Genomic DNA, 55,606 nt, shown 5'->3' with positions numbered 1-55,606 from the left:
CTGCTGCGCAAGCGCACGCGCCTGCTGTTGTGGGTGGCGGCCGTGCTGGCCGTGGGCCTGGTGGTGCTGTTCGTGCGCTGACCGCTCAGTCGCTGCGCTCGGCCTGCAGCGAGGCATCGCAGCCCACGCCGGCCGCGATCCAGCGCCGCGCCAGCCGCTGAAACACCGGTGCCGCCCAGCGCCAGCGCGGGCCGAGCACGCCGCGCGCATCGGTGAGCGCGCCGCAGCGGTAGAGCGACAACGCAGCATCCCAGCGCAGCGCGTCGCACGCGCCGAAGCGCTTGCGCGAGATCACCCGCCCCAGCGGGCAGGGCTCGGCCAGGCAACACACACCGCAGCCGTTGCAGGGAGCGCCGAGCACCGGCTTGGCAGGCGCATCGGCGTGGATGTGGATGACCTGGCCTGCGTCCATCAGGTCCGCGCCAGCACCGGCCCCAGCACCTTGCCGGTGTGCGTGCCCAGCCGCACGACCTCGTCGGGCGGGGCGGCGGCCACGATGCGGCCACCGCCGTTGCCGCCCTCGGGCCCCAGGTCGATGATCCAGTCGGCCTCGGCCATCACGTCCAGGTCGTGCTCGATCACCACCACGCTGTGGCCGCCGTCCACCAGGCGGTGCAGCACGCGGATGAGCTTTTCCACGTCGGCCATGTGCAGGCCCACCGTGGGCTCGTCGAGCACGTAGAGCGTGTGCGGCGCCTTCTGGCCCCGGCGCGTCACGTCGTCGCGCACCTTGCTGAGTTCGGTCACCAGCTTGATGCGCTGCGCCTCGCCGCCGCTGAGGGTGGGGCTGGGCTGGCCCAGCGTGAGATAGCCCAGGCCCACGTCCTTGAGCAGTTGCAGCGGGTGGCTGATGTTGGGCATGCTGGCGAAGAAGTCCACCGCCTCGTCCACCTCCATCTGCAGCACGTCGCCGATGCTCTTGCCCTTCCAGGTCACGGCCAGGGTCTCGGGGTTGAAGCGCGCGCCGTGGCAGACCTCGCAGGGCACCTTCACGTCGGGCAGGAAGCTCATCTCGATGGTGCGCATGCCCTGGCCTTCGCAGGCCGGGCAGCGGCCTTCGCCGGTGTTGAAGCTGAAGCGGCCCGGGCCGTAGCCGCGCGCCTTGGCTTCCAGCGTGTCGGCGAACAGCTTGCGCACCGTGTCCCAGAAACCGATGTAGGTGGCCGGGCAGCTGCGCGGGGTCTTGCCGATCGGGGTCTGGTCGACTTCGAGCACGCGGTCCACGGTCTCGAAGCCGCTCACGCCGGCGCAGCCGCTCCACGCGGGGAATTTGCCCTTGTCCATGGCATCGCGCCCGGCCTTGGTGCTGCGCTGGCTGACGGCGGCGGCCACGTTGGTCAGCAGCACGTCGCGCGCGAGCGTGGACTTGCCCGAGCCCGACACGCCGGTGATGACGACCAGGCGCTGAAGTGGCACGGCAGCGTCGAGGTCGCTGAGGTTGTGCAGGTTGGCACCGCGCACGCGCAGCCAGGGCGCGCCCTCGTCGAGCGCCGGCAGCACGCCGCGGCGCGCTTGCAGCGGGTGCTTCATGGCGTGCAGCAGGTAGCGCCCGGTCACCGAGTCGGCGTTGGCCGACAGATCGTCCACCGAGCCCTGGGCCACCACGCGCCCGCCGCGCTTGCCCGCGCTGGGACCGATGTCGATGATGTGGTCGGCACGGCGGATGGTGTCCTCGTCGTGCTCCACCACCACCAGGGTGTTGCCCTGGTCGCCCAGCTTGTGCAGGGCGTTGAGCAGGATGGCGTTGTCGCGCGCGTGCAGGCCGATGGTGGGCTCGTCGAGCACATAGCACACGCCCTGCAGGTTGCTGCCCAGCTGGGCCGCCAGGCGGATGCGCTGCGCCTCGCCGCCGCTGAGCGTGGGCGCACCCCGGTCCAGCGTGAGGTAGTTCAGGCCCACCTCTTCCAGGAAGGCCAGCCGGCTTTCGATTTCAGGCAACAGGTCGCGCGCGATGTCAGCCTCTCGCGCGCTGAGCGCCAGGTCTTTCATCAGCCCTTGCACCCAAGTCCTGACCTCGCGCACTGAGAGGCAGGCCACATCGGTGATGCCCACGCCAGCGAAGCGCACCGCGCGCGCCTGCGGGTTCAGGCGCGTGCCGGCGCAGGCCGGGCAGGCCTCGTCCACCAGGTCCTCCACCTCGGGTTCGGCAAAGCTCTGCTCACGGCCCTTTTCCTTGTCGTCCCGCACCGAATCGTCCAGCGCCTTGCGCTGGTCTTTCGACAGCTTCACGCCGGTGCCCACGCAGTCGGGGCACCAGCCGTGCTTGCTGTTGTAGGAGAAGAGGCGCGGATCGAGCTCGGGGTAGCTGGTGGCGCAGACCGGGCAGGCGCGCGTGGTGGAGAACACCTCCAGCGTGCCCAGCTCGCGCGTGGACGCGCCCTCGGCCAGGGCCTGGGCCAGGCCGTCGAGCGGGGTGAGCACATGCACCACGCCCTTGCCGATCTCCAGCGCCTTGTTCAGCTCGCGGCGCAGCGCGGCTTCGTCGTCGGCGCTGACGACGAAGTCGGCCACCGGCAATTCGATGGTGTGTTCCTTGAAACGGTCGATGCGCGGGAACCCGGTGGTGGGCAGGAACTCGCCGTCCACCCGCAGGTGGGTGTGGCCGCGTGGGCGCGCCCAGTCGGCCAGCTCGGTGTACACCCCCTTGCGGTTGACCACCAGCGGCGCGAGCAGGCCGATGTGCTGGCCCTTGTAGCGCGCGAGGATGGCCGCGGCGATGCTGTCGGTGCTCTGCGGCATCACGGCGGCGCCGTCGTGCACGCAGTGCTGCGTGCCCAGCTTCACGTACAGCAGGCGCAGGAAGTGCCACACCTCGGTGGTGGTGCCCACGGTGGACTTGCGGCCGCCGCGCGAGAGGCGCTGCTCGATCGCCACGGTGGGCGGGATGCCGTAGACCGCATCCACCTCGGGCCGGCCTGCAGGCTGGACGATGCTGCGCGCATAGGCGTTGAGGCTTTCAAGGTAGCGCCGCTGGCCTTCGTTGAACAGGATGTCGAAGGCCAGCGTGGATTTGCCCGAGCCGCTCACGCCGGAGATGACGTTGAACTTGCCGCGCGGGATGTCCACGCTGAGGTTCTTGAGGTTGTGCTCCTTGGCGTTGACGATGCGGATGGCGTGGGCGTGCGGCCCCTCGTTGCGCGCGCGCGCCGGCTGCAGGCCCTTGGACCGGCCTTCGCGCACCTCGTGCACCTCGCCCATGGCCAGCGCGTACTCGCGAAGGGCCTTCGCCGTGTGGCTGCTGGCGTGCTCGCGCACGGACTCGGGCGGGCCCTCGGCCACGATCAGGCCACCGGCCTCACCCCCCTCGGGGCCGAGGTCGATCAGCCAGTCGGCCGATCGGATCACGTCCAGGTTGTGTTCGATCACCACCAGCGAATGGCCGGCGTCGAGCAGCTTGCGCAAGCTGCGCATGAGCTTGGCGATGTCGTCGAAGTGCAGGCCGGTGGTGGGCTCGTCGAACAGGAAGAGCGTGCCCTTGCGCGCCACCGCCTGGCGGCTGGCGCTGCCGTTCTTCGAGGCCTCGGCCAGGAAGCCCGCCAGCTTGAGGCGCTGCGCCTCGCCACCGGAGAGCGTGGGCACGGGCTGGCCGAGCTTGACGTACTCCAGGCCCACGTCCACGATGGGCTGTAGCACGCGGATCACCTCGCGATCCCCCGCGAAGAGCGCGGCGGCCTCGCTCACGGTGAGGTCCAGCACCTCGGCCACGTTGAGCGAGCGGCCCCCGCGCTGGATCCTGACCTCCAGGATCTCGGGCCGGTAGCGCTTGCCGTCGCAGTCCGGGCAACGCAGGTACACGTCGCTCAGGAACTGCATCTCCACGTGCTCGAAGCCCGAACCGCCGCAGGTGGGGCAGCGCCCGTCGCCGCTGTTGAAGCTGAACTTGGCCGGCGTGTAGCTGCGCTGGCGCGACAGCGGCGCCTCGGCGAACAGCGCACGGATCGCGTCCCACGCGCCCACGTAGCTCACCGGGTTGGAGCGCGCCGTCTTGCCAATGGGCGACTGGTCGACGAACACCACCTCGGAGAGCAAGTCGGCCCCGAGCAGGCGGTCGTGCGCGCCCGGGCTCTCGGTGGATTTGCCGAAATGGCGCAGCAGCGCGGGTGCCAGCACGTCCTGGATCAGGCTGGACTTGCCCGAACCCGACACGCCGGTGACCACCACCAGGCGCTGCAGCGGGAACTCGACCGACACGTCCTTGAGGTTGTGTTCGCGCGCCCCTTCGAGGATGAGGCGCGGCGTGCTGTCGGTGACCATGCGCTTGAAGCCCATGCCGATGGTTTTGCGCGAGCCCAGGTAGGCGCCTGTGAGCGTGTCGGCCGAGCGGATCGCCTCGGGCGTGCCGTCGAACACGATCTGCCCGCCCCGCTCACCCGGGCCGGGCCCCATGTCGATCAGGCGGTCGGCCGCGAGCATCACGGCCGGATCGTGCTCCACCACCACCAGTGTGTTGCCCGCATCGCGCAGGCGCAGCATGGCGTCGTTGATGCGCGCCATGTCGCGCGGGTGCAGGCCGATGCTGGGCTCGTCAAGCACGAACAGCGTGTTCACCAGCGAGGTACCCAGGGCGGTGGTGAGGTTGATGCGCTGCACCTCGCCACCGCTGAGCGTGCGGCTCTGGCGGTCCAGCGTGAGGTAGCCGATGCCGACCTCGCACAGGTAGCGGATGCGGGTGTTGATCTCCTCGAACAGCAGGCGCAGCGCCTGCGCCTGGCCGGCGCCGGCCGCCTCGCTGCCGGGCGGGACCAGCGTGGCGTTGAGCGAGGCGAAGAAGCCGCGCAGCTTGTCCAGCGGCATCAGCATCAAATCGTGCAGGCACAGGCCGGGCAGTGCCTCGAGCTGCGCGCGGCTCCACTTCACGCCCTGCGGCAGGTAGCGCTTGTGCGGAGGGAGCACGGCATCGGCCTGGGCCTTGCTGCCGATGCGCCAGAGCAGGCTGTCGGTCTTGAGGCGCGCGCCATGGCAGCTCGGGCACTCGGTGTAGCTGCGGTACTTGGACAGCAGCACACGGATGTGCATCTTGTAGGCCTTGCTCTCCAGGTATTCGAAGAAGCGGTCCACGCCGTACCACTGCTGGTTCCACTTGCCGTTCCACGAGGGCGAACCCGCCTTCACCCAATGCTGCTGCTCGGGCGTGAGCTTGGCCCAGGGCGTGTCGCGCGGGATGCCGGCGGCCTCGGCGTGCCGCATCATGTCGTCCTGGCACTCCTTCCACGCGGGCGTCTGGAACACCTTGACCGCGCCGGCACGCAGCGTGAGCTTGTCGTTGGGGATGACCAGGCCGTAGTCCACCCCGATCACGCGCCCGAAGCCCCGGCAGGCATCGCAGGCGCCCACGGCCGAGTTGAACGAGAACATGGAGGGCGTGGGTTCGTTGTAGCGGATGTCGCTTTCGGGGCAATGCAAGCCGGTGCTGAAGCGCCAGATCTCGGGCTCGCCCTCGTCGGCCAGCACATAGACCATGAGCTTGCCGCCACCGCGCTTGAGGCCGGCTTCGATGGCCTCCATCGCGCGCGCGGGCTCGACCGTGCCGATGCGGAAGCGATCGGCCACCACGTCGAGCACCTTCACCGACTCGATGGCCGGCTGCGCCTTCTTGCCGGTTTTCGCTGGCGCAACCGCCTCTTTGGCGGCCCGCTGAACCACCCGCTCGGCCTGCACGCGGGTGTAGCCACTGGCCGAGAGCCATTGCTCGACTTCCTCGGGCGTGGTGCTGGCCGGCAATTCGACCGGAAAAGTCAGGACCAGGCGCGGATCATTGGCCGGGGCCCCCTGGCTCCCGGGGGAGGCCGCGCGGGCCTTGAGTTCGGCATAGATCGACTCGGGCGAGTCGTGCCGCACCGGCAGCGCGGTGTCGCGGTCAAACAGGTCGGCACCCCGGGCGAACAGCAGCTTGAGGTGGTCGTTGAGCTCCGTCATGGTGCCCACGGTGGAGCGCGAGGAGCGCACCGGGTTGGTCTGGTCGATCGCGATCGCCGGGGGAACCCCTTCGACCCGGTCGACGGCGGGCTTGTCCATGCGGTCCAGAAACTGGCGCGCGTAGGCGCTGAAGGTCTCGACGTAGCGGCGCTGGCCCTCGGCAAACAGGGTGTCGAACACCAGGCTGGACTTGCCCGAGCCACTGGGCCCGGTGACCACCGTGAGTTCACCCGTGCGGATGTCGAGGTCGAGGTTCTTGAGGTTGTGCTGGCGAGCGCCCCGGATGCGGATCAGCCCGGAGCCGCCTTCTGTCGGGTGGTCGCGCCCTTGCGCCTCGGACACGGTTGAAATCGCGCCCACGGATGGATCGGCGGGCAGAAAGGCATCGGACATGCATGGGCTCCAGAGGGGGACGCGAAGATTCTACGGAGGGGTGTGACAAAGCATCTGTGCGGTAGGTCATATCCACAATTTCCTGCGCCCGCCGGGTGCATAGACTCGGCTCACCCAAGGAGACGCCTATATGAAACGAATCCGCTTGTTTTCAAGCCAGGTCTGCACGGCCTGGGCGCTGACCGGTCTGCTGGCTTTTTCGGTCCCCGCATGGGCCCAGCTGCGCGTGGGCATGCCTTCGGGCTTCACCGGCTCGGTGGCGGCCGGGGTGAAGGAGAACCATGAGGGTGCCCAGCTGTATTTCGACACGATCAACGCGCGCGGCGGCGTCAATGGCCAGAAGATCGAGCTGATCACGGTGGACGACCAGTTCGACCCCAAGGTCACGGTGGACGTGGCGCGCGAACTGATCACGAAGCAACGCGTGCTGGCCCTGTTCCTGAACCGGGGCACGCCGCACTCGCAGGCCCTGCTGCCCATGCTGGCCGAGCTCAAGGTGCCGCTGGTCGGCCCCAGCACCGGTGCCATGGTGCTGCACCAGCCGGTCAACCCCTGGGTGTTCAACGTGCGCGCCACCTACCAGCGCGAGGCCGCCAAGGCCATCGAGCACCTGGCAAGCATCGGCATCACGCGCATCGCGGTGCTGGAGACCGACGACTCCTTCGGCGCCGACTCGGCCGCCGGTGCGCTCAAGGGTTTCGAGAAGGCCCAGCTCAAGCCGGTCCTGCATGAAAAGTTCCCGCGCGACAAGCCCGACTTCACCGACCTGTCCAAGCGGGTCAACGAAAGCAACGCGCAGGCGGTGATGGTGATCGGCTCGGCGGGCAACACGGCCAATGCGGTCAAGGCGGTGCGGGCCGCCGGCTCGCGCGCGCAGGTGGTCACGCTCTCCAACAACGCGTCGGACGGCTTCATCAAGCTGCTGGGCGAACACGCGCGCGGCGTGATCGTGACCCAGGTGTTTCCCAACGAGCGCTCGGTGGCCTACGGCCTGATCAAGGAAGCGCAGGAGTTCGCCAAGGCCAAGGGCCTGCCGGGCGTCTCGCCCGCGATGATGGAGGGCTACGCGGCCGCCAAGGTCCTGACCGAGGGCCTGCGCCGCGCCGGCCCCAACCCCACGCCGGTGGCCCTGCGCGACGCGCTGGAGAGCCTCAAGAGCTACGACCTGGGTGGCCTGACCGTGCACTACAGCCCGACCAACCACACCGGGCTGGATTTCGCCGATCTCTCGATCGTCGACGCGAGCGGCAAGTTCAGGAGATAACACCGCTCCGCGAGAAGCGGCCCATCCAGAGACACCGAGGAACCGGCTTCGCCGGGCCTCAGGTGTCGCCCCCCTGGCGGGGGGAGGCGCCGCAGGCGACGCAGGGGTGCTTACGACTTGACGATCAGGACGGGGACTTTCGCGTGCGTCAGCACCTTCTGGGCCACGCTGCCCAGAATGAGGGCTTTGACGCCCTGGCGCCCGTGGGAGCCCATCACGATCAGGTCGCAGCCCTCGGCCTCGGCGGTCTCGATGATGCCTTCGTAGACCACGTTGCGCTCGATGGTGTCACCCGCCGCGAACACCACGCCCTGGGCCTCGCAGGCCTGACGCACCGCATTGAGCGCCTGGCCTGCCGCGCTCTTGGCTTCGGTCAGGTAGGCCTGCAGGCCCACGGCCGAGGCGTCGCCGACGCCGATGTAAGGGAACGGATCGATCACGTTGACGCCGATGATCTGCGCGTTGAGGCTCTTGGCCAGCCCCAGCGCCACTGTGGTGGCCTGCGCGGCCAGCGTGGAACCGTCGGTGGGCACGAGGATTTTCTTGAACATGGTGGCTCTCCTTGAAAGAGATGTGAACCACCCGCCCCGGGGGGCGGGTGGTTCATCGTAGGAGTCCCGTCGGCCTGCCCAGTGAAGGCAGGTCAATGCCGGGCCGGATCACGCGCCGCCACGAAGGGCCGCACGTCCACCGCACAGTACTTCAATTCCGCGATCTTGCCCACCGGGTCCAGGGCGGGGTTGGTGAGCAGGTTGGCCGCGGCCTCCGCGTAGGCGAACGGAATGAACGCGGTCTCGCGCGGCATGCCGTCGTCCAGCCGCACGGGCAGGGCCACATCGCCGCGGCGCGAGCGCACCTGGGCACTCGCGCCCGCCGCCAGGCCCAGGCGCGCCGCGGTCTCGGGGTGCAGACTCACCACCGGACCGGGCTCGAGCGCATCGAGCACGCCGCTGCGCCGCGTCATGCTGCCGGTGTGCCAGTGTTCGAGCTGGCGCCCGGTGATCAGCACCAGGGGGAACTCGGCGTCGGGCTGCTCGGCCGGTGGCGTGAGCACCGCGCCCACCAGCAGGGCGCGGCCCGTGGGCGTGGGGAATCGGTCGGTGAACACCACCGGCTGGCCGGGATCGGCCTCGTCCGAGACCGGGTAGGTGACCGCGCCCTCGCGGCGCAAGCGCGACCACGACAGGCCGGCAATGCTGGGCATGAGCGCGCGCATCTCTTCGAACACCGCGCCGATGCCCTGCTGCGCATCGTCGCTCGCGCTGCCATCGGCCGCGACGCCATAGGTCCAGCCCAGGCCCAGGCGGCAGGCGAGCTGTTCGGTGATCCACGCATCGGCGCGGGCCTCGCCCGGCGCGGGCACGGCCTTGCGGCCGAGCTGCACGCAGCGGTCGGTGTTGGTCACGCTGCCGGTTTTCTCGGGCCAGGCGGTGGCCGGCAACACCACGTCGGCCAGGCTGGCGGTTTCGGTCAGGAAGATGTCCTGCACCACCAGGTGGTCCAGCCCGGCGAGCGCTTCGCGCGCATGGGCCGCGTCGGGATCGCTCATGGCCGGGTTCTCGCCCTGGATCAGCATGGCGCGGATCTCCTTGCGGTAAGCCGCATCGATGATCTCCACCACGGTCAGGCCGGCCTCGCTTCGCAGCGTACCCGGCGCCAGCTTCCACAGGCGCTCGGCCTTCTCGCGCGCCGGGCCGTCGGCCACGCGCTGGTAGTCGGGCAGCACCATGGGAATGAGTCCGGCGTCGCTCGCCCCCTGCACGTTGTTCTGGCCGCGCAGCGGGTGCAGGCCGGTGCCGGGCCGGCCGATCTGGCCGGTGACCAGCGCGAGCGCGATCAGACAGCGCGCGTTGTCGGTGCCGTGCGTGTGCTGGCTGATGCCCATGCCCCAGAGAATCATGGCGTTCTTCGCGCTGGCGTAGGCGCGCGCGACCTCGCGCAGCGTGGCCGCGTCGATGCCGCAGACCGGCGCCATGGCCTCGGGCGAGAAGTCCACCAGGTGCGCCTTGAGCTGCGCGAAGTCCAGCGTGTGGGCCTCGATGTAGGCCGGGTCGGTGAGACCCTCGAACACGATGGTGTGCAGCAGCGCGTTGAGCAAGGCCACGTCGGTGCCCGACTTGAAGCCCAGGTGCTTCCAGCTGTGTCGCGCGAGCTCGGTGCGCCGCGGATCGGCCAGCACCAGCTTCAGGCCGTTCTTCTTCACGGCGTTCTTGATCCAGGTCGCGCCCACCGGATGGTTCTGCGCCGGGTTGGCGCCGATCAGCAGCACGAAATCGGCGAACTGCACGTCGCGCAGCGGGTTGGTGACCACCGCCGAGCCCAGGCCTTCCATCAGCGCCGCCACGCTGGAGGCATGGCACAGGCGGGTGCAGTGGTCCACGTTGTGCGTGTCGAACGCGGTGCGGATCAGCTTCTGGAACAGGTAGGCCTCTTCGTTGGTGCCCTTGGCCGAGCCGAAACCGGCCACCGGCCCCTGGCGCCCGCGCGCCGGGGTGGCGGCCAGGGCCTTCCGGAAGCCCTCGGCGGCGGCGTCCAGCGCCTCGTCCCAGCTGGCTTCCCGGAAGCGCTCGCGCACCTGTTCGGGCGTGAGGCGGCGCAGCTCGCCGCTTGGGTCCTTGGGCACGCCAGCGCGGCGGATCAGCGGGCGCGTGAGGCGCTCGGGGCTGTGCGCGTAGTCGAAACCGAATCGGCCCTTGACGCACAGGCGGCCTTCGTTGGCCGGCCCTGCCATGCCCTCGACGTGTTCGATCTTGTCGTCGTTGACGTGGTACGTGAGCTGGCAGCCCACGCCGCAGAAGGGGCAGACCGAATCCACCTGCCTTTGTGAAGGTCTGGCATAGGCGCCGTTGGCCGGTGCGATGGCGCCCGTGGGGCAGGCCTGCACGCATTCGCCGCAGGCCACGCAGGTGCTCGCGCCCATGGGATCGTTCTGGTCGAACACGATCTGCGCGTGGCCGCCACGGAAGGCCAGGCCCAGCACGTCGTTGCCCTGGGTCTCGCGGCAGGCGCGGATGCAGCGCGTGCACTGGATGCAGGCATCCAGGTTCACCGCCATCGCGGGGTGGCTGAGGTCTTGCACGGTGGCGCGGCGGGCGGGGAAGCGCCCGGGCAAGGCACCGGCCACCTCGGCCCAGTGCGCGAGTTCGCTGTCGAACTTGAGCGCCGTGGTGTCGGGCGCATCGGACAGCAGCAGTTCCAGCACGGTCTTCTGCGCGGCGCTGGCGCGCGCGTTGTCGCTGTGCACCACCATGCCGGCGCTGGGTGCGCGGCAGCACGACGGCGCAAGCACGCGCTCGCCCTCGATGTCGACCACACAGGCGCGGCAGTTGCCCGGGCTGCGCAGGCCGTCCTTGTGGCACAGGTGCGGTATCTCGACGCCCGCGCGCTGCGCGGCTTTCAGGATGGTTTCACCGGGCGCGGCTTCGAGCGCTCGGCCGTTGAGGGTGAAGGCGATCGGCGTCGCGTCCAGGGGCAGGTCGTCGGTCTTCATGCCGCACCTCCGGCGTTCACTTCATGGGGGAAGAAGCGCAGCACGCTGTCCACCGGATTGGGCGCGGCCTGGCCCAGGCCGCAGATGCTGGCGTCGCGCATCACCTGCGACAGCTCGCCCAGCAGCGGCGCATCCCACACCGGTGCCTGCATGAGCTGCACCGCTTTCGTGGTGCCGGCGCGGCAGGGCGTGCACTGGCCGCAGGATTCGTGTTCGAAGAACTGCATGAGGTTGAGCGCGGCGCCGCGCGCCGTGTCGTGCTGGCTCATCACCACCACGGCCATGGAGCCGATGAAGCTGCCGTGGTCGACCAGGGTGTCGAAGTCCAGCGGCACGTCCGCCAGCGAGGCCGGCAGGATGCCGCCCGAGGCGCCACCGGGCAGGTAGGCATACAGCGTGTGGCCCTCGGCCATGCCGCCCGCGTGTTCGTTGACCAGTTCGCGCAGCGTGATGCCGGCGGGCGCCAGGTGGACGCCAGGCTTGTTGACCCGGCCCGAGACCGAGAACCGCCGCAGGCCGGTGCGCCCGCGCAGCCCCTCGCCCGCCAGCCAGGCCCCACCCTTCTCCAGGATCAGGGGAAGCCACCACAAGGTTTCGGGGTTGTGCGCCAGCGTGGGCCGGCCGAACACGCCGTGCACGGCGACGATGGGCGGCTTGAGGCGGGGCAGGCCGCGCTTGCCCTCCACCGATTCGATCAGCGCCGATTCCTCGCCGCAGATGTAGGCACCCGCACCGCGCCGCAACTCGATGCGCGCAGGGGTGTAACCAGGGTACTGGGCGGCCAGCGCCTGCAGGGTGGCGTCCAGCCGCGCGAGCTCGCGCGTGAACAGTTCGCGCACGTCGTGGTACTCGTCGCGCAGGTAGATCCAGGCGTGCGAAACGCCCACCACCTCGGCGGCGATCAGCAGGCCTTCGAGCATCTGCGGTGCGCCCGCCTCGGCGCTGCTCAGCACCTGCCAGTCCTTGAAGGTGCCGACCTCGCCCTCGTCGATGTTGACCACCATGTGGCGCGGGCCGGGCTGGGCGCGCACCGTCTCCCACTTGCGCCAGGAAGGAAAGCCCGCACCGCCCAGACCGCGCAGGTTGGAGGCCTTGAGCTCGGCCAGCACCTGTTCGGCGCTCAGCCCGCCCGAGAGCAGGCGCCGCAGCTGCTGGAATTCCGAAGGCGCGGGCGCGGGCAGTTGGCGCGGACCGGTGTCCCGGCGCGCCAGCAAGGCCTGCACATCGGCCACGCTCGCATGCGGCAGCTGTCGCTGGCCCACGCAGGCGGCGGGCGCCACATGGCACTGGCCAATGCAGGGCGCGGCTTGCGCGCGAACCTCGGCATCGCCGGCCAGCGCGGTCTGCAGATCGCCGAGGAGTTGTTCGCCGCCGGCCATGGCGCACGAGAGGCTGGTGCACACACGCACCACGGTCTTCGGCACCGGTGCGGCGTCGTCCACGATCTCGAAGTGATGGTAGAAGCTCGCCACCTCGAACACCTCCACCTGGCTGAGCCGCAGGCGCTCGGCCAGCGCGGCCAGGTGGCCATGGCGCAAGGCGCCCTCGCCGTCCTGCAAGCGGTGCAAGTGCTCGATCAGCAGGTCGGCGCGCGGCGCCAGCCCTTCGCACAGCGCGGCAACGCGCTCGCGCGCTTCGGGCGAGGTCTGCCGCCCCTTGGGCGTGTGGCGCGCCTTGCCGCGCCCCATGGCCTCGATGGGGCGGATGGGAATCACCGCGCCCGTGGCGCGTCCGGGGGCTTCGTGGGCCGTTGTTGTGCTCATCTTTTCAGCGTAGCACCGTATGGGTTGTTTTAATATGTTTGGCAGTTCATAAAGTCGGGCTTCTCCCCATGTTGCGCATCACCCTCCAGCCCCAATGGCGCATCGCCCAGGAAGACGGCCCCGCCCTCGACGCCAACACCCTGCTCGGCCTGCTCGCGGCCGTGCAGGGTTCGGGCAGCATCTCGCAGGCGGGGCGCGAGCTGGGCCTCTCGTACCGCCATGCCTGGGGCCTGCTGCAAGCGGCCGAGCAGCTGTTCGGCCAGGCGCTGCTGGTGCGCGGCCGGGGCCGGGGCTCGGCGCTCACACCGCTGGGCGAAAAGCTCATCTGGGCCGACGCGCGCATTGGCGCGCGCCTGCAACCGCTGCTGGAGTCCCTCGCCTCGGAACTCGAAGGCGAGCTCGGTCGCGTGCAGCGCCGCCAGCGCGCCGTGCCGCGCCTGCACGCGAGCCACGGCTTCGCGGTGGCCGCCTTGCGCGAGCAGCTCGCGGCACGCCAGGTGCCGGTGGAGCTGCGCTACCGCAGCAGCCTGGAGGCCGTGGCCGCGCTCGCACAGGGCGACTGCGAGCTGGCGGGGTTTCACGTGCCGCTGGGCGAATTCGAGGCGGCCGCCGCCCAGCGCTACCTGACCTGGCTCAAACCGGACCAGCACCTGCTGGTGCTGTTGGCGGTTCGCACGCAGGGCCTGTTTGTGGCGCCGGGCAACCCCCTCGGGTTGCGCGGGCTGGGCGATCTCGCGCGACCCGGGGTGCGGTTCGTCAACCGGCCCGAGGGTTCGGGCACGCGGGTGCTGACCGACCTGCTGCTCCGGCGCGAAGGCATCGCGCCGCAAGCGGTGGCAGGCCACGACAACACCGAACTCACCCACGCCGCCGTGGCCGCCTACGTCGCCAGCGGCATGGCCGACGTGGGCATCGGCGTGCAGACCGCCGCGCATCGATTCGGCCTGCATTTCATCCCCCTGCTCAAGGAGCGCTATTTCTTCGCCTTGCCGGCGGACGCGCTGGACCGCGCGGAACTGCGCCCGGTGCTCACGGTGCTGCGCTCGCCGGCGTTTCGCTCGCGCGTGGCCGCGCTCAAGGGGTATGAAGCCGCCCGCACCGGCGAGGTGATGAGCGTGGCCGCGGCCTTTCCGACGTAAGCCCGCACAGGGCACGGCCACCCGAGGGGCCTGCCCGGCGGCTAGCCCGTGCGCGGCCGGCGCACGCCTTCGGGCCGCTGCGCCGAGGCCTGCCACTGCTCGTCGAACCAGGTGTCGCCGTCCAGATGGGCGCGCAACATGGGCAGGGCGTCGTGCCCCCAGAACACGCGGCCGTCCACGCGCATCGACGGCACGCCAAACAGACCGAGCGCCAGCGCTTCGTCGGTGTTGGCGCGCAGGCGCTGCTTGACCACCTCGCTGTCGGGCGCCTGCCAGGGCTTGCCGCGCTGGGCCATGTGGTCCTCCAGCAGGGCCTGCAGCGCGGCCAGGCGCGCCGGGTCGGCGGCGTCCAGCCCGCCGCGCCACACGTGGCGCAACAGCAACTCGGTGACGTAGCGGTTGGTCTCGCCCGGTGCGTCGTCCGTCGCGCAGGCCAGGCCCAGGCGCAGCAGGGGCAGCGGGTTGAACGGGTGGGCGGCCGGCATGTCGAGCACGACGCCGTGGTGGTGCGCGAGCCAGCTCACGTGGCGGTAGGTCCAGTCGCGCTTGGCCGGGATCTCGGCCGGGCCGAGCTGGCCGTGTGCCTTGAGCAGCGCGGCGAAGAGCACGGGCCGGTAGTGCACCTGCAGGCTGTGGCCCATCAAGGCCTCGGGCAAGCGTTCGAACGCGAGGTGGGCGTAGGGCGAGATCGGGTCGTAGAAGAAGTCGATGTCGGTCATGGCGGTCTCGTGGACGATGGCGTCAGGGCGCCAGTTGCCGGGCTTCGATCTGCTGCCAGATCAACAACTTCTCCGCATCGCTGGCGCGGCTCCAGCAGCCGATCTCGTCGAGCGTGCGGAAACACCCCTTGCAGCGGCTGCGGGCCTCGTCCATCTCGCAGACCGAGATGCAGGGCGAAGGCACGCCCGGCCTGAGCCCTGCGCGGCGGCGCGCGGCCCGCAGGGTGATGGCGGGGGTCTCGAGGCTCATGCGTTCAAGCCTCCACGGTGACGTCGTGAACCGGCGCGCCGGTCAGCGACTGCAGTTGGGCGGGGCTGAGGCGGAACACGGCGTGCGGGTGGCCGGCCGCGGCCCAGATCTCGTCGAAGCGCGAGAGCTGCGCGTCGATCAACGTCACGGGCGCGACGGCGTGCGCCAGCGGCGAGACACCGCCGATGGAGAAGCCGGTGCGCGCCTTGACGAAGTCGGCGTCGGCCCGGCCGAGTTTGCCGCCGTCGGTGCACACGAGGGCCTGCACCTTCTTCTCGTCCACCCGCAGGTCGCCCGAGGTGATGACCAGCACGGCCGCGTCGTCGCTCTTGCGGCGGAAGATGATGCTCTTGGCGATCTGGCCCAGGGCCACACCGAGCGCATCGGCCGCCTGCTGCGCGGTGCGCGCGGCATCGTCGAGCATCACGGGCCCGTGGTCATGGCCCGCGTCCTGCAGCACGCGCGCCACGCGCTGCACCGTCTCGGGCAGGGAATGAAGTTCGGCGCCACACATGCTCGTGCCGCTCCTCATGCCGCGCGCTTGACGAGCAACAGGCTCGCGCCCATGGCCATAAGCACGCCGCCGAACACACGGTTCTGCGCCCGCCGGGCGCGGGCCGTGGCGAGCCAGCGCTGGGCGCGCGAGGCGAGGAAGGCGTAGCCGTGCATCACGATCAGGTCCACCGTCACGGTGGTGGCCAGCAGGATCAGCAACTGCAGCCAGAGACCGCGCGCGGGATCGATGAACTGCGGCAGCACGGCCACCATGAACACAATCCCTTTGGGGTTGGTCACGTTGGTGAAGAAGCCGATGGCGAAGCGCTCGCGCGCCGAGGGCACGGCCACCCGCGCCGCTGCGGCTTCGCCCGCTTCCGGCACCACGCCCACCCGGGCGCGCCACTGATTGAAACCCAGCCAGATCAGGTAACCCGCCCCCGCGAACTTCACCACGGTAAAGGCCGTGGCCGAGGCCAGCAGCAAGGCCCCGACGCCCACACCGGCCACGAGCAGGATCACCGCCAGCCCCAGCTGCAGGCCCGCGATGGTCATGCTGGTTTTCTTCACGCCATAGGCCAGGCCGTGCGTCATCGACAGCACCGCGCCCGAGCCGGGCGAGAGCGCGATGGCCCACGAGGCCACGAAATACGCCATCCAGACTTGCAATTCCATGGAATGTCTTTCTCAGTTTGATCTGCTGCGCGGCGGACGATGAGCCCCGCCACAAACGATACCAGCCCGGAAACACCGCGGAACCGGCGTTGCCGGGCCGCTGGCGTGGCCCCCTTGAGGGAGTCGCGCAGAGCGCGGCAGGGCTGACCTCATGTCAACCCGCGCGTTTGGCGAGCAGTGCGCGAGCCACGCGCGAACCGGTGGGCCGGCCGAGCTGCTCGCTGATGTAGACGCCGGCGTCCACCAGCGCATCAAGGTCGATGCCGGTGGCGATGCCCATGCCGTGCAGCAGGTAGACCACGTCCTCGGTCGCCACGTTGCCGGTGGCGCCCTTGGCGTAGGGGCAACCGCCCAGGCCGGACACGGAGGACTGGAAGTTCCAGACCCCCATCTCCAGCGCGGCCAGGGTGTTGGAGAGCGCCTGGCCGTAGGTGTCGTGGAAGTGGCCCGAGACCTGGTCGATGCCGAAGTGCTTGAGCGTGGCCTCCATGGCGGCCTGCACCTTGCGCGGCGTGCCCACGCCGATGGTGTCGGCCACGTCCACGCGCTGCACGCCAATGCCTTTCATGAGGCCCGCTAGGTAGCCCACGCGCTCGGGCGCAACCTCGCCCTCGTAGGGGCAGCCCACGGTGCAACTCATTGCGCCGCGCACGGCGATGCCGGCCGCGCGCGCGGCCTCGACCACGGGCGCGAAGCGCTCGATGCTCTCGGCGATCGAGCAGTTGATGTTCTTCTGGCTGAAGGCCTCGCTGGCCGCGCCGAATACCACGATCTCGTCGGGCCGGTCGGCCACGGCGGCATCGAAGCCCTTGAGGTTGGGCGTGAGCACCGAGTAGCGCACGCCGGCCTGGCGGCGGATGGCGCTCATGACCTCGCGGTTGTCGGCCATCTGCGGCACCCACTTGGGGCTCACGTAGCTGGTGACCTCGATCTCTTTCAGGCCGGCGGCCTGCAGGCGGTGCACCAGCTCGACCTTGATGGCCGCGGGCACGGGCTGCTTCTCGTTCTGCAGGCCGTCGCGGGGGCCAACGTCGATGAGCTGGACGCGGGAAGGCAGTTTCATGGGGTTCTTTCGAGGGGGTCAGTAGCCTCGCACCGGGTCGACCACGCCGGCAATGGGTTCCCCGCGCTCGAACGCGAGGATCTTGCCGGCAATCTGGGCGATGCTTTCCTCGCGCAGCGTTCGCGCCGAGGTGTGGGGCGTGACCGTGATTTTCGGGTGTTTCCAGAAACCATGCTGGGCGGGCAGCGGTTCGGTGCGGAACACGTCGAGCGTGGCGCCTGCCATGTGGCCGCTCTCCAGCAGCGCGAGCAGGTCTTCTTCCACGAGGTGGTCGCCTCGCGCGACGTTGATCAGGTAGGCCTGGGGCCGCAGGCGCGAGAGCGTCTCGCGGTTGAGGATGTCGCGCGTCTCGGGCGTGAGCGGCAACAGGTTGACCAGCACCCGGCACGAGGCCAGGAAGCTGTCGAAGGCCTGCGGGCCGGCGTGGCAGATCACGCCGTCGATGGACTTGGGCGTGCGGCTCCAGCCATGCACCGGAAAATCGAACTGCGCCAGCGCGCGCGCCACGCGTTCGCCCAGCACGCCCAGACCCAGCACACCGACCGGGAAATCGGCCCGCAGGCGCGGCTTGCGGTACGACCATTGGCCCTGCGCCACGTCGGCCTCGTAGGCATCGAACTCGCGGAAGTGGCGGATCACGGCGTGGCACACATACTCCGCCATCTGCACCGACATGCCGGCGTCGTCGAGCCGGACCACCCTGGCCGCCGGTGGCAGCTTGAGCCTGAGCAGCGCATCCACCCCCGCGCCGATGTTGAACAGGGCCTTGAGGCCGGGCTGTTCGTCGATGAACTGTTGCGGCGGCGCCCAGACCACGGCGTGGTCGGCCTGGGGTGCGCCGGGGTGCCATTCGGTGACGTTGGCCTGGGGCAGGGCCAGTCGCAGATCGGCCAGCCAGGGGCCCACCCGGGTGTTGGCGCAGCAGAAGGTGATGTTCATGCAGCGAGCTTACGCGGCTCTCGCGCGGCGCGCCGTCAGCCCACCGAGAGCTTGAGCAGTTCGGCGCCTTCGTTGACCTGGTCGCCCGGCGCGTAAAGCAGCTCGGCGACCGTGCCGTCGGCCGGCGCGGCGATGGTGTGCTCCATCTTCATCGCCTCCATCACGGCCAGCGCCTGGCCCTTGGTCACCACGTCGCCAGCCTTGACCGTGAACGACACCACCTTGCCCGGCATGGGCGCGGTGAGGCGGCCTCCCTCGGCCGCGGCCTCGCCCGCATGGGCCAGCGCGTCGATCTCCACAATCTGGGTGGCCCCCAGGGCGCAGAACACGTGCACGTTCTCGTCCACCTGCCAGGTCTGCACCGTCTGGCGCTGGCCGTTGAAGCGCAAGTCCATGCGGGTGCCGGTATCGGCCGGCAACGCCACGAAGTCCAGGGTGGCGTCCACCTCGCCAACGGCGAGTTGGAGCGCGCCGTCGTGCAGGTAGCTCAGGTGGGCCAGCAGGCGCTCGCCGTGGTACTCGAAATCGAAGCGGCGCACGGTGATGCCGTGCGGGCGCCAGCCGTCGCGGCGCGAGAACGGGTCGGCTGCCTCGCTCGCGCGCTCGGCCAGCAGGGTCTGCGCCACGGCGGCGGCCACCGCCAGCGGCAGCCCCACCTTGTCCTGGTGAAACAGCGCGGCGGCCTCGCGCGGGATCAGCGCGGTGTCCAGCTCGGCCTGGGCGAACGCGCGGCTGGTGACCACATGGCGCAGGAACTGCACGTTGGTCGAGAGGCCCACGATGCGCGTCTCGGCCAGCGCGGCATCCAGCCGCGACAGCGCCTCGTCCCTCGTCGCGCCGTGCACGATGAGCTTGGCGACCATGGAGTCGTAGAACGGGCTGATGGTGTCGCCTTCGCGCACGCCGTCGTCCACGCGCACCGCGCCGCGTTCAAAGCTGGTGCAGGCCGGCTTGCGGTAGACGGTGAGCGTGCCGGTGGCGGGCAGGAAGTTGTTGTCCGGCGTTTCAGCGCAGATGCGCGCCTCGATCGCATGGCCGTGGATGCGCAGGTCTTCCTGCTTCAACGGCAGCGGCTCGCCGCTGGCCACGCGCAGCTGCCACTCCACCAGGTCCAGGCCGGTGATGGCTTCGGTGACCGGGTGCTCCACCTGCAGCCGGGTGTTCATCTCCATGAAATAGAAGCGCATGGCCTCGGGGCGGCCGTAGCCCTCGGGCTGTTCGACGATGAACTCCACCGTGCCCGCGCCCACGTAGTTCACCGCCTTGGCCGCCGCCACGGCCGCTGCGCCCATCTGCGCGCGCAGCTCGGGCGTCATGCCGGGCGCGGGCGCTTCTTCCAGCACCTTCTGGTGGCGCCGCTGCACCGAGCAGTCGCGCTCGAACAGGTAGACACAATCGCCCTGCGTGTCGCCAAACACCTGGATCTCGATGTGACGCGGGCGCTGCACGTACTTTTCGATGAGCACCGCATCGCTGCCGAAGCTGTTGCGCGCCTCGCGCTGGCAGCTGGCGAGCGCGGCGGCGAAGTCCTCGCTTTTCTCCACCACGCGCATGCCCTTGCCGCCGCCGCCTGCGCTGGCCTTGATGAGCGCTGGGTAGCCGATGCGGTCGGCCTCGCGCTGCAGCAAGGCCGGGTCCTGGTCGGCGCCGTGGTAGCCAGGCACCAGCGGCACGCCCGCCTTTTCCATCAGGCGTTTGGATTCGGCCTTCAGGCCCATGGCTTCGATGGCCGACGACGGCGGGCCGATGAAGACCAGACCAGCCTTCACGCAGGCGTTCGCAAAGGCTTCGTTTTCGCTCAGGAAGCCGTAACCCGGGTGGATGGCCTGCGCGCCCGTGGCCTGCGCCGCCGCGATGATGCGCTCCCACTGCAGGTAGCTCTCCTTGGGCGCGGAGCCGCCGATGTGCACCGCCTCGTCGCAGGCCGCCACGTGCTTGGCGCGCGCATCGGCGTCGGAGTAGACGGCAACGGTCTTCACGCCCAGGCGGCGTGCGGTGGCAGCGACGCGGCAGGCGATCTCGCCCCGGTTGGCAATCAGGATCTTGTGGAACATGGAACTTCCTAGGCGGTGGCGGTGAAGAAGGAGCGCACGCGGCGGAACACCGCGCGCAGGAACTGAAAGAGCATCCAGGTGGCGATCCACATCAGCACGACGGTGATCGCGAGCAGGACCACGAAGACCAGCGGGTGGCTCGTGGCGAGCCAGACCGCGCCGACCACGAGGCCGTCCTCGACCAGGCTCATGCCGAGGTTGGAGAACGGTTCGGGCGAGCTGTTGATGGCCGCGCGCGTGGTGGTCTTGGCGGCCTGGCTGGTGGCGGCGAGCGTGCCGCCCATCAGCGCCGCGGCCAGCGCGACGGTACCGCTGTCGGCACCGAACACGCCCGCGGCGAGTGCCGCGCCGGCCGGAATGCGCACCACGCTGTGGACCATGTCCCAGAGCGAATCGACCACCGGGATCTTGTCGGCGAAGAACTCGACGAAGAGCATGAAGCCGGCCGTGCCCAGCAGCACGGGATGCTGGAGCGCCTGCAGGCCGGAGGGCAGCGGCATCCAGCCCATGGCGCCGGCCAGGCCGACGATGAACACCACGGCGTACAGCCGAAAGCCGCTGGCCCAGCCGAGCGCACCCGCGAGCGCGAGCAGCTCGGGCGTGCCCAGGGTGTGGAACCAGTCGGCCATGGTCTTGCGCCCCGGGTCAGGCCGCGGGCAGCCAGCCCGGCGGGCGCTTCTGCAGGAAGGACTGCAGGCCTTCGCGGCCCTCGTCGCTGGCACGCACATCGGCAATGCGGCGCGCGGTTTCGCTGCGCAGCACTTCGGTGATGGGCTGGCCGCTCACGTCGCGCACCAGTCGCTTGCACTCGCGCGTGGCCTTGGGGCCATTGGCGACCAGCGTGGCGACGATCTCGTCCACCTTGGCGTCCAGCGTCTGCGGGGTGGCAAGTTCGTGCACCATGCCCAGCGCGTGCGCACGCACAGCGCTGAAGCGCTCGGCGGTGACCATGTAGCGGCGCGAGGCCTGCACCCCCAGCGCGCGCGTCACGTAGGGGCTGATGGTGGCGGGCAACAGGCCCAGGCGCGCTTCGGACAGGCAGAAGGTCGCGCCCTCCACCGCCACCAGCACGTCGCAGATGGCCGCCAGCCCCATGCCACCGGCATAGCAGTCGCCCTGGATGCGGCCGACCACCGGCACCGGGCACTGGTCGAGTGTCCACAGCATGTTGGCCAGCTGCTGCGCGTCGGCGCGGTTCTGGTCCCAGCTGTAGGCGGCCATGGCCTTCATCCAGTTCAGGTCGGCACCGGCGCAGAAGGCTTTGCCGTGTGCGCCAAGCACCACCACGCGCAGAGCCCGGTCTTTCGCCAGCTCGGTGAAGGTCGCGGTCAGCGCGGCAATCACGTCGTCGTTGAAGGCGTTGCGCACGTCGGGGCGGTTGAGCCACACCTTGGCCACGTGCGGCGTGGGGCGGGAAACGTCCAGGACTTCACTCATTGCTGCTCCTCATTCAAGTCTGTCCCGCCCACCCCACCAGGGACACCGCGGAACCGGTCTGCCGCGCGGCAGGGGTGTTCAATATCGCTTGGCCACTTCTTCCAGCATCACTTCGGTCGCGCCGCCGCCGATGGCGAGCACCCGCGCGTCGCGCCAGAGGCGCTCGATCGCGGTCTCGCGGATGAAGCCCATGCCGCCGTGGAACTGCTGGCAGGTCTGCACCACCTCGTTGACCAGCTCGCCGGTGAGCGCCTTGAGCATGGAGACTTCCTGCACGATGTCGTGGCCCTGGGTCACGCTCCAGGCGCAGTGGTACATGAGCTGGCGCGCCGCGCGCGTCTTGGCGTCCAGCATCGACAGGCGCTGGCGGATGGTCTGCTTGTCCCACAGCGTGGCGCCGAAGGCCTGGCGCTGGCGCACGTAGTCCAGCGTGAGCTTCAGGGCCTGCGTGCAGTGGCCGACGGCCATGGCCGCCAGGGCGATGCGCTCGGTCTGGAAGTTCTTCATGACCGAGTAGAAGCCCTTGCCCTGTTCGCCCAGCAGGTTTTCTTCTGGTATGCGGACGTTGTCGAAGATCAGTTCGGCCGTGTCGCTCGAGAGCCAGCCGGTCTTCTTGAGCGCCCGGCCCACGCTGAAACCGGGCGTGCCCTTCTCGACGATGAACATGGTCACGTCGTGGCGCGCGGTGCCGGTCTTGGCGGCAACGAAGTACAGGTCGGCGTGCACGCCATTGGTGATGAACATCTTGGTGCCGTTGAGCACCCATTCGCGGCCTTCCTTGCGCGCGGTGGTGCGGATGCCCGCCACGTCCGAACCCGCGCCGGGTTCGGTGATGCCCACGGCGGTGATCATCTCGCCCGCCGTGACCTTCTTCAGGTACTTGGCCTTCTGCGCTGCGCTGCCGGCGTGGTGCAGGTGCGGGCCGGCCATGTCGGTGTGCACCAGCACGGTGATCACGAAGCCGGCGTAGGTGGATTGCGACAGGGCTTCGGCAAACACCAGGTTGGTCAGCGCATCGGCATCGCCGCCGCCGTGTTCACCCTCGAACATCAGGCCCAGCAGGCCGGCCTGGCCCATGCGGCGCAGCACGTCGCGCGGCACCATGCCGGTCTCTTCCCAGGCCGCTGCGTGCGGCTCCACCTCCCGTTCGAGAAAGCGCGCGACCTGGTCGCGCAGCAGTTCGTGGTCGGGGTTGTCGTAGATGGTCCTGGTCATAGAGGCTCCTGAGGGCATTTGGGTGCGCCCATCCCGCTCCAGAAACACCGCGGTACCGGCTTCGCCGGGCCGCAGGTGTTGCCCCCCTTCAGGGGGGTGGCGCCGAAGGCGACGCGGGGGGTGTTCATGCTCACATCCGGAAGACGCCGAACTTCGGCTCGCCGATGGGCGTGTTGAGGGTGGCCGAAAGGGCCAGTCCGAGCACGCGGCGCGTGTCGGCCGGATCGATCACGCCGTCGTCCCAGAGCCGCGCGCTGGCGTAGTAGGGGTGCGACTGGTGCGCGAACTGGTCGAGCAGCGGCTGCTTGAACTTCGCTTCTTCCTCGGCGCTCCAGCTGCCGCCTTTGGCCTCGATGCCGTCGCGCCGCACCGTCGCCAGCACGCTGGCGGCCTGTTCGCCGCCCATGACGCTGATGCGCGCGTTGGGCCACATCCAGAGAAAGCGCGGGCTGTAGGCGCGGCCGCACATGCCGTAGTTGCCGGCGCCGTAGCTGCCGCCGATGATGATGGTGAACTTGGGCACCTGCGCCGTGGCCACGGCCGTGACCATCTTGGCGCCGTGGCGCGCGATGCCCTCGCTCTCGTACTTGCGGCCCACCATGAAGCCGGTGATGTTCTGCAGGAACAGCAGGGGCACCTTGCGCTGGCAGCACAGCTCGATGAAGTGCGCGCCTTTCTGCGCGCTCTCGGAGAACAGCACGCCGTTGTTGGCGACGATGCCGATCGGCATGCCCTCGATGTGTGCGAAGCCGCAGACCAGCGTGGCGCCGTAGCGGGCCTTGAACTCGTGGAACTCGCTGCCATCGACCACGCGGGCAATGATCTCGCGCACGTCGTAGGGCTTGCGCGTGTCGACCGGGATCACGCCGTAGATTTCCTTAGGGTCGTACAAGGGCGCTCGCGGCTCGCGAAGGGCCTGCGTGACGACTTTGCGGCGGTTGAGCGTGGCCACGGCCTGGCGCGCCAGCGCCAGCGCATGCGCGTCGTTCTGCGCCAGGTGGTCGGCCACGCCCGAGAGGCGCGTGTGCACGTCGCCGCCGCCCAGGTCCTCGGCGCTCACGATCTCGCCAATGGCGGCCTTCACCAGCGGCGGGCCACCCAGGAAGATGGTGCCCTGGTTCTTGACGATGATGGTCTCGTCGCTCATGGCGGGCACGTAGGCGCCGCCGGCTGTGCACGAGCCCATGACGACCGCGATCTGCGCGATGCCGTTGGCGCTCATGTTGGCCTGGTTGTAGAAGATGCGCCCGAAGTGCTCCCGGTCGGGGAACACGTCGTCCTGGTTCGGCAGGTTGGCGCCACCCGAGTCCACGAGGTAGATGCAGATCAGGTTGTTCTGCATCGCCACCTCCTGCGCCCGCAGGTGTTTCTTCACCGTCATCGGGTAATAGGTGCCGCCTTTGACGGTGGCGTCGTTGCAGACGATCAGGCAGTCCACCCCGCTCACGCGGCCGATGCCCGTGATCACCCCGGCGCAAGGGGCGCTGTCGGTGCCGTCGCGGTCGGGGTACATGTTCAGCGCCGCCAGCGGGCTGAGCTCCAGAAAAGGCGTGCCGGGGTCGAGCAGCATCTGCACGCGGTCGCGCGGCAACAGCTTGCCGCGCGCCGTGTGTTTGGCGCGGGCGGCTTCACCACCGCCGAGGGTGGCCTTGGCGATCTGGGCTTTGAGGTCGTCGACCACCACCTGCATGGCCTGGGCGTTGGCCTGGAAGTCGGCGGATCGGGCGTTGAGTTGGGTCTCCAGGATCGGCATGGCGGCATCCGTTGTGGTGTTTCGAGGCATTGTGGAGGATAGACAGGCGAACGGGGTCCAGGTTGCCACACAGGTTGCAAATGACGCCAAGCCAGGCGAAACTGGCGGCATGCCTCCCGCCTTCGACCCCTCCCTCGGCCCAGCATTGACCCCCATGGCTTTCGTCAGGGCCATGGTGGCGGCCTACCGCGCCCGGGGCCTGGACCCTGCGCGGGCGCTGGAAGTGGCACAAATTCCGCCACGGGAAGTCGATCAGCCGCACGCCCGAATCACCGCTGCGCAGATGGAGCTGGTCTCGGAGGCGGCCATGCGCGAACTCGACGACGAGGGCCTGGGCTGCTTTCGCCGGCCGCTGCCCTGGGGCAGCTACGGCATGCTGGCACGCGCCTCGCTTTCGGCGCCCTCGCTGGGCATGGCGCTCAAGCGCTGGTGCCGCCACCATGGGTTGATCACCGACGACGTCTCCCTTTCGCTGGAGACCGTGGGCGAGCGCGGGCGCCTCGTGTTGCGCCCGCACCGCCACCCGGGGCCGCTCACCGAGTTCTGCGTGGTCTCGGTGCTGCGCAACATCCACGGCCTGGCCAGCTGGTATGTGGATTCGCGCATTCCGCTGCAGGGCGCGCAGTTTCCCTACGCGCCGCCGCCCCACCTGGACGCCTACGCCGTGCTGTTCGACGGCCCGGCCACCTTCGGCGCGGACGAGGCTGCCATCACCTTCGATGCGCGCTACCTGGCCCTGCCCGTGCGGCGCGACGAGGCCGCCATGAACCAGCTCCTGCAGCGCGCCCTGCCACTCACCGTGCGCTCCTACCGGCGCGACCGGCTGCTGGTGCAGCGCGTGCGCCAGGTGCTGGCGGCCCAGCCGCTGGACGCCCACAACGCCGACGATCTGGCGGCATTGCTCAACGTCTCCGCACGCACCTTGCACCGGCAGCTCAAGGACGAAGGCGCCTCACTTCAGGCCTTGAAGGACGAGGTGCGGCGCCAGCGCGCCACCGAACTGCTGCTGCGCACGCAACGCCCCATCAAGCAGGTGGCGCAGGCCTGCGGGTTTCACAACGAGAAGAGCTTCATCCGCGCGTTTCGCGGCTGGACCGGGCGCTCACCGGGCGAGTGGCGCGGTGAACAGCTCGCGCAACTCGTCCATGTGGCCGAACACACGCGCCACCGGTAGGCCCTCGAACGCCCGCCCGTGCCCTTGGGGGCAGTAGCCCCACACGGTGGCACCCGCCGCCAGTCCGGCCTGGGCGCCTGTGGCCGTGTCTTCCACCACCAGGCAGCGAGCCGGGTCCACGCCCAGGTGCGCGGCGGCGGCCAGGTAGACATCGGGTGCGGGCTTGGAGCGCGGCTGGTCGTGGCCACTGAAGACGCGCTCGCCGAACAAGGGCAGCATGCCCACGAGATCGAGCTGCATCACCACCTTGGGCCGGTCGGCGCCCGAAGCGCAGGCGATGCGGCCGGCGACGTGGCGGTGCGCCGCCGTCACCGCCTCTGCCGCCCCTTGCACCGCCTGGAGTTCGGCCAGCAGGCGCACGTTGCGGCGTGCGTAGAAAGCCTGCAGCCATTCCTCGGTGAACGGCTTGCCGGTCTCGGCCTCGATGCGCGCGCGCTCGTCGCGCACCGCCTTGCCGATGAAGATGTCCATGCATTCGGCCTGGGTCAGCGGCCAGCCGCTCTCGTTGAGCACCTCGCGCAGCACGCCGTTGGTGATGGGCTCGCTGTCGACGAGCACGCCGTCGCAATCAAAGAGCACCGCGTCAAACATGGCATCTCCCCCGCGTCGCCTTCGGCGCCGCCTCCCTGCAGGGGGGCGGCATGCCGGACCGGCGAAGCCGGAGCCGGGATGTCTGCGGTGGACGCTGCATCACTCGGCGCATCACTTGATCTCTCCATCGACATAAAACCACTGGCCATTCTCCCGCACGAAGCGGCTGCGCTCGTGCAGGCGCTGGCCGCGCCCCTGCACGCGCGAGCGCGCCACGAACTCGACCTCGGCATGGGTGTCGTCGAGGGGCGCATGGCGCCTCACTTCGAGCCCGAGCCACTTCACCCCGTCGCCCAGGTCGAGCGAGGCTGGCCGCTGGCTGGCGTGCCAGGTGGCGAGCAGGTGCGCCGCGTCGCCCCGCACGAAGGCGGTGTAGCGCGAGCGCATGAGCGCCTCGGCGTCGGGCGCGGGGCGGCCAGCGCCGATGTAGCGGCCGCAGCAGTCCGGGAAAGCCGGGCCGAGGCCGCAGGGACAGGGGTCTTGGGTCGTGGGCATGGCAAGCCGATTATCGATCCCCTTGCAAGGATGGGGGCATGGCAGGCGGGTGTTCCAATGGCGCCTCTTGTCTTCGACTTCAAGGACCTTCCATGAGCACGCTCGACACCTTCCCCATCACCCAGAAATGGCCCGCCGCCCATCCCGACCGCCTGCAGCTGTACTCGCTGCCCACGCCCAATGGCGTGAAGGTGTCCATCATGCTGGAGGAGACTGGCCTGCCCTACGAGCCGCACCTGGTGAGCTTCGAGACCAACGACCAGATGTCGTCGGCCTTTCTGTCGCTCAACCCGAACAACAAGATCCCGGCCATCCTCGACCCGAACGGGCCGGGCGGCCGGCCCCTGGCGCTGTGGGAGTCCGGCGCCATCCTGGTCTACCTGGCCGGCAAGACCGGGCGCTTCCTGCCGGACGACGTGGCGGCCAAGTACGAGACCCTGCAATGGTTGATGTTTCAGATGGGCGGCGTGGGCCCGATGTTTGGCCAGCTCGGCTTCTTCCACAAGTTCGCCGGCAAGGACTACGAGGACAAGCGCCCGCGCGACCGCTACGTGAACGAGAGCAAGCGCCTGTTGAAGGTGTTGAATGAGCGCCTGGAAGGCCGTGCGTGGCTGATGGGCGACGCGTACACCATCGCCGACATCGCCACCTGGCCCTGGGTGCGCAACCTGGTCGGCTTCTACGGTGCGGGCGAGATCGTGGGCTTTGCGGACTTCCCCAACCTCAGGCGGGTGCTCGAATCGTTCGAAAAGCGCCCGGCGGTGCAGCGTGGCCTGAACATCCCGGCGCGCGGTTGACGCGCCCGCCGGTCACTTGCGCCAGAAGTGACCGGTGAACAGCACCAGCACCGTGAGCAACTCCAGGCGACCGAGCAGCATCGCGAAAGACAGCACCCAGACTTGCGTGGTGTTGAGCACACCGAAATTGCTCGCAGGCCCGACATCGCCGAGACCCGGGCCGATGTTGTTCACGGTGGCCACCACCGCAGAGAACGCCGTGACGATGTCCAGGCCCGTGAACAGCAGCACCATGGTCAGGCCCATGGTGGCTGCGCCGTAAATCAGCATGTAGCCCAGCACGGCCGTCATCACCGAGGTGGGCATGACGGCGCCCCCCAGCGTCACGGGGTTGACGACGCGGGGGTGGATGATTCGCACCAGCTCCCGCCGCGCCTGCTTGATCAGCAGCACCATGCGAACCAGCTTGATGCCACCCCCCGTGGAGCCGGCGCAGGACACGAAGCAGCCCAGGAACATCAGCAGCACCGGAACGAATACAGGCCACTGCGCATAGTCGGTCGACGCATAGCCCGTGGTGGTGGCCACCGAAACCACATGGAACGCAGCCGTGCGCAGCGCCTCCGGAAAATCGTCCACCGTGTCGTGCGCCACCAGCAACGTGGCGACCACGACGATGGACACGGCCAGAACGGCCACATAGGTGCGGATCTCCCGGTCGTTGATGATCGGTCGCAGCGTCCGGTGTCGCAGCACGATGAAGTAGCGCATGAAGCTCACACCGGCCAGCGCCATGAACACGGTCGCCACGGCCTCGATGGTGTGGGAGTCCCAGTACCCGAAACTCGCATCGTGGGAGGAGAACCCGCCCAGCCCCATGGTGGTGCACATGTGCATGAAGGCATCGGCCCAACTCATGCCAGCCCAGCGGTAGGCGAGCATGCAGGCCACGGAGAACAGCACGTAGACGCCCCAGAGGCCGCGCGCGGTTTCGGCGATGCGTGGCGTGAACTTGGCGTCCTTCATGGGCCCGGGAGTCTCCGCTCGATAGAGCTGCACACCACCCAGGCCGAGCAACGGCAGTATGGCCACCACCAGCAGCATGATGCCCAGGCCGCCAAGCAGTTGCAGGAAACACCGCCATACATTGACGGACACGGGCAGGTCGTCCAGGCCCGCGAGCGCTGTTGCACCTGTCGCGGTGAGTGCGCTCATGGCCTCGAAATAGGCCTTGGCCCAATCGATGCCCGGCACGGTGAACATCAGCGGTGCCGCAGCGAACGCGGGCAGCAAGGTCCAAACGAGGTTGACCAGCAGGAAACCATCCTTGGCCTGAAGCTCGCGGCGATGTTTGCGCGTGAATTGCCACAAGGCCGCGCCGCAAAAGGTGGTGAAGGCAAAGCCGTAGGCCCACACCAGCGCATGGTGCCGGGCATCGAGAAACCAGGCCCAGGCCAGCGGCACCAGGAAAGCCGGCGCGAACGCCAGCAGAATGCGAGAGAAGACGGCGAGGACCGGCAGCAGGCTGTACATGGGAGTCAACCAAAAAAGGTGGCACTCACCTGAAACAGTTTCTCGACCTCGCGAACCAGGCGCTTGTTCGGAATGAAGATGATGATGTGGTCGTCGGTTTCGATCACCGTGTCGTGGTGAGGCATCAGCACCTCGGACTTGCGGCCCTCGCCGCGCACGATGGCGCCGATGCGGGTGCCTTTTGGCAGCTTGATCTCTTCGACCTTGCGGCCGACCAGCTTGCTGGTCTTGACGTCCCCGCGCGCAATGCCCTCCAGCGCCTCGGCCGCCCCCCTGCGCAAGCTGTGCACAACGGCCACGTCGCCCCGCCGAAGGTGCGTGAGCAGCTCGCCGATGACGGTCTGCGAGGGCGAGATGGCGATGTCGATGGTGCTGCCCTGCATCATGTCGGCGTAGGCGCGGCGGTTGATCAGCGAGAGCACGCGCCCCGCGCCCAGCCGCTTGGCCAGCATGGCAGACATGATGTTGTCCTCGTCATCGCTGGTGAGCGCGAGGAACATGTCCATCTCGCCCACGTTCTCGTCCAGCAGCAACTCCTCATCGGCACCATCGCCCTGGAGCACCAGCATGCTCGATGGCAGCTGGCTGGCAAGGTATTCACAGCGCTTGAGGTCGCGCTCGATGATCTTGACTTCGCACTGGCCCGCCAGACTGCGCGCCAGACGCAGGCCCACCTTGCCGCCTCCGGTGATCATGAGCCGTCGCACGGGGTTGTCGATGTTGTGGACCGCGCTCAGCACCTGGCGGATCTTCTGCGTGTCGGCCAACACGAATACCTCATCGCCCGCAAGAATGCGAGTCCGGGGTGTCGCTTCCATTTCCGTGTCGAGTCGGTAGATTGCGACCACGCGCATCTCGGCATGGGGGAAGCGTTCGCGGATTTCACCGATGGTGTGGCCCACCAGGGCTCCGCCGTGGGTCGCACGAACCGCGATCAGGCTGGCACGGCCGTCGGCGAATTCGAGCACCTGCAGGGCTTCGGGGTAGCTGATGAGCTGGTGGATGTAGCGCATCACCGATTCCTCGGGACAGATCACGTGGTCCACCGCGAAGCCGCTCTTGCCCAGCAGTTCGTCGCCTTCGGTGAATTCCGGGGAGCGCAGGCGGGCGATGGTGCTAGGCACGTTGAACACGTCGTGCGCCACCTTGCAGACCACGAGGTTGGTTTCGTCGTGCGCGGCGCAGGCGATGAGCATGTCGGTGTCCTGCGCCCCGGCTTCGCGCAGCACGGAGGGCTGGATGCCGTTGCCGACCACACCGCGCAGGTCCAGCCGCTCCTCCAGCGCGCGAAGGCGGGCCGGGTCCATGTCGATCACGGTGATGTCGTTTTGCTCGGAGACCAGGCTTTCCGCGACGCTTTCGCCGACGCGCCCTGCACCCAGGATGATGATGTTCATGGTGGTGGAATGTACCCCCCGGCGCAGCCTCGGCGCGCCCCGCAGCAGACGGCGACGCCTGCCGTCGAAAAATCAGGCCAACGCCCGCTGAATGAGGATCTTCTGCACGTCCGAGGTGCCTTCGTAGATCTGGCACACCCGCACATCCCGGTAGATGCGCTCCACCGGGAAATCGCTCACGTAGCCGTAGCCGCCGTGGACCTGGATGGCGTCCGAGCACACTTTCTCGGCCATCTCGCTGGCGAACAGCTTGGCCATGGCGGCCTCCTTCAGGCAGGGCTCACCCGCGTCGCGCAGGGCCGCCGCATGGTGCACCATGGCACGCGCCACCTCGATCTGGGTGGCCATCTCGGCCAGCCTGAACCCCACCGCCTGGTGGTTGAAGATGGGCTGGCCAAAACTCTCCCGCTGTTTCGAATAGGTGAGCGCGCACTCAAACGCACTGCGGGCCATGCCCACGCTTTGCGCCGCGATGCCGATGCGCCCGCCCTCCAGCGCCGACAGCGCGATCTTGTAGCCCTCGCCTTCCGCGCCAATCAGGTTTTCGGCCGGCACCCGGCAGTTCTCAAAATTGATCTGCGCGGTGTCGCTGCTGTGCTGGCCCAGCTTGTCCTCCAGCCGCGCCACCACATACCCCGGCGTGTCGGTGGGCACCAGGAAGGCGCTCATGCCTTTCTTGCCCGCGCCCTTGTCGGTGACCGCGATCACGATGGCGAGGTGGCCATTTTTGCCGCTGGTGATGAACTGCTTGACGCCCTGGATCACATAGTCGCCGCCCTGCTTGACCGCCGTCGTGCGCAGGGCCGAGGCGTCACTGCCCACATGCGGCTCGGTCAGGCAGAACACGCCCAGCATCTGGCCGGCGGCCAGCGGGCGCAGCCACTTTTCTTGCTGCCGGGCATTGCCATACCGCATCAGGATGGCATTGACCGGGCAGTTGGTGACCGAGATTGCGGTGCTGGTGCCGCCGTCGCCGGCCGCGATTTCTTCCAGCACCACGGCCAGCGTCACATAGTCCAGCCCGGCGCCGCCCAGCGCCTCGGGCACGCAGATGCCATACGCGCCCAGCTCGGCCAGGCCCTGGTGCACGTCTTTCGGAAAGTGGTGCTCCTTGTCCCATTTCGCCGCGTTCGGCCAGAGTTGCTCCTGGGCAAAGCTGCGCACCGCGTCGCGGATCATGAGTTGGTCTTGGTTGAGCGGCATGCAAGCGTCTTTCGGAAAAGGGGTTACCAGCTGGTGGCGCGCCGGCCATCGTGATGAATGAGGCGGCCGTTGTCTTCGGGACGGAGCGAGGCCAGCGCCTCGCGCAGGCCGGCCACACTGCGCTGCACCGACAGCGGTGCGGAACGTCCGCCCATGTCGGTCTGTACCCAGCCCGGGTCCAACGCCACGCAGGTGGCCCCGGGGTAACTGTGCCGGGCGCTCGCCACGGCCATGTTCACCGCCGCCTTGCTCACGCGGTAGAGCCAGGCGTCGCTGCCGTCCACCAGGCCCACCTGGCTCATCTCGCTGGAGAAAGCCGCGAACACCCCGCCCGCCGCTTCGACGGCGGGCATCACCTGGGGCAGGGCCTGCATCAGGCCGAGCACGTTGGCGTGCATCACGCGGTCGAAGGCCTCGCGCGTGGGCGGTGTCTTGGCATCGTGGGGGTCGAGCACGCCAGCGACATACAGGGCCAGGTCGAGTTCCTCGCCATCGAGCGACCAGGCCAGGCCGCTCACGCTGGCGGGGTCGGCCACGTCCACGCGCAACGGTTCGGCGCCAAGCTCGCGCAGGCGATCCAGGCCGGCCTCGTCGCGGGCGGTGGCGATCACGCGCTCACCCGCCTCCAGGTACTGGCGCGCGATCTCCAGGCCGATGCCGCGAGACGCCCCGATCACCAGCACGGTGAGCATGGTGGTGCGCCGGGCGTCAGGCCAGTTCGATCGCCATGGCCGTGGCTTCGCCACCGCCAATGCACAGCGTGGCCACGCCCTTCTTGCCGCCACGGGCCTGGAGCGCGTGCAGCAGCGTGACCAGGATGCGCGCGCCGCTGGCGCCGATGGGGTGGCCCAGGGCGCAGGCGCCGCCGTTGACGTTGACCTTCTCGTGCGGAATCTTCAATTCGGCCATGAGCGCCATCGGCACCACGGCGAAGGCTTCGTTGATTTCCCAGAGGTCCACGTCGCCGACCTGCCAGCCGGTCTTCTCCAGCAGCTTCTGCGTGGCGCCGACCGGGGCGGTGGCAAACCAGTTCGGCTCCTGCGCGTGTGTGGCATGGGCCACGATGCGCGCCAGCGGCTTTGCACCGAGTTGCTTCGCGGTGGACTCGCGCATCAGCACCAGCGCGGCAGCGCCGTCATTGATGGACGAGCTGGAGGCGGCGGTGATCGTGCCGTCCTTCTTGAAGGCGGGCTTGAGGGCGGGGATCTTGTCGAGCTTGACCTTGCCTGGACCTTCATCGGTGGACACGATGCGTTCGCCGCTGCGGTCCTTCACCGTGACCGGCGTGATCTCGGCAGCGAAGGCCCCGCTGTCGGTGGCGGCCTTGGCGCGCGTGACCGATGCGATCGCGAACGCGTCCTGCTGCTCGCGGGTGAAGCTGTACTTGGCGGCACAGTCCTCGCCAAAGGTGCCCATGGAGCGACCGGGTTCGTAGGCGTCTTCGAGGCCGTCGAGCATCATGTGGTCGTACACCTTGTCGTGGCCCATGCGGTAACCGCCACGGCCCTTCTGCAGCAGATAGGGGGCGTTGGTCATGCTCTCCATGCCCCCGGCGACCATCACCGTGGCGCTGCCGGCGGCGAGCATGTCGTGGGCAAGCATGGTGGCCTTCATGCCCGAACCGCACATCTTGGAGAGCGTGACGGCGCCGGCCGACTTCGGCAGGCCACCCTTGAACGCGGCCTGGCGCGCGGGCGCCTGGCCCTGGCCGGCCATCAGGCAGTTGCCGAACAGCACTTCATCCACCCGGGCCGGGTCCACCCCGGCACGCTGCACCGCCGCCTGGATCGCCGCGCCACCGAGGTCGTGCGCTGACAGGCTGGCGAAGTCGCTCTGGAAGGCGCCCATGGGGGTGCGCGCGGCACCGACGATGACGATGGGATCTGCGGACATGGTGAAAACTCCAGGTTGATCAATGAGAGAGGGAGGGGGCCAGCACATCCGGCCCCGTTGAGTTCAGTCGCGCGGCCGCACCGCCACGCCTTCGATGGCGCGAAGGTAGACCGAGTCGAGGTCGGGATTGCCGCGCACGGTCACCAGCAGGTCCTGCACGAGGCCGTCCTTGAGGCCATAGACCCAGCCGTGCAACGCGAGCGGCTGACCCCGGGTCCAGGCGTCCTGCACCACGGTGGTCTGCGCCACGTTGACGACCTGCTCGATGGCATTGAGTTCGCACAGCGCATCGTGCCGATGGTTCTCGGCGAGCCCCGCGAGCAGCGCCGAGTGGCGGTCGCGCACGTCTTTGATGTGGCGCAACCAGTTGTCGGCCAGGCCCACGCGCGTGTCGCGCAGCGCGGCGAGCACGCCACCGCAGCCGTAGTGGCCCACGACCATGAGGTGCTCGACCTTGAGCACGTCGACCGCGTACTGCACGGTCGACAGGCAGTTCAGGTCGGTGGGAACCACCACATTGGCCACGTTGCGGTGCACGAAGACTTCGCCCGGGTCCAGGCCGGTAATCTGGTTGGCCGGCACTCGGCTGTCGGAGCAGCCGATCCACATGTAACGCGGGCTCTGCTGTTGCGACAGCTTGGTGAAGAAGCCGGGCCGTTCGGCCTCGACCTGGGCGGCCCAGCGGCGGTTGTGTTCGAGAAGGTGTTGAAGATCGTTGCTCATACGTCGGATTGTCTGCTCAAGGGAGCGGCGGCGCTCACATCGTCTCGGCGAACAGTTCGCGGCCGATCAGCATGCGGCGGATTTCGCTGGTGCCCGCACCGATTTCGTACAGCTTGGCATCGCGCCACAGGCGGCCCAGAGGGTACTCGTTGATGTAGCCGTTGCCACCGTAGATCTGGATGCCCTCGCCGGCCATCCACGTCGCTTTCTCCGCGCACCAGAGGATGACGGAGGCGCAGTCCTTGCGCACCTGGCGCACGTGCTCCGTGCCCAGCATGTCCAGGTTCTTGGCCACGGTGTAGGCAAACGAGCGGCCGGCCTGCAGCACGGTGTACATGTCGGCGACCTTGCCCTGGATGAGCTGGAACTCGCCGATGCTCTGGCCGAACTGCTTGCGGTCGTGGATGTAGGGCACCACGTTGTCCATGACGGCCTGCATGATGCCCAGCGGCCCACCGGTGAGCACGGCGCGTTCGTAGTCGAGCCCGCTCATGAGCACCTTGGCGCCGTTGTTCAGGCCGCCCAGGATGTTGTCGGCCGGCACCTCGACGTTGTTGAACACCATCTCACCGGTGTGGCTGCCGCGCATGCCGAGCTTGTCCAGCTTTTGCGCGGTGGAGAAGCCCTTCATGCCCTTCTCGACGATGAAGGCGGTCACTCCGCGCGCACCCATCTCGGGCTCGGTCTTGGCGTAGACCACCATGGTGTCGGCGTCAGGACCGTTGGTGATCCACATCTTGCTGCCGTTGAGCAGGTAATAGCCGCCCTTGTCTTCGGCCTTGAGCTTCATGCTGATCACGTCCGAACCCGCACCGGGTTCGCTCATGGCCAGGGCGCCGACGTGTTCGCCGCTGATGAGCTTGGGCAGGTATTTCTGGCGTTGGGCATCGTTGCCGTTGCGCTTGATCTGGTTCACGCAGAGGTTGCTGTGCGCACCGTAGGAGAGGCCCACACTGGCCGAGGCGCGCGAGATCTCCTCCATGGCGATCATGTGGGCCAGGTAGCCCATGTTGGCGCCGCCGTACTCCTCCCCCACCGTGATGCCGAGCACGCCCAGGTCGCCCATCTTGCGCCACACATCCATGGGGAACTGGTCGGCGCGGTCGATCTCGGCGGCGCGCGGCGCGATCTCGGCCTGTGCGAAATCGCGCACCGCGTCGCGCAGTGCGTCGATGTCTTCTCCAAGCTGGAAGTTCAGGCCAGGCAGGTTGTTCATGCGGGTCTCCGTGGGGGGTTTGGTGGAAAGGGGCTCAGCCCTGAATATTGTCGCGGCCGACCACTGCCATGAGGGTGCAGCCCATGGTGGCGATCAGCTTCTCTTGCCCGGCCTCGACGGCATAGGCGTGGCCTTCGCAGACGGTGACGGTGCGCCCTGGCTTGATCACCGTGCCCACCATGCGGAAGCTTTCACCCTGCGCGGGGGCGAGCAGGTTGATCTTGAATTCGATCGTGAGCACCGCGGCGTCTGCCGCCATCAGCGTGAAGCCGGCATAGCCGCAGGCGGAGTCCAGCGCGGTCGCCACCATGCCTGCGTGCAGAAAACCGTGCTGCTGCGTCAGCGGCTCGGCCCAAGGCAAGGTGATCTCCACCCGGCCCGGCGCCACCGCCGCCAGCGTCGCGCCCAGGGTGCGCATGGCGGCCTGGCGCGCAAAGCTCTCCCGGGTGCGTTGGTCAAAACCCGCGTGGCGCGGCTCGAAGGTGGGGGCGGTCAAGGGGGTGTCTCGCAACGGGCAGTGAACCGCGATTCTACGTTGACGTTTACGTAAACGTCAATTTCGCGTGCGCAAGCGGGTGCAACCGCGGGGCTATGCTCGACGCCCCATGCCTTACACCCTCTGCGCCCCAGTCCACAGCGAAAGCGAGATCAAGAAGAGCCGCTTCATCGGCTGCGTGGAGCCGATGGCGGACCGCGCCTCGGCGTTGCAGCGGGTCGCCGCCCTGCGCGCGGCGCACCCGGGCGCCACCCACGTGTGCTGGGCACTCATGGCCGGCGGCCACTCTGCCGCCAACGACGACGGGGAGCCCGGCGGCACGGCCGGGCGGCCGATGCTGGAGGTGCTGCGCCACCAGGACCTCGAGAGCGTGCTTGCGACCGTGGTTCGCTACTACGGCGGCACGCCGCTGGGCGCAGGCGGCCTGGTGCGCGCCTACACAGACAGCGTGGCGCGGGCACTGCTGCAGGCGGACAAGGTGCCGGTGGTGCGCTGGCGCACGCTGCGGTGCGTGCTGCCTTACGCGCTGGAGGGGTGGCTGCGCCGCGAACTCGATGGGCATGGCGCCCGCCTGATCGAGGCGACGCACGGGGATGGCGTGACGGTGTCACTGCAGGTGCCCGACGCCCAGGCCGGCGCCTTGACGGCGCGCCTCAACGACGCTGGCCAAGGCCGCATCATCTGGCTGCGGGACCCGGAAGCCTCAGGCCCGCACGAGGCTTGACAGCAACAGACGGACCGCCTGCTCATACGGCGCGGCCTGTTCGCCCCGTGCGATCGCCAGCGCCGCGCGGTCGAAGGCTGCCGAAAGCAGCACGCTGAGTTCTCGCAACGGCAAGGCCTCGGGCCCGTCGGTGAAGGCGGCCTGCAAGCCCTCCTGCAAGGCCTGGAACCCGGCGAGGTCGCTCAACCCCAGCACCTGCTCGGCTGAGAGGACAGCGGGTGCCTCCAACAACAAGAGGCGCGCACGGCCGGCCTCGGCCATGGCCGCGAAATAGGCCTGGGTCCCCGCCAGCAGCGCGTCCAGCGGCGTCGAAGGGCGACGGGAACGCCGTGCGATCTCGTCCGCCACTTCCTGCGCCACCTGGCGGGCCACGGCGTGGAACAACTCGGTCTTGTCTGTGAAGTGGTGGTACAGCGCGCCGCGCGTCACGCTCGCCGCCGCGACGATCTCGGGCGTGCCCGTGGCGGCAAAGCCCCGGGCCTCGAACAGCGCGCGCGCCGCACTCACCAGAGCGGCGCGCGTGGCGTCGGTGCGCTCCCCTTGGGAACGGCGCGGGGTGGACAGGGTCTTTTGCATACATGCAGCCTGTATGTTATATTGAACTTACATGCATATTGTATGTATGTTGATCACTGGAGTGCCCCATGAAATCCACCTCGTATTACCCCGTCCTCATGACCGACCGCGTGGCCGAGACGGCCCGCTTCTACGAAAGCCATTTCCGCTTCACGCGTTTGTTCGATGCCGATTGGTATGTGCACCTGCAATCCAGCGAGGACCCGACGGTCAACCTCGCCATTCTCGACGGCGCTCACGCCACCATCCCCGTGAGCGCTCGGGGTGGCCGGGCTTCGGGGGTGCTGCTCAACTTCGAGGTGGCCGACGTCGACGCGCAATACCAGCGCGCGATCGCCCAGGGTCTGAACGTGCTGCTCGCCCTGCGGGACGAGGCCTTCGGCCAACGCCACTTCATCGTGCAGGGCCCCGACGGCGTCCTGATCGACGTGATCCAACCGATCCCGCCGAGCGAGGCATTCATGCGCCAGTACGCGGCGGGTGCGGCCGCAAGCTGATCAGCTCGCGCGGCTCAGCCAGACCAGCACAAGCCCCAGCGCGGCGGGCAGCGCCTGCACGAACAGGATCTTGCGGCTTGCCGTCACCGCGCCGTAGAGACCGGCAATCAGCACGCACAACAGGAAGAACACCTTGACGCCAAAGCCATCGGGGCCGAGCCAAAGGCCCCAGAGCAGGCCGGCGGCGAGGAAGCCGTTGTACAGCCCCTGGTTGGCCGCCAGCACCTTGGTGGCGGCGGCCGATGGCGGCGTCTGGCCGAACGCCCGCATGCCGGCCGGCTTGTCCCACAGGAACATCTCGAGCACCAGAAAGTAGAAGTGCAGGAGCGCGACGAGCGCAACGACGATGCTGGCGAGCAGGGACATGGCAGAGCCTTTCAAGACGCAGCCCCGACGGCCGCGAACGCCGGCAGCTTACCCTGGCCGTCAGGCCTTGGGGCTCTTTTCGATCTTGCCCAGCAAGGCGCGGGCTTCTTTCTCGTGCGTCTTCACCTCGTCGAGGTTGGCCACCAGGTCGGCCATCTGCTCTTCGAGTTGGCGGCGGTGGTCGGCCAGCACGGTGAGGAACTTGCGCAACTGCGGCCCGGTGTCGCGCGGGCTGTCGTACATGTCGATGATGTCCTTGGCCTCGGTCAGCGAGAGCCCCAGGCGTTTGGCGCGCAAGGTGAGCTTGAGGCGCGTGCGGTCGCGCGAGGTGTAGACCCGATTGCGCCCCCCAGGGCCCTCGCGCTGCGGTTGCAGCAGGCCCATGTCTTCATAGAAGCGGATGGCGCGCGTGGTCAGGTCGAACTCGCGGGCCAGGTCGCTGATGGTGTAGGTCGGGTTCGTCGCCATGGGGGGGTGCCCTGTTATTGACGTTTACGTCAACGTCAGGCGGCGATCTTAACGGAATCGTCCTGCCGCGAGCTCCACGCGCCAGGGTGTCATTCGTCCAGTGGAACCGCCGCTTGGCGAAGCGCGCGGCGGCGCTGGGCATGATCGGGCAGCACGCGCGCGACCACGTCCCAGAACTGGGGACTGTGGTCCATGTGGTGCAGATGGCTGAGCTCGTGCACCACGACGTAATCGATCATGTCCAGCTTGAGGTGGATCAGCCGCCAGTTCAGCCGGATGGAGCCGTCGGCGCTCGCGCTGCCCCAGCGCGTGCCGGCACTGGACAGGCGCAGCTTGCTGTAGCGCACGCCGAGTTGCGGGGCGAAGTGGTCCAAGCGCTCGGTGAACAGGGCCTTGGCCCGCTTCATCAACCACGCTTGCGCGGCATCGCGGATCTGCGCTTCCTGAGCGCTGCGCGACAGCCCCAGGCGCAACGTCGCCAGGCCATCTGCATCGCTCGCAGGCTCGAACACCGCACCCACCTGCATGAAGGTGTGCGTGGGATCGAGCACCAGTCGCATGCGCCCGCCGAGGTAGTCGAACTCGACGCCATCGGCCCAGCGGATGCGCGCCTGCTCCATCTCGCCAGCGCGCTGGCGGGCGCTCTGCAGTTTCTCCAGCACCCAGGCCGACTTGTCGTGCAGCAGCGCCTCGACCTCGCCCACCGGTGTCCAGCGCGGCGCGCTCACGCTCAATCCATCGGTGCTGACCGACAGGCCGATGGTGCGGCGCTTGCCACGCTTGAATTCATAAGCCACCTCGCAGGCGCCCAAGCGGAGCATGCGGTTGGCGCGCGGATGGTGCCAGGCCGCCGGCTGGAACACCTGGTTCATCGGCAGGGCCGGCGGGGCGGCCACTGCGGGCGGGGGTGGTGCCGCGGCGGGCCGCAGGGACTCGGGCAGGGGCGCGCCGAGAAAGTCGAGCGCCAGTTGCACGAAGCGCTGCATGGCGGTGCTCAGGCGCTGCGGTAGGCCTCAGGATCAAGACGTCGCATTTCCGTCTCGATCCAGGCCTCGACCTCGCGCATCAGCTCGTCGGGCTCGCGGCCTTCGCTGGGGATGGGCTTGCCGATGGAAAACTCCACCGTGCCCGGCCGCCTGATGAAAGCCTTGCGAGGCCAGCACTTGGCCGAGGTGACCGCAATCGGGATCACGGGCGCCCCCGTGGCCACGGCCAGCCGGGTGCCGCCGCTCTTGTACTGGCCCTTCTGCCCGCGCGGGATGCGCGTCCCCTCGGGGAACATGATGACCCAGGTGCCCTGATTGAGCAGCCGCTGGCCTTGCTCGACCACCTTGTTGAAGGCCTGAGCGCGTTTGCTGCGGTCGATGTGGATCATGTCCATGCGGCTCATGGCCCAGCCGAAGAAGGGCACGTAGAGCAATTCCTTCTTGAACACGTAGGCCAGCGGGTGCGGCATCAGCGCCGGCATGCAGAAGGTCTCCCAGGTGGACTGGTGCTTGAGCAGCAGCACGGCTGGCGCAGTGCTGCCCACCGGCAGGTTCTCGAAGCCAATGACCTCATTGCGAATGCCCAGGATCAGCTGGCCGCTGGCCACCGCCAGCTTGAGCCAGCCCGCGCACATCCAGTAGATCTGCGTGCTGTTGAGAAAGGGCGCGGCAATGAGCACCGCGATGGCCCAGGGCACCACGGTCACGGCCATGAACAAGGTGTGCAGGACCGAGCGCAGCAGATGAATGAGGATCATGTTGGCCATCAAGGATCAGGTGGAGGGCTGCGCCAGCAGCCAGTCGGCGAAGGCGCCGAGGTCGTCGTGGGGGCGCGTGCCGGGCGGCAGGTCGGGCGCGAGCGCGGCCAGGTCGTCGTTCGCCCCCGAACCCAGGCGGCCCCGTAGGTGTTCGGATTTGCCCGTCATCAGCAAATGGGTGCGGCAGCCGGCGGCGGCGGCGGCGCGCACATGGCGCATCGCGTTGCCTGCCGCGTGCACCGTGGCCAGCGGCAGGCCGAACCGCGCGCCGATCTGCAGGAACAGCCCGGGCGCGGGCTTGCGGCAGGCACACGCGTCTTCAGGCGCGTGCGGGCACATGAACACGGCCTCCACCCGCGCGCCGACCGCGGCCAGCTGGCGGTGCATCTTGGCGTGGATGGCGTTGAGCGAGGCCATGTCGAACAGGCCGCGCCCGATGCCGGACTGGTTGGTGGCCAGCACGACGCGCCAGCCGCCCTGATTGAGCCGCGCCACCGCCTCGAGTGCGCCAGGCAGCGCCTCCCACTCGTCCGGCGAGGCGACGTAGTCGTCGCGGCTGCGATTGAGCGTACCGTCGCGGTCGAGGATGAGCAGTTTCATGGTGGTCTCAGGTCGCCAGCCGCGACAGATCGGCCACGCGGTTCATGGCGTGGTGCAACTCGCGCAGCAGGCCGAGGCGATTGGACTTGAGCGCGGGGTCGTCGGCGTTGACCATCACGCCATCGAAGAAGGCATCGACCGGCGCGCGCAGCGCGGCGAGCGCCTGCAGCGAGCCGGTGTAATCCCCGGCATCGAGCTTGGCGTCAGCGGCAGGCACCGTGGTCTTCATGGCCGTGAACAAGCCTTTCTCAGCAGGCTCGATCAGCAGCGCCTCCTGTGCAGGCGCGCCCTCGCCTTCGGCCTTCTTGAGGATGTTGGCGATGCGCTTGTTGGCGGCGGCCAGCGCAGGGGCCTCGGGCAGGGCGGCGAAAGCGCGCACGGCCTGCAGGCGCCGGGCCACCTCACCCAAGCGCGGCGGGCGCAGTGCCAGCACGGCATCGACCTCCTGGGCGCTGTACCCTTGCTCGCGCAGGCCTCCGGCGAGGCGGTCGTAGATGAAATCGGACAAGGCCGCACTGGGATCTGTGATCAAGGCCCCGAAGGCGGGCACGGCCGACTGCAACAGCGCGCTCAGGTCGATCGGAAGGTTCTTCTCGACCAGCATCCGCACCACGCCCAGCGCGTGCCGGCGCAACGCGAACGGGTCCTTGTCACCCGTGGGCAGGTTGCCGATGCCGAACATGCCGACCAGGGTTTCCAGCTTGTCGGCCAGCGCCACGACCACGCCGACCATGTTGCGCGGCAAGTCGTCGCCTGCAAATCGCGGGCGGTAGTGGTCTTCGATCGCGAAGGCGATGTCTTCAGTCAGGCCGTCGTGGCGCGCGTAGTAGCCGCCCATGATGCCCTGCAGCTCGGGGAACTCGCCCACCATGTCGGTCAGCAGGTCGGTCTTGGCAAGCTGCGCGGCGGTGTCGGCCTGCTGCGCAAGCACGTCGCCCCCCAGTGATTGGCCAATGACACGGGCGATGGCACGCACGCGCTCCATGCGCTCGCCCTGCGTGCCCAGCTTGTTGTGATAGACCACTTTGCCGAGGCCTTCGACGCGCGAGGCCAGCGTTTTCTTGCGGTCCTGGTCGAAGAAGAACTTGGCGTCGGCCAGGCGCGGGCGCACCACGCGCTCGTTGCCACCGATCACGGCGCTCGGGTCCGACGGGCTGATGTTGCTGACCACCAGGAAGCGGTGGGTCAGCTTGCCCTGGGCATCGAGCAAAGGGAAGTATTTCTGGTTGGCCTTCATCGTGAGAATGAGGCACTCCTGTGGCACGTCGAGGAACTGCGTTTCGAACTCGCAGACCAGCACGTTGGGGCGCTCGACCAGCGCGGTCACTTCGTCGAGCAGCGCGTCGTCCTCGATCGGCCGGCAACCACCGCCCACCTTGGCGGCGGCCTCCGCGAGCTGGCGCGCGATCTCGGCCCTGCGCTCGGCGAACGAGGCGATCACTGCGCCGTCCTTGGCCAGCGTGGCCGCGTAGCTGTCGGCGTCCTTCAGCACCACCGGCGAGACCAGCGCTTCGAAGCGGTGTCCCTGGGTGGTGTGGCGCGCGGTCAGTCCGAGCGCCTTCACTGGCACGACGCTGCCGCCATGCAGCGCGACCAGGCCGTGCGCGGGGCGCACGAAGTTCACGCTGCTCCAGCCGGGGAGCTCGCAATCGGTCTCAAGCTGGTAGCTCATGACCTTCGGAATGGGCAGCTTGGCGATGGCTTCGTCCAACGCTTTCTGCAGGCCCGCGGCGAGCTCGATGCCTGGCGCGATGCTGTCGTGGAACAAGGCCTCGGCCTTGCCATCGGGGGCCCGCTTGAGGCTGGCCACGGCCGAGGCGTCGGCGCCCAGCGCGGCCAGGCGCTTGAGGAGGGCGGGGGTGGGCTGGCCATTGGCATCCAGCCCCACGCTCACAGGCATGAGCTTTTGCGACACGGCCTTGTCGGCCGCGCGCGTGAGCACGCCGGTGACGTGGGCGGCGAGGCGGCGCGGCGAGGCGAAGGCGGTCACGGCGGCTCCGGCCGGCGCCAGGCCCTGGCCCTTGAGCTGGTCACCCAGCACGGTGGCAAAGGCATCGCCGAGTTTCTTCAGCGCCTTGGGCGGCAGCTCTTCGACAAACAGCTCAACGAGCAGATTCTGTGCGGTCATTCTTGTTCTTTCACCCGGCTCACGCGGCCTTCTTCACCATCTGTTCCACCCACTCGCGAGGCGCCATGGGAAAGCCCAGGCGCTCGCGGCTGTCGTAGTAGCTCTGCGCCACGGCGCGCGCCAGGTTGCGGATGCGGCCGATGTAAGCGGCGCGCTCGGTCACGCTGATGGCACCGCGCGCGTCCAGCAGGTTGAAGCTGTGCGCGCATTTGAGCACCTGTTCGTAGGCGGGCAACGCGAGCTGTTGCTCCATCAGGTGCTTGGCCTGCTTTTCGTGCGCGTTGAAGGCTGTGAAGAGGAAGTCGGCGTCGCTGTGCTCGAAGTTGTAGGCCGACTGCTCCTTCTCGTTCTGCAGGTAGACGTCGCCGTAGCTCAGGGTGTCCGTCCACTTGAGGTTGTAGACGTTGTCCACCCCCTGCAGGTACATGGCCAGGCGCTCCAGGCCATAGGTGATCTCGCCCGTGATGGGCTTGCAGTCGATCCCGCCGACTTGCTGGAAGTAGGTGAATTGCGTCACTTCCATGCCGTTGAGCCAGACTTCCCAGCCCAGGCCCCAGGCGCCGAGCGTGGGGTTCTCCCAGTCGTCCTCGACGAAACGGATGTCGTTCTTCTTCAAGTCGAAGCCCAGGGCCTCCAGGCTGCCGAGGTAGAGCTCGAGGATGTTGCTCGGCGCGGGCTTGAGCACCACCTGGTACTGGTAATAGTGCTGCAGGCGATTGGGGTTCTCGCCGTACCGGCCATCCTTGGGGCGGCGGCTGGGCTGCACATAGGCGGCCTTCCAGGGCTCGGGGCCCAGCGCGCGCAGGAAGGTGGCGGTGTGGCTGGTGCCCGCACCCACCTCCATGTCGTAGGGCTGCAGCAGCGCGCAGCCCTGGGCGTCCCAATAGGACTGCAGTTTCAGAATGATGTGCTGGAAGGTCAACATGGAAAGAAGCCGGGAACGAAGCCCGGCCGAGGGATGGTCTGGGTGGGAGCGTGGCGCTGCGTCGCGCCAGGGAAACGCCCCGAGTCCCCGATTTTACGGGGGCGCTCAGCGGCGGCGGGTGCGTCCGCCCCGGCGGCCCAGGTTGCGGGTGGAGGCGATCAGCAAGACCAGCACGGCGCAGCCCACCCACAGGGGCATCAGGCCCCAGCGCGCGGTCCATTGTGCGTACGGCGTGAGACCGCTGCGACCCTGCACCGAGGCCTCCAGCCGGCCGCGCGTGAGCCGTTGCAACTGGTGGGCAACCTGGCCCTGGTGGTCGATGACCGCCGTGGCACCGGTGTTGGTGGCCCGCAGCATGGGCCGGCCCAGTTCGATCGCGCGAAGGCGCGAGATTTGGAGGTGTTGGTCGATCGCGATGCTGTCGCCGAACCAGGCGATGTTGCTCAGGTTGACCAGCACGGTGGGCGCCGCCGTGGGATCGCGGAAAGAGGCCGCCAGCTCTTCACCGAACAGGTCTTCGTAGCAAATGTTGGGCGCCACGCGCTGCCCAGCCACCGCCCAGGCCGGCTGCGCCAGGGCTCCCCGGTTGAAGTCGCCGAGCGGGATGTGCATGAGGTCGGTGAACCAGCGGAACAACGGCGGGATGAACTCGCCGAAGGGCACCAGGTGGTGCTTGTCGTAGCGGTACAGGCCGTTGTCCGGCGTGTCCAGCCGGGGCTGCCCCTGCAGGCGGTTGGCCGAGCCCGAATGGATTCCCCAGACCGAGTTGGTGTAGCCCTGCTCCATGCTGCCCAGCGGCAGGCCCACCAGCGCGCCGACGCCAGTGCCTGCGGGCTGCTCGGCCAGGCGCCCCAGCAACGGCTGCCAGAAGTCCGGACCGAGTTGGCCGGGCAACAGGGGAATGGCGGTCTCGGGCGCGACCACCAGTTGCGGGCCGGTGGCGGAGCTGCGCGCGGCCTGCACAGCCTCGGCGATCTGTTGGGGATACCAGTTCAGCGCCTGGGCCACGCCGGTGCCCGGCTCGAACTTCTGATCCTGGGCGATGTTGCCCTGCAGCAACCAGACGCGCAGCTCGCCGGCTGCCGCGGTATCCCGGTGCCCCAGACCGCGCCAAGCCGCACCGCCGCCGAGCAGGCTCACAAGCAGCGCGCCCACCAGCAGCAGCAGGGCCAGCGAACGCAGCACACCGGGCCAGCCATCGGCCAGGGCCGGCACAAGCCGCGCCTGGACCCGGGGAGCCGGCGCCACCCTGCCGCCAGCCGAGCGCCCCGACGGGCGACCGACGGGCGATTGCATCCAGGCGCTCAAGCGCCGCCACATCCCAGAAACGATGGAGGCTGCGGAATACGCCAGCACGGCGGCGAGGAAGCCCATGCCATAGACCCCCACCAAGGGCGCCCACGGCGCCATGAGGTCAACTTGCGCATACCCGCCGGCGCCCCACGGGAAGCCCGTGAACCAGTGGCCACGCGCCAACTCGGCCAGCGTCCAGAGCGAGGCAAACATCAGCGCTTGCGCGGTGCGCGAGACCGGCGCCCACGCACAGAGGAAGCCGACGACCACCGCATAGTAGACCGACAGCAGCCCCGCCAGCGCCAGCACGGCCAGCACCGCCAGCCAGCCGGGCAAGCCGCCGTAAGTGTGCAGGGAGATGAAAAGCCACCAGAAGGTGCCCGCCAGCCAGACGGTAGAGAAGACCCAGCCGCGCCAAACGGCCTGCCCCACCCGGGTGGCGTATTGCAGCGCGAGCACCAGCAGCGCCAGCGAGGCGATCTGCCACCATCCATTGGGCTGGCCTTGCACAGTGCCCGGCAGGCCCCAGCCCGCGAAGGGCCACGCGATGGAAGCCGCCTGCAGAACGCCACCCAGCAGGCACACCAGGAACCAGGCAAAACCGCTGCCGCGCGCGCTGCGCCCAGGCGGGCGGCGGCTCATCGGGTTGAAACTCGAGGGCGTGTGGAGTGACCCGAAAAGACTTCGCATGGGGCTTGGGTGGGCTCAGGCCTCGCCCGGCACGGGCATGACCTTGAACCACTTCACGGCGCCACCCTTGGTGTGCAGCACGGTGAAGCGCAGGCCATCGAGCTCATGGACCTCGCCCCGCTTGGGCACGTGGCCCATGGCGTGGGCGATCATGCCGCCGATGGTGTCGAAATCTTCTTCCGACAGTTTCAGGCCGAAAGACTCGTTGATGCGTTCGATCGGCGTATCGCCGCTCACGCGCCAGGTGCCGTCGGCCAGGGCAAAGATGTCGCCATCGTCCTCGGCCACGTCGAATTCGTCTTCAATCTCGCCGACGATTTCTTCCAGCACGTCCTCGATGGTGATCAGGCCGGCCACGCGACCGAACTCGTCGATCACGATGGCAAGGTGGTTGCGGTTGCCGCGGAACTCGCGCAGCAGGTCGTTGAGGCCCTTGCTCTCGGGCACGAAGGTGGCCGGGCGCAGCAGTGCGCGGATGTTGAGCGCGGGTGCGCGCTGCAGCTTGAGCAGATCCTTGGCCAGCAGGATGCCGATGATGTTTTCGCGCTCGCCTTCGAAGACCGGAAAGCGCGAGTGCGCGGTGTCGATGACCAGGTGAAGCAGTTCGTCGAATGGGGCGTCGATGTCCAGCACATCCATGCGCGGGGTGGCCACCATGACATCCCCGGCGGTCATGTCCGCGATGCGGATCACACCTTCGAGCATCACGCGCGATTCGGCATTGATGATGTCGTTGTCCTCGGCCTCGGCGAGGGTTTCGATCAGCTCGTCCTTGGAATCCGGTCCGGGATGGATGAACTCCGCAAGCTTTTGCAGAAAACCACGTTTGTCGGCATGCCGCAGGCTGCGCTGCGGCCCGCTACTGGGAGGGGAGTCGGCCACTGAAGGAAGGGGGAGGTTGTAACAGGGCGGAAGGATACCCCATGCGGGTGTCGGCGCGCAAAGCCGCCCGGGCCACGCAGGCCCGACCAGGCTCAGCCCCGAACGCGTTCGCGCGCTTCGCGCACACCCTGGCGAATGTCCTGCAGCACCGATAAAAAGCCCCAGAACTGCTTGGCCTGGGCCTTGAGGTGGTAGTCGGTGATGGCCACCTGCTGGTTGACCATCTCCGTCACGCGCGAGTCGAAGTCCGCCGGCGGCAGCCGCAGGTGCGCTTCGGACTCGGAGCCGTCGCGCTCGATCGACGCCCCTGCACGGCGGGCGATCTTGAGCATCGCTGTGTTTTCCGACAGCGCGTGGATGAACAGCATCTGAACGCCTTCATTTCGCGCGTGCATGACAGCACGCTCGAAGAGGCGCCCGCCATAGCCGCGGCCGCGCGCCTGCTTGACCACCGACACGCCGAATTCCGCGCAGCTGGTGTACTGGGGGTCGAGCGAGAAGGCGAGGTGGGCCATGGCGATGAGCTCGAGCCTGCGGTTGAAGATGCCGAAGAGCTCGTCGCGGTCGAAATTGAGCTGGGCCACGTAGCGGCGGATCTGCTCGTCGTTGGCCGCATAGCCGAAACGCAAATAGCGGTCATGCGTGTCCAGCTCGAGGAGGTGCGCCTCGATGCGGTCGATCTGGCCGGGACCGATCGACCGGATCGGCACCATCACCGAGGCCGATTTGTCCGCACGTCCGGGCGGGCCGGCGGTGGACGAAGAAGCGCGCGCCTCGGCCTGCGCCTGCGGCGGCGTCGACTTGAACCAGCGGGTGGGATCAACCATGGGTCCGAATGTACGGGTTATCCCTATAACGACAAGGACACAAACCCCTAATTCCGAGGGAACCCGACGGACGGGTACGAAAACCCGCTCACAAGGGCAAGGCCGTGGTGCTTTTCACGCGGTCCATCACGAAACTGGTCTTGCAGTCTTGCACGCTGGGATGCTTGAGCAAGGTGCCCATGATGAAGCGCGAATAGGCAGCCATGTCGGCCACCACCAGGCGCAGGTGGAAATCCATGTCACCCGTGAGCGCGGCGCACTCCACCACCTCCGGCCACGACAGCACGCTGGCGCGGAACAAATCCATCGGGTTGCGCTTGGCGCTATCGGAGTGTTTCTCCAGCCGCACGCTCACATGCGCGGTCAAGCCCAGGCCCACGGCCTCGGGTCGCACCAGGGCCACATAGCGGTCGATGACATGCGCCTCTTCCAGCCGCTTCACCCGGCGCAGTACCGCGCTCGGGGAGAGGCCCACCGCTTCCGCGATCTGGTCGTAGGTGGCGCGGCCGTCGGCCTGCAGGCTGCGCAGAATATGCCGGTCAAGCTTGTCGAGTGCTTCCATTTGTCCCATTTTGCAGGATTCCTGCAATTCAGACGAATGGTGCGCCCATAAACGCCGGAATCGTGACACCCTGCGCCGATACAGTGGGCCACCGCCCACACACGGAGACCGCGATGAACACCCCCCTTCCCTCTGCCGCCCAGACCGCTGCCACCTCATGGGACAACCCCATGGGCACAGACGGCTTTGAATTCATCGAGTACGCGGCCCCGGATCCGGTGGCGATGGGTGCCTTGTTCGAGCGCATGGGCTTCAAGGCGATCGCCAAGCACCGCCACAAGGCGGTCACCCTGTACCGCCAAGGCGAGATCAACTTCATCATCAACGCCGAGCCCGACAGTTTCGCGCAGCGCTTTGCACGCCTGCACGGCCCCAGCGTGTGCGCGATCGCCTTCCGCGTCGCCGACGCCAAGGCGGCGTACGAACGCGCCATCTCGCTTGGTGCCTGGGGCTATGCGCAATCGGCCGGGCCGGGCGAGCTGAACATTCCGGCCATCAAGGGCATCGGCGATTCGATCATCTACTTCATCGACAAGTGGCGCGGCAAGAATGGCGCCAAGACGGGCGACATCGGCAACATCGGCTTCTTCGACGTGGATTTCGAGCCCCTGCCGGGTGCGGAGCTCAACCCCGTCGGCCACGGACTGACCTACATCGACCACCTCACGCACAACGTGCATCGCGGCCGCATGGAGGAGTGGGCTGGCTTCTACGAGCGCCTGTTCAATTTTCGCGAGGTGCGCTACTTTGACATCGAGGGCCAGGCCACCGGTGTGAAGAGCAAGGCCATGACCAGCCCCTGCGGCAAGATTCGCATCCCGATCAACGAAGAGGGCAACGAGAAACCTGGCCAGATCCAGGAGTACCTGGACCGCTACCACGGAGAAGGCATCCAGCACATCGCGATGGGCTCGACCAACTTGTACGACACGGTGGATGCGCTCGAACTCAGCGGCGTGAAGCTGCTCAACACCAGCGAGACGTACTACGAGCTGCTGCCCAAGCGCATCCCCAACCACGGGGAAAACCTGGAGGCCCTGAAGCAGCGCAACATCCTCGTGGACGGCGCACCTGGCGAGTTGCTGCTTCAGATCTTCAGCGAGAACCAGCTCGGCCCGATCTTCTTCGAATTCATCCAGCGAAAGGGCAACCAGGGCTTTGGCGAGGGCAACTTCAAGGCCCTGTTCGAAACCATGGAACTCGACCAGGTGCGCCGCGGCGTGCTCAAGGCCTGAGGGGACTTCCCATGGCTGTCGAACCCGTGGTCTATGGCGCCAGCGATCGCCCGCCGCGCGGCGACTATTCTCGCGCGCGAGGCGACTACACCTGCCCGCAGAACTGGGCCTCGTACACCGAGGCGGACCATGACACCTACCACCGCCTGTACGAGCGCCAGACCGCGCTGCTGCCGGGCCTGGCCTGCGACGCCTTCATCGAGGCCCTGCCCGCTCTGGGCGTGGAAGACCGCATTCCCCGGTTTGAGGAAATCAACGAGAGGCTCAAGCCCGCGACCGGCTGGGAAGTTGTGGCCGTGCCCGGTTTGATCCCCGAGCGCCCCTTCTTCGACCTGCTGGCCAACCGCCGCTTCCCGGTGACTGACTGGATCCGCACGCCAGCCGAGTTCGACTACATCGTCGAGCCCGATGTGTTCCACGACCTGTTCGGCCATGTGCCGCTGCTGTTCAACCCGGTGTTTGCAGACTACGTGCAGCGCTACGGGGCAGGAGGACTCAAGGCGCACGAGCTGGGCGCTGGCGAGTTGCTTTCGCGGCTGTACTGGTACACCATCGAATTCGGCCTGATCCGCCAGGCGGATGGGCTGCGCGCCTACGGGGCCGGCATCCTGAGTTCGTCGGGCGAGCTGCGGCACAGCGTCACCAGCCCGCAACCCCGGCGCATCGCGCTCGATTTGCTGCGCTGCATGCGAACGCGCTACAAGATTGACGACTACCAGGCCACCTACTTCGTCATCGACAGCTTCCACCAGCTGTTCGAGATGACCGCTCCCGACTTCGCGCCGCTCTACAAGGCGGTGCGTTCGCTCGGCGACTTGGCTGCCGACGCCACGATCGCCAGCGACTCGTCCATCACCCGGGGGTGAAAGGCCAGTGCCACGTGCGCGGCACCGGGCACCAGCCGGTTGTCGGCCCCGGGCAAGGTGGCGGTGGAGGCCGGGAACACGATGTTGTCAGCGTTGGAGTACCAGCACACGAAGTCAGCGTAGGTGTCCTTTGGCTGGAGTTGCGCCTCGCGCCGGGCCAATGCCCCCAGCCAGCCGCCGTCCTGGCGCATTTGGCGGCCGTTGGCCACGCGGCTGAATCGCCCCAGCCAAGTGCCCCGGTGCGGGCTGCCGATGGTGATGATGCGGTGGACCGGCGTGTCTGGCTCGGCCGCCCTCCACGCCCGCGCCACCAGCCCCCCCATGCTGTGGCAGACGAGCACCGGGGCTAGGCCCGTGAGCGCCTGGGCACGCCGCACGGCGTCGCTCATGAGCGGGATGTAGCCGTCGATGTCGCCAAACACGGGCTCCAGGTTGACGGACACGTAGGGCACGTTCTGGCTGCGCAAGCGGCGCATCCAGGGCAACCACAGCCCGCGGTTGCACACGAAGCCATGCACGAACACCACGGCGGGGACGGCACTTTCGCGCGGTTCGGCGTCGTCCGGCAGACTTGCCCAGAAGAAGGGCTGTCGCCAGGCGAACACCTGGGGCGCCACACGAACCTCCTGCCACCACGCGCCTACCAGACCCGACCATCCGGCCGGTGGCGCGGCATCGCCCCGATTCAATTGGGCCGCGGCCACCCCCTCCAGACCGAGCACCAGTGCATAACCACCCAGCACCAACAAGGCGCCAATGACGGCGATCGTGGGTGAGCGGTGCCACCAGAAAAACACCCAGGCCACCGCGAATGCCAAACTGCCCAGCACGAGAGCCTGCTGCAAGCGGGCCAAACTGGAGCGCGGAACTTGCCTTGGAGGCATGGAGGGGGGAGCAGGCATGGCCGAACTATCGCACGGAGCGGGCTGTCCGAATTAGACTGACACACCGCCTATCCGGATCTCGCCATGACCCAGAACCCCAGCGCCGCCGACCGCATCCGCACGCACCTGGAGCGTGTCAGCGATCTGCGCCAGCAAGCCCGCGTGGCGGGGCAGGACCTTGCGGTGCGTGAAGTGAAAGAGTTGCAGGCCCGTCGCTTTCGGTCCACCTACGCCGACTTCCTCGAACACCCGGTGTATGCGTCCGCGACCCGTTTCTTTCTGGAAGAGCTGTACGGCGTACATGACTTCGGCCAACGCGACGCGCAATTCGCCCGCATCGCCGGTGCGCTGGAACGTCTGTTTCCCGAGGCCGTGGCTCAGTTGGCGGTGGATCTGGCCGAGACCCATGCCTTGACGGAGGTGCTCGACCACCACATGGCCACGCATTGGCTCGCGCAAAGCGCCGAGTTGCCGCCAACCTTGCGGTATACGCGTGCCTGGCGCCTCACCGGCCAACGCGATGCGCGTGCGCGCCAGCTGACGGTTGTGCAGCACATGGGGCGCGAATTGCAGCGGCTGACCCGAATGAAGCCATTGCGCCTCGCATTGCGCATGATGCGCAACCCGGCCCGTGCCGCCGGCCTCGATGCCTTGCAACACTTCCTGGAGAGCGGCTTCGATGCCTTCGCTTCGATGGGGAACGCTCAAAGCTTCCTTGAAAGCATCAACGCCAGGGAATCGAAGTGGATCGCCACCCTCTTCGATGAGGACGAGGCAACTTGCAGCGCGGCGCTTTCTGCTGAGTTGGCCAGAGCGCCTGAGCCTCGTTGAGCACCTTCCTGCCGTGTGCTTTGGGTGACAGCAACTTAGGGGAGGCCCGGTATGCACCCTCGCGTCGACTTGCCAGAATGGCTTCTCCCTCCCTGTCACTGTGCCCCATGACCCGACCCTGGCTTACCCAATACCCCGAAGGCGTGCCACCTGACGTCGCGCCCGAACGTTACCGCTCGTTGGCTGCCTTGCTAGAGGAATCGTTCAAGCAGCACGCTCACCAACCCGTGAGTGTCTGCATGGAGCAATGGATGAGCTATGGCGAATTGGACGGCCTGAGTGCCGCCATGGGGGCTTGGCTTCAAGGCCGCGGCTTGGCGCCGGGCGCTCGCGTGGCCATCATGCTGCCGAATGTGCCCCAGTTTCTGATCAGCATGGCTGCGATCGTTCGCGCCGGCTACACCGTGGTCAACGTCAATCCGCTCTACACCGCCCGCGAGCTGGAACATCAACTGAAGGACTCCGGTGCGCAGGCCATCGTCATCCTGGAAAACTTTGCCCACACGCTGGAACAGGTGATCGATCAGACCTCGCTGGAGCACGTGGTCATTGCCAGCCTCGGCGACCAACTCGGGTTCTGGTACGGACGCTGGATCACTTTCGCTGTGCGGCATCTGGCCAAAATGGTGCCTGCCTACAAGCTGCCCCGTTCAGGCCCGCGTGGCGAGCGCACCATCATGAACTTTCGGCAGGTGATCGCCGAAGGCAGCGGCCAGCGACTCCAGCCAACCACCGACACCCTGGACTCCGTCGCCTTCCTGCAGTACACGGGAGGCACCACTGGCTTGTCCAAAGGCGCGGTGCTCACCCACCGCAACATCATTGCAGCCATCCTGCAGGCTGAGGCCTGGTTCAAGCCTGCGCTGACGAGAGTAGGCGATCTGCGACAGGTCAACGGCATCGCAGCGCTGCCGCTGTATCACATCTTTGCGCTGACGCTGAGCCTGCTGACCATCCGTTGGGGCGCCCACATGACGCTGGTGCCCAACCCCCGCGACATTCCGCAGCTGGTGGCCACTCTCAAGCGTCGGGCCTTTCACGTCCTGCCCGCCGTGAACACCTTGTTCAACGCTTTGCTGCAGAACCCTCAGTTTCGTCAATTGGACTTTTCAAGCCTTGCGCTCTCGCAGGCTGGGGGCATGGCCGCATCGGAGGGCACCGCGCGACAATGGAAGGCCGTCACCGGTTGCACCATGATCGAAGGCTGGGGCATGAGCGAGACCTGCGCGATCGGCACCAACAACCCCGTCACCACCCAGCATTTCAGCGGCACCATTGGCCTGCCCTTGCCGGGCATCGACATCGCGATCAAGGATGAAGAGGGCCAGAGCCTGCCATTGGGGCAAACTGGTGAAATCTGTATCAAAGGTCCGAACGTGATGGTTGGCTACTACCAGCAGCCAGAGGAGACCGCCCGCGCATTTACGCCCGACGGGTTCATGAGGACAGGCGACGTGGGCGTCATGGATGCACAAGGCTTCACCCGGATCGTCGACCGCAAGAAGGACATGATCCTTGTCTCCGGCTTCAACGTGTTTCCCAGCGAGCTTGAGAACGTCATTTCGCTGTGCCCTGGCGTGCTCGAATGTGCGGCCATCGGTATTGAGGACGACAAGCAAGGTGAAGCTGTCAAGGTGTTTGTCGTGAGGTCGGACCCCACCCTGCGTGAGGAAGACGTGCTGCGTTACTGCCACGACAACCTGACGGGCTACAAGCGCCCCAAACTCGTTGAATTCCGGGATGAACTGCCAAAGAGCAACGTCGGCAAGATACTGCGGCGCGCTTTGCGCACCCCGCAGGCCCACTGACGCACTGCATGCCTGCCCACGCCCTTCCGGCTGAGATGGACGATGCCGCTTCAGCCCTGGCCTGCGCCGGCGTGACTTGCCTGGAGCGAGGCTGGCTCTCCGCGAACAACATCCTTGTTCGAGGTGACGGGCCGACGGCGCTGGTGGATTCTGGCTATGCGTCGCATGCGCCGCAGACGCGTGCGCTGGTGACCGCCACCCTTGCCGGCACGACGCTGGATCTCCTGCTGAATACGCACCTCCACAGCGACCACTGCGGCGGCAACGCCGAGCTGCAACAAACCTACCCCGGGCTCACAACGCTCATCCCCCCTGGCCAAGCGGCGTCGGTCACAGCATGGGACCCTGTGGCCTTGACCTTTGAGCCCACGGGACAGGTCTGTCCAAGATTCACTCATCAGGGTGTACTGACACCAGGCACTGCCATTCAGCTTGGCTCCTTGAGTTGGGACATCCACGCAGCCAAAGGACACGATCCCCATTCGATCGTGCTCTTTCAAGCGGAGCATCGATTGCTGATCTCAGCCGATGCACTGTGGGAGAACGGCTTTGGCATCGTCTTTCCCGAGCTTGAGGGGGTCTCCGCGTTTGATGAGGTGGCGGATACCCTGGACCTGATCGAGGAACTTTGCCCCTCTATCGTGCTCCCGGGGCATGGTCGGGTGTTCAAAGATGTCTCAGGGGCGCTCGCCCGAGCACGAAGTCGACTGGAGCAGTTTGTCATCCATCCTGACAAACACAGACGGCATGCCTTGAAAGTATTGATCAAATTCAAGCTGCTCGAGTGGCAATCCGTGTCGATGGATACCTTGCTCGATTGGGTGTCGAACACCAGCTATTTTTTCAATACCATACCCTCAGCCTGGCGCCAAGACCGCGCACAAACACGCGAATGGCTGGACCAACTGCTCTGCGAGCTTGAGCGCAGCGAAGCACTGTTCAGAAGCGGGGAGTGGGTCAACAATCGTTGAGCACATACCCCAATCGGCGCGCCGCGCACCTGGGGCCAATCACAGACCCATAAATGCCCAAACCCCCAAGTGTCGAAGACACGAGGGGGTTTGGGGGCTGGGTAAGAGCCTGACGATGACCTACTTTCACACGGGAACCCGCACTATCATCGGCGCAAAGGCGTTTCACTGTCCTGTTCGGGATGGGAAGGAGTGGGACCACCTCGCTATGGTCGTCAGGCATAACTTGTTGTCTAGGCTGCACACATGCGCAACCTGGACGAATTCATAGAGCTTCGAATCAGCTATTTTGATTGCTGCCAACGACGGATCCATTGCTGGATCTCGAGGCATAACATGACTTTTCAGTCGGATGACATTTGACTCTGATGGATTTCATCAAAGTTATAGGATCAAGCCGCACGGGCAATTAGTACCGGTTAGCTTAACGCATTGCTGCGCTTCCACACCCGGCCTATCAACGTCCTGGTCTTGAACGACCCTTCAGGGGGGTCAAGCCCCCGGGAGATCTCATCTTGGCACGAGTTTCCCGCTTAGATGCTTTCAGCGGTTATCTCTTCCGCACTTAGCTACCCGGCGATGCCACTGGCGTGACAACCGGTACACCAGAGGTGCGTCCACTCCGGTCCTCTCGTACTAGGAGCAGCCCCCCTCAAACTTCCAACGCCCACTGCAGATAGGGACCAAACTGTCTCACGACGTTTTG

Annotated in this window: 51 protein-coding genes and 2 rRNA genes (1 of these 53 cut by a window edge); 12 read left to right on the top strand and 41 right to left on the bottom strand. The window is 67.8% G+C overall.

The features are described from left to right. Positions 1-81, top strand: partial view of a hypothetical protein gene (locus tag KIT86_RS04440; protein WP_297395383.1) — the end only. Its footprint begins 300 nt before the window's first position; only the last 81 of its 381 coding nucleotides appear in the window; its start codon lies beyond the left edge, outside the window; the stop codon is at positions 79-81. 4 nt (positions 82-85) lie between these two features. Here the strand turns inward: KIT86_RS04440 and KIT86_RS04435 are convergent, their stop codons facing one another. Both KIT86_RS04435 and uvrA read right to left on the bottom strand, forming a co-directional pair. After that, positions 86-412, bottom strand: coding sequence for a hypothetical protein (locus KIT86_RS04435; RefSeq protein ID WP_297395382.1), 327 nt, complete (start codon positions 410-412; stop codon positions 86-88). Next, entirely contained in the window at positions 412-6,309 is a 5,898-nt protein-coding gene (uvrA, locus tag KIT86_RS04430; RefSeq protein WP_297395380.1) for an excinuclease ABC subunit UvrA, read from the bottom strand. Before uvrA ends, KIT86_RS04435 begins: the two co-directional genes overlap by 1 nt. Positions 6,310-6,439: 130 nt before the next feature. On the opposite strand from uvrA, the gene KIT86_RS04425 reads away from it, so the two are divergent. Continuing rightward, positions 6,440-7,573 (top strand): ABC transporter substrate-binding protein, encoded by a 1,134-nt coding sequence (locus tag KIT86_RS04425; RefSeq protein WP_297395378.1) that lies wholly within the window; start codon positions 6,440-6,442, stop codon positions 7,571-7,573. A 110-nt stretch (positions 7,574-7,683) separates the two neighbouring features. Here the strand turns inward: KIT86_RS04425 and KIT86_RS04420 are convergent, their stop codons facing one another. From KIT86_RS04420 to KIT86_RS04410, 3 genes are all read right to left on the bottom strand, one after another. Next, on the bottom strand, positions 7,684-8,124 hold the full coding sequence (locus KIT86_RS04420; RefSeq protein ID WP_297395377.1) for a universal stress protein: 441 nt from the start codon (positions 8,122-8,124) through the stop codon (positions 7,684-7,686). Positions 8,125-8,216: 92 nt separating this feature from the next. Continuing rightward, positions 8,217-11,063, bottom strand: coding sequence for a molybdopterin-dependent oxidoreductase (locus KIT86_RS04415; RefSeq protein WP_297395376.1), 2,847 nt, complete (start codon positions 11,061-11,063; stop codon positions 8,217-8,219). Then, positions 11,060-12,826 (bottom strand): NADH-ubiquinone oxidoreductase-F iron-sulfur binding region domain-containing protein, encoded by a 1,767-nt coding sequence (locus KIT86_RS04410; RefSeq protein ID WP_297395374.1) that lies wholly within the window; start codon positions 12,824-12,826, stop codon positions 11,060-11,062. The genes KIT86_RS04415 and KIT86_RS04410 overlap by 4 nt, the downstream gene beginning before the upstream one ends. A 68-nt stretch (positions 12,827-12,894) precedes the next feature. On the opposite strand from KIT86_RS04410, the gene KIT86_RS04405 reads away from it, so the two are divergent. Beyond that, on the top strand, positions 12,895-13,965 hold the full coding sequence (locus tag KIT86_RS04405; RefSeq protein WP_297395372.1) for a substrate-binding domain-containing protein: 1,071 nt from the start codon (positions 12,895-12,897) through the stop codon (positions 13,963-13,965). 41 nt (positions 13,966-14,006) lie between these two features. On the opposite strand, the gene KIT86_RS04400 is transcribed toward KIT86_RS04405, so the two are convergent. The 11 genes from KIT86_RS04400 to KIT86_RS04350 form a co-directional block, all read right to left on the bottom strand. Further along, a complete protein-coding gene (locus KIT86_RS04400; RefSeq protein WP_297395370.1) occupies positions 14,007-14,684 on the bottom strand; it encodes a 2-hydroxychromene-2-carboxylate isomerase in 678 nt (225 codons plus the stop codon). A 22-nt stretch (positions 14,685-14,706) separates the two neighbouring features. Continuing rightward, entirely contained in the window at positions 14,707-14,934 is a 228-nt protein-coding gene (locus KIT86_RS04395; RefSeq protein ID WP_297395369.1) for a DUF1289 domain-containing protein, read from the bottom strand. 4 nt (positions 14,935-14,938) lie between these two features. Beyond that, positions 14,939-15,448 (bottom strand): YbaK/EbsC family protein, encoded by a 510-nt coding sequence (locus KIT86_RS04390; protein ID WP_297395367.1) that lies wholly within the window; start codon positions 15,446-15,448, stop codon positions 14,939-14,941. A gap of 14 nt (positions 15,449-15,462) precedes the next feature. Beyond that, positions 15,463-16,104, bottom strand: coding sequence for a LysE family transporter (locus KIT86_RS04385; RefSeq protein ID WP_297395365.1), 642 nt, complete (start codon positions 16,102-16,104; stop codon positions 15,463-15,465). A 154-nt stretch (positions 16,105-16,258) separates the two neighbouring features. Next, the gene (locus KIT86_RS04380) at positions 16,259-17,167 is read right to left on the bottom strand and encodes a hydroxymethylglutaryl-CoA lyase (RefSeq protein ID WP_297395363.1); all 909 of its coding nucleotides are present in this window, start codon (positions 17,165-17,167) and stop codon (positions 16,259-16,261) included. An 18-nt stretch (positions 17,168-17,185) separates the two neighbouring features. Further along, positions 17,186-18,106, bottom strand: coding sequence for a glyoxylate/hydroxypyruvate reductase A (locus KIT86_RS04375; protein WP_297395361.1), 921 nt, complete (start codon positions 18,104-18,106; stop codon positions 17,186-17,188). Between the two features lie 35 nt (positions 18,107-18,141). Then, the gene (locus KIT86_RS04370; RefSeq protein WP_297395359.1) at positions 18,142-20,160 is read right to left on the bottom strand and encodes an acetyl/propionyl/methylcrotonyl-CoA carboxylase subunit alpha; all 2,019 of its coding nucleotides are present in this window, start codon (positions 20,158-20,160) and stop codon (positions 18,142-18,144) included. A gap of 8 nt (positions 20,161-20,168) precedes the next feature. Next, on the bottom strand, positions 20,169-20,789 hold the full coding sequence (locus tag KIT86_RS04365) for a DUF4126 domain-containing protein (RefSeq protein ID WP_297395357.1): 621 nt from the start codon (positions 20,787-20,789) through the stop codon (positions 20,169-20,171). Positions 20,790-20,805: 16 nt separating this feature from the next. After that, the gene (locus KIT86_RS04360) at positions 20,806-21,597 is read right to left on the bottom strand and encodes an enoyl-CoA hydratase/isomerase family protein (protein WP_297395355.1); all 792 of its coding nucleotides are present in this window, start codon (positions 21,595-21,597) and stop codon (positions 20,806-20,808) included. Between the two features lie 78 nt (positions 21,598-21,675). Further along, entirely contained in the window at positions 21,676-22,812 is a 1,137-nt protein-coding gene (locus KIT86_RS04355; protein WP_297395353.1) for an acyl-CoA dehydrogenase family protein, read from the bottom strand. A gap of 130 nt (positions 22,813-22,942) precedes the next feature. Next, positions 22,943-24,565 (bottom strand): carboxyl transferase domain-containing protein, encoded by a 1,623-nt coding sequence (locus KIT86_RS04350; RefSeq protein ID WP_297395351.1) that lies wholly within the window; start codon positions 24,563-24,565, stop codon positions 22,943-22,945. Positions 24,566-24,674: 109 nt separating this feature from the next. On the opposite strand from KIT86_RS04350, the gene KIT86_RS04345 reads away from it, so the two are divergent. Next, positions 24,675-25,739: an AraC family transcriptional regulator gene (locus KIT86_RS04345; protein WP_297395349.1), complete on the top strand. Its 1,065-nt coding sequence runs from the start codon at positions 24,675-24,677 to the stop codon at positions 25,737-25,739. On the opposite strand, the gene KIT86_RS04340 is transcribed toward KIT86_RS04345, so the two are convergent. Continuing rightward, complete coding sequence (locus tag KIT86_RS04340; protein ID WP_297395347.1) at positions 25,668-26,330, bottom strand: HAD family phosphatase; 663 nt, start codon at positions 26,328-26,330, stop codon at positions 25,668-25,670. The two genes, KIT86_RS04345 and KIT86_RS04340, sit on opposite strands and share 72 nt — an antisense overlap. Positions 26,331-26,441: 111 nt before the next feature. Next, positions 26,442-26,825, bottom strand: coding sequence for a YchJ family metal-binding protein (locus KIT86_RS04335; RefSeq protein ID WP_297395345.1), 384 nt, complete (start codon positions 26,823-26,825; stop codon positions 26,442-26,444). Between the two features lie 92 nt (positions 26,826-26,917). Here KIT86_RS04335 and KIT86_RS04330 point away from each other — a divergent pair, with 92 nt between their 5' ends. Then, a complete protein-coding gene (locus KIT86_RS04330) occupies positions 26,918-27,622 on the top strand; it encodes a glutathione binding-like protein (RefSeq protein ID WP_297395343.1) in 705 nt (234 codons plus the stop codon). A gap of 12 nt (positions 27,623-27,634) precedes the next feature. Here KIT86_RS04330 and KIT86_RS04325 read toward each other — a convergent pair whose 3' ends face one another. The 8 genes from KIT86_RS04325 to KIT86_RS04290 form a co-directional block, all read right to left on the bottom strand. Further along, positions 27,635-29,095 (bottom strand): TrkH family potassium uptake protein, encoded by a 1,461-nt coding sequence (locus KIT86_RS04325; protein WP_297395341.1) that lies wholly within the window; start codon positions 29,093-29,095, stop codon positions 27,635-27,637. Between the two features lie 5 nt (positions 29,096-29,100). Beyond that, positions 29,101-30,492: a Trk system potassium transporter TrkA gene (gene trkA, locus KIT86_RS04320; RefSeq protein WP_297395339.1), complete on the bottom strand. Its 1,392-nt coding sequence runs from the start codon at positions 30,490-30,492 to the stop codon at positions 29,101-29,103. A gap of 72 nt (positions 30,493-30,564) precedes the next feature. Continuing rightward, entirely contained in the window at positions 30,565-31,695 is a 1,131-nt protein-coding gene (locus KIT86_RS04315) for an acyl-CoA dehydrogenase family protein (protein WP_297395337.1), read from the bottom strand. A 23-nt stretch (positions 31,696-31,718) separates the two neighbouring features. Then, positions 31,719-32,387 (bottom strand): SDR family oxidoreductase, encoded by a 669-nt coding sequence (locus tag KIT86_RS04310; protein WP_297395335.1) that lies wholly within the window; start codon positions 32,385-32,387, stop codon positions 31,719-31,721. Positions 32,388-32,403: 16 nt separating this feature from the next. Next, entirely contained in the window at positions 32,404-33,588 is a 1,185-nt protein-coding gene (locus KIT86_RS04305) for an acetyl-CoA C-acyltransferase (protein WP_297395333.1), read from the bottom strand. 63 nt (positions 33,589-33,651) lie between these two features. Next, on the bottom strand, positions 33,652-34,311 hold the full coding sequence (gene can, locus KIT86_RS04300) for a carbonate dehydratase (protein WP_297395331.1): 660 nt from the start codon (positions 34,309-34,311) through the stop codon (positions 33,652-33,654). Positions 34,312-34,345: 34 nt separating this feature from the next. Beyond that, the gene (locus KIT86_RS04295) at positions 34,346-35,527 is read right to left on the bottom strand and encodes an isovaleryl-CoA dehydrogenase (protein WP_297395329.1); all 1,182 of its coding nucleotides are present in this window, start codon (positions 35,525-35,527) and stop codon (positions 34,346-34,348) included. 34 nt (positions 35,528-35,561) lie between these two features. Continuing rightward, positions 35,562-36,023: a PaaI family thioesterase gene (locus KIT86_RS04290; RefSeq protein WP_297395327.1), complete on the bottom strand. Its 462-nt coding sequence runs from the start codon at positions 36,021-36,023 to the stop codon at positions 35,562-35,564. 109 nt (positions 36,024-36,132) lie between these two features. On the opposite strand from KIT86_RS04290, the gene KIT86_RS04285 reads away from it, so the two are divergent. Then, positions 36,133-36,747 (top strand): YigZ family protein, encoded by a 615-nt coding sequence (locus KIT86_RS04285; protein WP_297395325.1) that lies wholly within the window; start codon positions 36,133-36,135, stop codon positions 36,745-36,747. Here KIT86_RS04285 and KIT86_RS04280 read toward each other — a convergent pair. Next, on the bottom strand, positions 36,727-37,323 hold the full coding sequence (locus tag KIT86_RS04280; RefSeq protein ID WP_297395324.1) for a TetR/AcrR family transcriptional regulator: 597 nt from the start codon (positions 37,321-37,323) through the stop codon (positions 36,727-36,729). The two genes, KIT86_RS04285 and KIT86_RS04280, sit on opposite strands and share 21 nt — an antisense overlap. A 68-nt stretch (positions 37,324-37,391) precedes the next feature. Here KIT86_RS04280 and KIT86_RS04275 point away from each other — a divergent pair, with 68 nt between their 5' ends. Beyond that, a complete protein-coding gene (locus tag KIT86_RS04275) occupies positions 37,392-37,820 on the top strand; it encodes a VOC family protein (RefSeq protein WP_297395322.1) in 429 nt (142 codons plus the stop codon). On the opposite strand, the gene KIT86_RS04270 is transcribed toward KIT86_RS04275, so the two are convergent. The 11 genes from KIT86_RS04270 to KIT86_RS04220 form a co-directional block, all read right to left on the bottom strand. Beyond that, positions 37,821-38,186: a DUF1304 domain-containing protein gene (locus KIT86_RS04270; protein WP_297395320.1), complete on the bottom strand. Its 366-nt coding sequence runs from the start codon at positions 38,184-38,186 to the stop codon at positions 37,821-37,823. A gap of 60 nt (positions 38,187-38,246) precedes the next feature. Next, a complete protein-coding gene (locus tag KIT86_RS04265; RefSeq protein WP_297395318.1) occupies positions 38,247-38,654 on the bottom strand; it encodes a MerR family DNA-binding transcriptional regulator in 408 nt (135 codons plus the stop codon). 89 nt (positions 38,655-38,743) lie between these two features. Further along, on the bottom strand, positions 38,744-39,640 hold the full coding sequence (locus KIT86_RS04260) for a M48 family metallopeptidase (protein ID WP_297395315.1): 897 nt from the start codon (positions 39,638-39,640) through the stop codon (positions 38,744-38,746). An 8-nt stretch (positions 39,641-39,648) separates the two neighbouring features. Further along, complete coding sequence (locus tag KIT86_RS04255; RefSeq protein ID WP_297395443.1) at positions 39,649-40,389, bottom strand: 1-acyl-sn-glycerol-3-phosphate acyltransferase; 741 nt, start codon at positions 40,387-40,389, stop codon at positions 39,649-39,651. 24 nt (positions 40,390-40,413) lie between these two features. After that, complete coding sequence (gmhB, locus tag KIT86_RS04250) at positions 40,414-40,998, bottom strand: D-glycero-beta-D-manno-heptose 1,7-bisphosphate 7-phosphatase (protein WP_297395314.1); 585 nt, start codon at positions 40,996-40,998, stop codon at positions 40,414-40,416. A 7-nt stretch (positions 40,999-41,005) separates the two neighbouring features. Then, entirely contained in the window at positions 41,006-43,126 is a 2,121-nt protein-coding gene (glyS, locus tag KIT86_RS04245; protein ID WP_297395312.1) for a glycine--tRNA ligase subunit beta, read from the bottom strand. A 19-nt stretch (positions 43,127-43,145) separates the two neighbouring features. Next, positions 43,146-44,051 carry a glycine--tRNA ligase subunit alpha gene (gene glyQ, locus KIT86_RS04240; protein WP_297395311.1) on the bottom strand — a complete coding sequence of 302 codons (906 nt, stop codon included), beginning with the start codon at positions 44,049-44,051 and terminating at the stop codon, positions 43,146-43,148. Between the two features lie 105 nt (positions 44,052-44,156). After that, the gene (gene lnt / locus KIT86_RS04235; protein ID WP_297395310.1) at positions 44,157-45,986 is read right to left on the bottom strand and encodes an apolipoprotein N-acyltransferase; all 1,830 of its coding nucleotides are present in this window, start codon (positions 45,984-45,986) and stop codon (positions 44,157-44,159) included. Positions 45,987-46,049: 63 nt separating this feature from the next. After that, positions 46,050-46,916 carry an HlyC/CorC family transporter gene (locus tag KIT86_RS04230; RefSeq protein ID WP_291113023.1) on the bottom strand — a complete coding sequence of 289 codons (867 nt, stop codon included), beginning with the start codon at positions 46,914-46,916 and terminating at the stop codon, positions 46,050-46,052. 92 nt (positions 46,917-47,008) lie between these two features. Then, positions 47,009-47,629 carry a GNAT family N-acetyltransferase gene (locus tag KIT86_RS04225; RefSeq protein ID WP_297395441.1) on the bottom strand — a complete coding sequence of 207 codons (621 nt, stop codon included), beginning with the start codon at positions 47,627-47,629 and terminating at the stop codon, positions 47,009-47,011. Between the two features lie 202 nt (positions 47,630-47,831). Then, positions 47,832-48,305 (bottom strand): Lrp/AsnC family transcriptional regulator, encoded by a 474-nt coding sequence (locus tag KIT86_RS04220; RefSeq protein ID WP_297395308.1) that lies wholly within the window; start codon positions 48,303-48,305, stop codon positions 47,832-47,834. 113 nt (positions 48,306-48,418) lie between these two features. Here KIT86_RS04220 and hppD point away from each other — a divergent pair, with 113 nt between their 5' ends. Together hppD and phhA are read left to right on the top strand one after the other, a co-directional pair. Further along, complete coding sequence (gene hppD / locus KIT86_RS04215) at positions 48,419-49,540, top strand: 4-hydroxyphenylpyruvate dioxygenase (RefSeq protein WP_297395306.1); 1,122 nt, start codon at positions 48,419-48,421, stop codon at positions 49,538-49,540. An 11-nt stretch (positions 49,541-49,551) separates the two neighbouring features. Then, on the top strand, positions 49,552-50,406 hold the full coding sequence (phhA, locus tag KIT86_RS04210) for a phenylalanine 4-monooxygenase (protein ID WP_297395305.1): 855 nt from the start codon (positions 49,552-49,554) through the stop codon (positions 50,404-50,406). Here phhA and KIT86_RS04205 read toward each other — a convergent pair. Continuing rightward, complete coding sequence (locus KIT86_RS04205) at positions 50,328-51,251, bottom strand: alpha/beta fold hydrolase (protein ID WP_297395303.1); 924 nt, start codon at positions 51,249-51,251, stop codon at positions 50,328-50,330. The two genes, phhA and KIT86_RS04205, sit on opposite strands and share 79 nt — an antisense overlap. 123 nt (positions 51,252-51,374) lie before the next feature. Between KIT86_RS04205 and KIT86_RS04200 the strand changes: the two genes are divergently transcribed. The 3 genes from KIT86_RS04200 to KIT86_RS04190 all read left to right on the top strand — a co-directional run bounded on the left by KIT86_RS04200 (position 51,375) and on the right by KIT86_RS04190 (position 54,900). Next, the gene (locus tag KIT86_RS04200) at positions 51,375-52,121 is read left to right on the top strand and encodes a hypothetical protein (RefSeq protein ID WP_297395302.1); all 747 of its coding nucleotides are present in this window, start codon (positions 51,375-51,377) and stop codon (positions 52,119-52,121) included. A 107-nt stretch (positions 52,122-52,228) separates the two neighbouring features. Further along, entirely contained in the window at positions 52,229-53,929 is a 1,701-nt protein-coding gene (locus KIT86_RS04195) for an AMP-binding protein (RefSeq protein ID WP_297395300.1), read from the top strand. Positions 53,930-53,964: 35 nt separating this feature from the next. Further along, entirely contained in the window at positions 53,965-54,900 is a 936-nt protein-coding gene (locus KIT86_RS04190) for an MBL fold metallo-hydrolase (protein WP_297395298.1), read from the top strand. A gap of 107 nt (positions 54,901-55,007) precedes the next feature. Here KIT86_RS04190 and rrf read toward each other — a convergent pair. Beyond that, positions 55,008-55,120, bottom strand: a 5S ribosomal RNA gene (rrf, locus tag KIT86_RS04185). 168 nt (positions 55,121-55,288) lie between these two features. Then, positions 55,289-55,606 (bottom strand): 23S ribosomal RNA (locus tag KIT86_RS04180); the annotation flags it as partial.

The sequence above is a fragment of the Hydrogenophaga sp. genome (genome assembly GCF_026125825.1).
GTDB lineage: Bacteria > Pseudomonadota > Gammaproteobacteria > Burkholderiales > Burkholderiaceae_C > Hydrogenophaga.
This window is presented reverse-complemented; position numbering and strand designations above follow the sequence as displayed.

Bases quoted from the DNA above. Each gene is read 5' to 3' on its own strand.
- KIT86_RS04345 (WP_297395349.1), top strand. From the start codon at position 24,675: ATGCCTCCCGCCTTCGACCCCTCCCTCGGCCCAGCATTGACCCCCATG.
- KIT86_RS04275 (WP_297395322.1), top strand. From the start codon at position 37,392: ATGAAATCCACCTCGTATTACCCCGTCCTCATGACCGACCGCGTGGCC.
- KIT86_RS04225 (WP_297395441.1), bottom strand. From the start codon at position 47,629: ATGGTGCCGATCCGGTCGATCGGTCCCGGCCAGATCGACCGCATCGAG.
- KIT86_RS04200 (WP_297395302.1), top strand. From the start codon at position 51,375: ATGACCCAGAACCCCAGCGCCGCCGACCGCATCCGCACGCACCTGGAG.
- KIT86_RS04340 (WP_297395347.1), bottom strand. From the start codon at position 26,330: ATGTTTGACGCGGTGCTCTTTGATTGCGACGGCGTGCTCGTCGACAGC.
- KIT86_RS04315 (WP_297395337.1), bottom strand. From the start codon at position 31,695: ATGCCGCTCAACCAAGACCAACTCATGATCCGCGACGCGGTGCGCAGC.
- KIT86_RS04405 (WP_297395372.1), top strand. From the start codon at position 12,895: ATGTTGCGCATCACCCTCCAGCCCCAATGGCGCATCGCCCAGGAAGAC.
- KIT86_RS04400 (WP_297395370.1), bottom strand. From the start codon at position 14,684: ATGACCGACATCGACTTCTTCTACGACCCGATCTCGCCCTACGCCCAC.
- KIT86_RS04310 (WP_297395335.1), bottom strand. From the start codon at position 32,387: ATGCTCACCGTGCTGGTGATCGGGGCGTCTCGCGGCATCGGCCTGGAG.
- phhA (WP_297395305.1), top strand. From the start codon at position 49,552: ATGGCTGTCGAACCCGTGGTCTATGGCGCCAGCGATCGCCCGCCGCGC.
- KIT86_RS04270 (WP_297395320.1), bottom strand. From the start codon at position 38,186: ATGTCCCTGCTCGCCAGCATCGTCGTTGCGCTCGTCGCGCTCCTGCAC.
- KIT86_RS04260 (WP_297395315.1), bottom strand. From the start codon at position 39,640: ATGCAGCGCTTCGTGCAACTGGCGCTCGACTTTCTCGGCGCGCCCCTG.
- KIT86_RS04365 (WP_297395357.1), bottom strand. From the start codon at position 20,789: ATGGCCGACTGGTTCCACACCCTGGGCACGCCCGAGCTGCTCGCGCTC.
- KIT86_RS04355 (WP_297395353.1), bottom strand. From the start codon at position 22,812: ATGACCAGGACCATCTACGACAACCCCGACCACGAACTGCTGCGCGAC.
- KIT86_RS04380 (WP_297395363.1), bottom strand. From the start codon at position 17,167: ATGAAACTGCCTTCCCGCGTCCAGCTCATCGACGTTGGCCCCCGCGAC.
- KIT86_RS04385 (WP_297395365.1), bottom strand. From the start codon at position 16,104: ATGGAATTGCAAGTCTGGATGGCGTATTTCGTGGCCTCGTGGGCCATC.
- KIT86_RS04415 (WP_297395376.1), bottom strand. From the start codon at position 11,063: ATGAAGACCGACGACCTGCCCCTGGACGCGACGCCGATCGCCTTCACC.
- KIT86_RS04305 (WP_297395333.1), bottom strand. From the start codon at position 33,588: ATGTCCGCAGATCCCATCGTCATCGTCGGTGCCGCGCGCACCCCCATG.
- KIT86_RS04395 (WP_297395369.1), bottom strand. From the start codon at position 14,934: ATGAGCCTCGAGACCCCCGCCATCACCCTGCGGGCCGCGCGCCGCCGC.
- trkA (WP_297395339.1), bottom strand. From the start codon at position 30,492: ATGAACATCATCATCCTGGGTGCAGGGCGCGTCGGCGAAAGCGTCGCG.
- KIT86_RS04390 (WP_297395367.1), bottom strand. From the start codon at position 15,448: ATGTGTGGCGCCGAACTTCATTCCCTGCCCGAGACGGTGCAGCGCGTG.
- gmhB (WP_297395314.1), bottom strand. From the start codon at position 40,998: ATGAAACTGCTCATCCTCGACCGCGACGGTACGCTCAATCGCAGCCGC.
- KIT86_RS04280 (WP_297395324.1), bottom strand. From the start codon at position 37,323: ATGCAAAAGACCCTGTCCACCCCGCGCCGTTCCCAAGGGGAGCGCACC.
- KIT86_RS04350 (WP_297395351.1), bottom strand. From the start codon at position 24,565: ATGCCGATCCTGGAGACCCAACTCAACGCCCGATCCGCCGACTTCCAG.
- glyS (WP_297395312.1), bottom strand. From the start codon at position 43,126: ATGACCGCACAGAATCTGCTCGTTGAGCTGTTTGTCGAAGAGCTGCCG.
- KIT86_RS04425 (WP_297395378.1), top strand. From the start codon at position 6,440: ATGAAACGAATCCGCTTGTTTTCAAGCCAGGTCTGCACGGCCTGGGCG.
- uvrA (WP_297395380.1), bottom strand. From the start codon at position 6,309: ATGTCCGATGCCTTTCTGCCCGCCGATCCATCCGTGGGCGCGATTTCA.
- KIT86_RS04295 (WP_297395329.1), bottom strand. From the start codon at position 35,527: ATGAACAACCTGCCTGGCCTGAACTTCCAGCTTGGAGAAGACATCGAC.
- KIT86_RS04285 (WP_297395325.1), top strand. From the start codon at position 36,133: ATGCCTTACACCCTCTGCGCCCCAGTCCACAGCGAAAGCGAGATCAAG.
- KIT86_RS04190 (WP_297395298.1), top strand. From the start codon at position 53,965: ATGGACGATGCCGCTTCAGCCCTGGCCTGCGCCGGCGTGACTTGCCTG.
- KIT86_RS04330 (WP_297395343.1), top strand. From the start codon at position 26,918: ATGAGCACGCTCGACACCTTCCCCATCACCCAGAAATGGCCCGCCGCC.
- KIT86_RS04435 (WP_297395382.1), bottom strand. From the start codon at position 412: ATGGACGCAGGCCAGGTCATCCACATCCACGCCGATGCGCCTGCCAAG.
- hppD (WP_297395306.1), top strand. From the start codon at position 48,419: ATGAACACCCCCCTTCCCTCTGCCGCCCAGACCGCTGCCACCTCATGG.
- KIT86_RS04335 (WP_297395345.1), bottom strand. From the start codon at position 26,825: ATGCCCACGACCCAAGACCCCTGTCCCTGCGGCCTCGGCCCGGCTTTC.
- KIT86_RS04195 (WP_297395300.1), top strand. From the start codon at position 52,229: ATGACCCGACCCTGGCTTACCCAATACCCCGAAGGCGTGCCACCTGAC.
- KIT86_RS04325 (WP_297395341.1), bottom strand. From the start codon at position 29,095: ATGTACAGCCTGCTGCCGGTCCTCGCCGTCTTCTCTCGCATTCTGCTG.
- KIT86_RS04375 (WP_297395361.1), bottom strand. From the start codon at position 18,106: ATGAACATCACCTTCTGCTGCGCCAACACCCGGGTGGGCCCCTGGCTG.
- lnt (WP_297395310.1), bottom strand. From the start codon at position 45,986: ATGAGCCGCCGCCCGCCTGGGCGCAGCGCGCGCGGCAGCGGTTTTGCC.
- KIT86_RS04410 (WP_297395374.1), bottom strand. From the start codon at position 12,826: ATGAGCACAACAACGGCCCACGAAGCCCCCGGACGCGCCACGGGCGCG.
- can (WP_297395331.1), bottom strand. From the start codon at position 34,311: ATGAGCAACGATCTTCAACACCTTCTCGAACACAACCGCCGCTGGGCC.
- KIT86_RS04220 (WP_297395308.1), bottom strand. From the start codon at position 48,305: ATGGAAGCACTCGACAAGCTTGACCGGCATATTCTGCGCAGCCTGCAG.
- KIT86_RS04370 (WP_297395359.1), bottom strand. From the start codon at position 20,160: ATGTTCCACAAGATCCTGATTGCCAACCGGGGCGAGATCGCCTGCCGC.
- glyQ (WP_297395311.1), bottom strand. From the start codon at position 44,051: ATGTTGACCTTCCAGCACATCATTCTGAAACTGCAGTCCTATTGGGAC.
- KIT86_RS04360 (WP_297395355.1), bottom strand. From the start codon at position 21,597: ATGAGTGAAGTCCTGGACGTTTCCCGCCCCACGCCGCACGTGGCCAAG.
- KIT86_RS04420 (WP_297395377.1), bottom strand. From the start codon at position 8,124: ATGTTCAAGAAAATCCTCGTGCCCACCGACGGTTCCACGCTGGCCGCG.
- KIT86_RS04265 (WP_297395318.1), bottom strand. From the start codon at position 38,654: ATGGCGACGAACCCGACCTACACCATCAGCGACCTGGCCCGCGAGTTC.